This is a genomic window from Halomonas sp. ML-15 (genome assembly GCF_014779595.1).
Taxonomy (GTDB): domain Bacteria; phylum Pseudomonadota; class Gammaproteobacteria; order Pseudomonadales; family Halomonadaceae; genus Franzmannia.
Genome location: NZ_JACXZT010000018.1, coordinates 1 through 55,867 on the forward strand (window position 1 = coordinate 1; position 55,867 = coordinate 55,867).

The 55,867-nt window shown below is 62.8% G+C and carries 53 protein-coding genes and 1 pseudogene; 23 read left to right on the forward strand and 31 right to left on the reverse strand.

Features of this window, described 5'->3' with window-relative positions; all coding sequences use genetic code 11:
• The 6 genes and pseudogenes from IEI94_RS10720 to IEI94_RS10745 all read left to right on the forward strand — a co-directional run.
• Window positions 1-111, forward strand: a pseudogene (locus tag IEI94_RS10720) (IS5/IS1182 family transposase); the annotation flags it as partial.
• Between the two features lie 21 nt (window positions 112-132).
• Complete coding sequence (locus tag IEI94_RS10725; RefSeq protein ID WP_191167310.1) at window positions 133-1,782, forward strand: BCCT family transporter; 1,650 nt, start codon at window positions 133-135, stop codon at window positions 1,780-1,782.
• Window positions 1,783-1,830: 48 nt separating this feature from the next.
• On the forward strand, window positions 1,831-2,097 hold the full coding sequence (locus IEI94_RS10730; RefSeq protein ID WP_191167311.1) for a DksA/TraR family C4-type zinc finger protein: 267 nt from the start codon (window positions 1,831-1,833) through the stop codon (window positions 2,095-2,097).
• 133 nt (window positions 2,098-2,230) lie between these two features.
• On the forward strand, window positions 2,231-3,142 hold the full coding sequence (locus IEI94_RS10735; RefSeq protein ID WP_191167312.1) for a DMT family transporter: 912 nt from the start codon (window positions 2,231-2,233) through the stop codon (window positions 3,140-3,142).
• Window positions 3,139-3,705, forward strand: a complete 567-nt coding sequence (locus IEI94_RS10740; RefSeq protein WP_191167313.1) for a gamma-glutamylcyclotransferase — start codon at window positions 3,139-3,141, stop codon at window positions 3,703-3,705. The genes IEI94_RS10735 and IEI94_RS10740 overlap by 4 nt, the downstream gene beginning before the upstream one ends.
• A 92-nt stretch (window positions 3,706-3,797) precedes the next feature.
• A complete protein-coding gene (locus IEI94_RS10745; RefSeq protein ID WP_191167314.1) occupies window positions 3,798-5,024 on the forward strand; it encodes a diguanylate cyclase in 1,227 nt (408 codons plus the stop codon).
• 21 nt (window positions 5,025-5,045) lie between these two features.
• Here the strand turns inward: IEI94_RS10745 and IEI94_RS10750 are convergent, their stop codons facing one another.
• The 6 genes from IEI94_RS10750 to IEI94_RS10775 all read right to left on the reverse strand — a co-directional run bounded on the left by IEI94_RS10750 (window position 5,046) and on the right by IEI94_RS10775 (window position 12,080).
• Complete coding sequence (locus IEI94_RS10750; RefSeq protein WP_191167315.1) at window positions 5,046-6,548, reverse strand: tripartite tricarboxylate transporter permease; 1,503 nt, start codon at window positions 6,546-6,548, stop codon at window positions 5,046-5,048.
• Window positions 6,549-6,563: 15 nt separating this feature from the next.
• Complete coding sequence (locus IEI94_RS10755) at window positions 6,564-7,040, reverse strand: tripartite tricarboxylate transporter TctB family protein (RefSeq protein ID WP_191167316.1); 477 nt, start codon at window positions 7,038-7,040, stop codon at window positions 6,564-6,566.
• 62 nt (window positions 7,041-7,102) lie between these two features.
• Window positions 7,103-8,050, reverse strand: coding sequence for a tripartite tricarboxylate transporter substrate binding protein (locus IEI94_RS10760; protein ID WP_191167317.1), 948 nt, complete (start codon window positions 8,048-8,050; stop codon window positions 7,103-7,105).
• Between the two features lie 136 nt (window positions 8,051-8,186).
• The gene (gene hpaI, locus IEI94_RS10765) at window positions 8,187-9,008 is read right to left on the reverse strand and encodes a 4-hydroxy-2-oxoheptanedioate aldolase (RefSeq protein WP_191167318.1); all 822 of its coding nucleotides are present in this window, start codon (window positions 9,006-9,008) and stop codon (window positions 8,187-8,189) included.
• Between the two features lie 32 nt (window positions 9,009-9,040).
• Window positions 9,041-10,516, reverse strand: a complete 1,476-nt coding sequence (locus IEI94_RS10770; RefSeq protein WP_191167319.1) for an NAD-dependent succinate-semialdehyde dehydrogenase — start codon at window positions 10,514-10,516, stop codon at window positions 9,041-9,043.
• A 34-nt stretch (window positions 10,517-10,550) separates the two neighbouring features.
• Entirely contained in the window at window positions 10,551-12,080 is a 1,530-nt protein-coding gene (locus IEI94_RS10775; RefSeq protein ID WP_224750074.1) for a UxaA family hydrolase, read from the reverse strand.
• 136 nt (window positions 12,081-12,216) lie between these two features.
• Between IEI94_RS10775 and IEI94_RS10780 the strand changes: the two genes are divergently transcribed.
• Complete coding sequence (locus tag IEI94_RS10780; RefSeq protein ID WP_191167320.1) at window positions 12,217-13,191, forward strand: LysR substrate-binding domain-containing protein; 975 nt, start codon at window positions 12,217-12,219, stop codon at window positions 13,189-13,191.
• 16 nt (window positions 13,192-13,207) lie between these two features.
• On the opposite strand, the gene IEI94_RS10785 is transcribed toward IEI94_RS10780, so the two are convergent.
• The 8 genes from IEI94_RS10785 to IEI94_RS10820 all read right to left on the reverse strand — a co-directional run bounded on the left by IEI94_RS10785 (window position 13,208) and on the right by IEI94_RS10820 (window position 21,086).
• Entirely contained in the window at window positions 13,208-14,131 is a 924-nt protein-coding gene (locus tag IEI94_RS10785) for a 2-hydroxyacid dehydrogenase (protein ID WP_191167321.1), read from the reverse strand.
• A 14-nt stretch (window positions 14,132-14,145) separates the two neighbouring features.
• Complete coding sequence (locus IEI94_RS10790) at window positions 14,146-14,988, reverse strand: GNAT family N-acetyltransferase (RefSeq protein ID WP_191167322.1); 843 nt, start codon at window positions 14,986-14,988, stop codon at window positions 14,146-14,148.
• A gap of 53 nt (window positions 14,989-15,041) precedes the next feature.
• Window positions 15,042-15,830 carry an ABC transporter permease gene (locus tag IEI94_RS10795; protein ID WP_191167323.1) on the reverse strand — a complete coding sequence of 263 codons (789 nt, stop codon included), beginning with the start codon at window positions 15,828-15,830 and terminating at the stop codon, window positions 15,042-15,044.
• Complete coding sequence (locus IEI94_RS10800) at window positions 15,827-16,729, reverse strand: ABC transporter permease (RefSeq protein ID WP_224750075.1); 903 nt, start codon at window positions 16,727-16,729, stop codon at window positions 15,827-15,829. The genes IEI94_RS10795 and IEI94_RS10800 overlap by 4 nt, the downstream gene beginning before the upstream one ends.
• 67 nt (window positions 16,730-16,796) lie before the next feature.
• The gene (locus IEI94_RS10805; RefSeq protein WP_224750076.1) at window positions 16,797-17,852 is read right to left on the reverse strand and encodes an ABC transporter substrate-binding protein; all 1,056 of its coding nucleotides are present in this window, start codon (window positions 17,850-17,852) and stop codon (window positions 16,797-16,799) included.
• A gap of 85 nt (window positions 17,853-17,937) precedes the next feature.
• Window positions 17,938-19,236: an NAD(P)/FAD-dependent oxidoreductase gene (locus IEI94_RS10810; protein WP_191167324.1), complete on the reverse strand. Its 1,299-nt coding sequence runs from the start codon at window positions 19,234-19,236 to the stop codon at window positions 17,938-17,940.
• 1 nt (window position 19,237) lies between these two features.
• Complete coding sequence (locus IEI94_RS10815; RefSeq protein ID WP_191167325.1) at window positions 19,238-19,936, reverse strand: HAD-IA family hydrolase; 699 nt, start codon at window positions 19,934-19,936, stop codon at window positions 19,238-19,240.
• A gap of 40 nt (window positions 19,937-19,976) precedes the next feature.
• Window positions 19,977-21,086 carry an ABC transporter ATP-binding protein gene (locus tag IEI94_RS10820; RefSeq protein WP_191167326.1) on the reverse strand — a complete coding sequence of 370 codons (1,110 nt, stop codon included), beginning with the start codon at window positions 21,084-21,086 and terminating at the stop codon, window positions 19,977-19,979.
• Window positions 21,087-21,192: 106 nt separating this feature from the next.
• Between IEI94_RS10820 and IEI94_RS10825 the strand changes: the two genes are divergently transcribed.
• Window positions 21,193-22,164: a LysR family transcriptional regulator gene (locus IEI94_RS10825; protein WP_191167327.1), complete on the forward strand. Its 972-nt coding sequence runs from the start codon at window positions 21,193-21,195 to the stop codon at window positions 22,162-22,164.
• 40 nt (window positions 22,165-22,204) lie between these two features.
• Here IEI94_RS10825 and IEI94_RS10830 read toward each other — a convergent pair whose 3' ends face one another.
• The 4 genes from IEI94_RS10830 to IEI94_RS10845 all read right to left on the reverse strand — a co-directional run bounded on the left by IEI94_RS10830 (window position 22,205) and on the right by IEI94_RS10845 (window position 26,489).
• On the reverse strand, window positions 22,205-23,047 hold the full coding sequence (locus tag IEI94_RS10830) for a carbohydrate ABC transporter permease (protein WP_191167328.1): 843 nt from the start codon (window positions 23,045-23,047) through the stop codon (window positions 22,205-22,207).
• A 28-nt stretch (window positions 23,048-23,075) separates the two neighbouring features.
• Complete coding sequence (locus IEI94_RS10835; RefSeq protein ID WP_191167329.1) at window positions 23,076-23,963, reverse strand: carbohydrate ABC transporter permease; 888 nt, start codon at window positions 23,961-23,963, stop codon at window positions 23,076-23,078.
• 82 nt (window positions 23,964-24,045) lie between these two features.
• Window positions 24,046-25,329 (reverse strand): ABC transporter substrate-binding protein, encoded by a 1,284-nt coding sequence (locus IEI94_RS10840; RefSeq protein WP_191167330.1) that lies wholly within the window; start codon window positions 25,327-25,329, stop codon window positions 24,046-24,048.
• Window positions 25,330-25,361: 32 nt separating this feature from the next.
• Entirely contained in the window at window positions 25,362-26,489 is a 1,128-nt protein-coding gene (locus IEI94_RS10845) for an ABC transporter ATP-binding protein (protein WP_191167331.1), read from the reverse strand.
• A gap of 205 nt (window positions 26,490-26,694) precedes the next feature.
• Here IEI94_RS10845 and IEI94_RS10850 point away from each other — a divergent pair, with 205 nt between their 5' ends.
• The 3 genes from IEI94_RS10850 to ltaE are packed head-to-tail and all read left to right on the forward strand — an operon-like array spanning window position 26,695 to window position 30,125.
• On the forward strand, window positions 26,695-28,266 hold the full coding sequence (locus IEI94_RS10850) for a bifunctional GNAT family N-acetyltransferase/carbon-nitrogen hydrolase family protein (RefSeq protein ID WP_191167332.1): 1,572 nt from the start codon (window positions 26,695-26,697) through the stop codon (window positions 28,264-28,266).
• Between the two features lie 4 nt (window positions 28,267-28,270).
• Window positions 28,271-29,137, forward strand: coding sequence for a zinc-dependent peptidase (locus IEI94_RS10855; RefSeq protein ID WP_191167333.1), 867 nt, complete (start codon window positions 28,271-28,273; stop codon window positions 29,135-29,137).
• Window positions 29,118-30,125 (forward strand): low-specificity L-threonine aldolase, encoded by a 1,008-nt coding sequence (ltaE, locus tag IEI94_RS10860; protein WP_191167334.1) that lies wholly within the window; start codon window positions 29,118-29,120, stop codon window positions 30,123-30,125. Before IEI94_RS10855 ends, ltaE begins: the two co-directional genes overlap by 20 nt.
• Window positions 30,126-30,153: 28 nt before the next feature.
• Here ltaE and IEI94_RS10865 read toward each other — a convergent pair whose 3' ends face one another.
• The 5 genes from IEI94_RS10865 to IEI94_RS10885 form a co-directional block, all read right to left on the reverse strand.
• Entirely contained in the window at window positions 30,154-31,131 is a 978-nt protein-coding gene (locus IEI94_RS10865; RefSeq protein WP_191167456.1) for a 2-hydroxyacid dehydrogenase, read from the reverse strand.
• Between the two features lie 81 nt (window positions 31,132-31,212).
• Window positions 31,213-32,130 carry an NAD(P)-dependent oxidoreductase gene (locus IEI94_RS10870; protein WP_191167335.1) on the reverse strand — a complete coding sequence of 306 codons (918 nt, stop codon included), beginning with the start codon at window positions 32,128-32,130 and terminating at the stop codon, window positions 31,213-31,215.
• 67 nt (window positions 32,131-32,197) lie between these two features.
• Entirely contained in the window at window positions 32,198-32,956 is a 759-nt protein-coding gene (locus IEI94_RS10875; RefSeq protein ID WP_191167336.1) for a 2-keto-4-pentenoate hydratase, read from the reverse strand.
• Window positions 32,953-33,729, reverse strand: coding sequence for a GntR family transcriptional regulator (locus tag IEI94_RS10880; protein ID WP_191167337.1), 777 nt, complete (start codon window positions 33,727-33,729; stop codon window positions 32,953-32,955). Before IEI94_RS10880 ends, IEI94_RS10875 begins: the two co-directional genes overlap by 4 nt.
• Before the next feature lie 171 nt (window positions 33,730-33,900).
• Window positions 33,901-35,073, reverse strand: coding sequence for a pyridoxal-phosphate-dependent aminotransferase family protein (locus tag IEI94_RS10885; protein WP_191167338.1), 1,173 nt, complete (start codon window positions 35,071-35,073; stop codon window positions 33,901-33,903).
• A 622-nt stretch (window positions 35,074-35,695) separates the two neighbouring features.
• On the opposite strand from IEI94_RS10885, the gene IEI94_RS10890 reads away from it, so the two are divergent.
• From IEI94_RS10890 to IEI94_RS10920, 7 genes are all read left to right on the forward strand, one after another.
• Window positions 35,696-36,718, forward strand: a complete 1,023-nt coding sequence (locus IEI94_RS10890; protein WP_191167339.1) for an ABC transporter ATP-binding protein — start codon at window positions 35,696-35,698, stop codon at window positions 36,716-36,718.
• Window positions 36,718-37,725, forward strand: coding sequence for an ABC transporter ATP-binding protein (locus tag IEI94_RS10895; RefSeq protein ID WP_191167340.1), 1,008 nt, complete (start codon window positions 36,718-36,720; stop codon window positions 37,723-37,725). The genes IEI94_RS10890 and IEI94_RS10895 overlap by 1 nt, the downstream gene beginning before the upstream one ends.
• Window positions 37,726-37,765: 40 nt before the next feature.
• The gene (locus tag IEI94_RS10900) at window positions 37,766-38,758 is read left to right on the forward strand and encodes an ABC transporter permease (protein WP_191167341.1); all 993 of its coding nucleotides are present in this window, start codon (window positions 37,766-37,768) and stop codon (window positions 38,756-38,758) included.
• A gap of 98 nt (window positions 38,759-38,856) precedes the next feature.
• Window positions 38,857-40,443 carry an ABC transporter substrate-binding protein gene (locus tag IEI94_RS10905; RefSeq protein ID WP_191167342.1) on the forward strand — a complete coding sequence of 529 codons (1,587 nt, stop codon included), beginning with the start codon at window positions 38,857-38,859 and terminating at the stop codon, window positions 40,441-40,443.
• Window positions 40,444-40,577: 134 nt separating this feature from the next.
• Window positions 40,578-41,513 (forward strand): ABC transporter permease, encoded by a 936-nt coding sequence (locus IEI94_RS10910; protein ID WP_191167343.1) that lies wholly within the window; start codon window positions 40,578-40,580, stop codon window positions 41,511-41,513.
• A 47-nt stretch (window positions 41,514-41,560) separates the two neighbouring features.
• Window positions 41,561-42,457: a 2-hydroxy-3-oxopropionate reductase gene (locus IEI94_RS10915; RefSeq protein ID WP_191167344.1), complete on the forward strand. Its 897-nt coding sequence runs from the start codon at window positions 41,561-41,563 to the stop codon at window positions 42,455-42,457.
• 19 nt (window positions 42,458-42,476) lie between these two features.
• The gene (locus IEI94_RS10920; RefSeq protein ID WP_191167345.1) at window positions 42,477-42,944 is read left to right on the forward strand and encodes a GlcG/HbpS family heme-binding protein; all 468 of its coding nucleotides are present in this window, start codon (window positions 42,477-42,479) and stop codon (window positions 42,942-42,944) included.
• A gap of 54 nt (window positions 42,945-42,998) precedes the next feature.
• Here IEI94_RS10920 and IEI94_RS10925 read toward each other — a convergent pair whose 3' ends face one another.
• Complete coding sequence (locus tag IEI94_RS10925) at window positions 42,999-43,901, reverse strand: LysR substrate-binding domain-containing protein (protein ID WP_191167346.1); 903 nt, start codon at window positions 43,899-43,901, stop codon at window positions 42,999-43,001.
• Window positions 43,902-44,105: 204 nt separating this feature from the next.
• Here IEI94_RS10925 and IEI94_RS10930 point away from each other — a divergent pair, with 204 nt between their 5' ends.
• Both IEI94_RS10930 and IEI94_RS10935 read left to right on the forward strand, forming a co-directional pair.
• Entirely contained in the window at window positions 44,106-45,233 is a 1,128-nt protein-coding gene (locus IEI94_RS10930; RefSeq protein ID WP_191167457.1) for a TauD/TfdA family dioxygenase, read from the forward strand.
• Window positions 45,234-45,311: 78 nt separating this feature from the next.
• A complete protein-coding gene (locus IEI94_RS10935) occupies window positions 45,312-46,244 on the forward strand; it encodes an ABC transporter substrate-binding protein (RefSeq protein ID WP_191167347.1) in 933 nt (310 codons plus the stop codon).
• On the opposite strand, the gene IEI94_RS10940 is transcribed toward IEI94_RS10935, so the two are convergent.
• The 6 genes from IEI94_RS10940 to IEI94_RS10965 all read right to left on the reverse strand — a co-directional run bounded on the left by IEI94_RS10940 (window position 46,245) and on the right by IEI94_RS10965 (window position 51,902).
• Complete coding sequence (locus IEI94_RS10940; protein WP_191167348.1) at window positions 46,245-47,174, reverse strand: LysR family transcriptional regulator; 930 nt, start codon at window positions 47,172-47,174, stop codon at window positions 46,245-46,247. It lies immediately after the preceding gene.
• Between the two features lie 92 nt (window positions 47,175-47,266).
• Window positions 47,267-47,974 (reverse strand): aspartate/glutamate racemase family protein, encoded by a 708-nt coding sequence (locus IEI94_RS10945; RefSeq protein WP_191167349.1) that lies wholly within the window; start codon window positions 47,972-47,974, stop codon window positions 47,267-47,269.
• Window positions 47,975-47,993: 19 nt separating this feature from the next.
• A complete protein-coding gene (locus IEI94_RS10950; protein ID WP_191167350.1) occupies window positions 47,994-49,280 on the reverse strand; it encodes a TRAP transporter large permease in 1,287 nt (428 codons plus the stop codon).
• On the reverse strand, window positions 49,280-49,792 hold the full coding sequence (locus IEI94_RS10955) for a TRAP transporter small permease (protein ID WP_191167351.1): 513 nt from the start codon (window positions 49,790-49,792) through the stop codon (window positions 49,280-49,282). The genes IEI94_RS10950 and IEI94_RS10955 overlap by 1 nt, the downstream gene beginning before the upstream one ends.
• A 36-nt stretch (window positions 49,793-49,828) precedes the next feature.
• Complete coding sequence (locus IEI94_RS10960; protein ID WP_224750079.1) at window positions 49,829-50,839, reverse strand: TRAP transporter substrate-binding protein; 1,011 nt, start codon at window positions 50,837-50,839, stop codon at window positions 49,829-49,831.
• 214 nt (window positions 50,840-51,053) lie between these two features.
• A complete protein-coding gene (locus IEI94_RS10965) occupies window positions 51,054-51,902 on the reverse strand; it encodes a MurR/RpiR family transcriptional regulator (RefSeq protein WP_191167352.1) in 849 nt (282 codons plus the stop codon).
• 278 nt (window positions 51,903-52,180) lie between these two features.
• Between IEI94_RS10965 and IEI94_RS10970 the strand changes: the two genes are divergently transcribed.
• From IEI94_RS10970 to IEI94_RS10980, 3 genes are all read left to right on the forward strand, one after another.
• Window positions 52,181-53,251: a tartrate dehydrogenase gene (locus tag IEI94_RS10970; RefSeq protein ID WP_191167353.1), complete on the forward strand. Its 1,071-nt coding sequence runs from the start codon at window positions 52,181-52,183 to the stop codon at window positions 53,249-53,251.
• A 136-nt stretch (window positions 53,252-53,387) separates the two neighbouring features.
• Window positions 53,388-54,782 (forward strand): FAD-dependent oxidoreductase, encoded by a 1,395-nt coding sequence (locus IEI94_RS10975; protein ID WP_191167354.1) that lies wholly within the window; start codon window positions 53,388-53,390, stop codon window positions 54,780-54,782.
• 12 nt (window positions 54,783-54,794) lie between these two features.
• Window positions 54,795-55,145 (forward strand): hypothetical protein, encoded by a 351-nt coding sequence (locus tag IEI94_RS10980; RefSeq protein ID WP_191167355.1) that lies wholly within the window; start codon window positions 54,795-54,797, stop codon window positions 55,143-55,145.
• Window positions 55,146-55,254: 109 nt separating this feature from the next.
• On the opposite strand, the gene wrbA is transcribed toward IEI94_RS10980, so the two are convergent.
• The gene (wrbA, locus tag IEI94_RS10985; protein ID WP_191167356.1) at window positions 55,255-55,854 is read right to left on the reverse strand and encodes an NAD(P)H:quinone oxidoreductase; all 600 of its coding nucleotides are present in this window, start codon (window positions 55,852-55,854) and stop codon (window positions 55,255-55,257) included.
• Window positions 55,855-55,867: the final 13 nt, after the last annotated feature.

Consider the following 55,867-nt stretch of genomic DNA (forward strand, 5'->3'; position numbering starts at 1 on the left):
CTACGGCGAATCGCCACGCGCTATGACAAGCTGGCCCGCAGCTTTCGCGCCATGGTATGCCTGGCTTGCATAGATCGTTGCCTACGTGCCGACTTTTCGTACAAAACCTAACAATATAAGGAGAGATGTCCCATGAGCTCCCCAAGCGACCCCTCGTCGCCTTCCGTGACCAGCGACATGCAGACGGATTACGTCGTTGGTCAAGACAATGTCGAAGGGAGCCTTGGCCCCATCGGCTTCGATATCCACAACCGCGTCTTCGCCGTATCGGCACTCGCCTCGGTCGTCTTTATCCTCCTCACCCTGATGTTCCCCGAACGAGCGGGCGGCATCTTCCAATCTATCGTCGCCTTTTCGACCGGAACGCTAGACTGGTATTTCATGCTGGTGGTGGACTTCTTCATTCTGTTCTGTATTGCGCTCGTCGTGCTGCCCTATGGGTCGATTCGGCTGGGTGGACCTGATGCGCGGCCCGACTACAACTACTTGTCGTGGTTTTCGATGCTGTTCGCCGCCGGGATCGGTATCGGGCTGCTGTTCTTCGGCGTGCTGGAGCCGGTCTACCACGCCAACGTCTCGCTGCCGTTAGGCATTCCCTCGCCGTTTGGCGACGACGGTGCGCTTGACCCGGAGGCGATTCCCGGCGCCACCGCCATGGGCCTTGCCGGCACCTACCTGCACTGGGGCATCCACGGCTGGGCCGTCTATGTGGTGATGGCGCTGGCACTGGCCATTTTCACCTATAACAAGGGCCTGCCCTTCTCGATTCGCTCTGCATTCTTTCCGATCCTCGGCGACCGCGTGTGGGGCTGGTGGGGGCATGCCATCGACATCCTGGCAGTATTCTCCACCCTGTTCGGGCTAGCGACATCTCTGGGTCTGGGCGCCCAGCAGGCCAACGCAGGGATGAATTTCGTGTTTGGTCTGGATGTTAATACCACCACCCAGGTCATCATCATCTTGTTGGTGACCGCCGCTGCGCTGGTATCGGTATGGCGCGGACTCGAGGGCGGCGTCAAGAAGCTCTCCGAAATCAATATGGTGCTGGCGGTGCTGTTCTTCTTCTTCGTGCTGATCGCCGGCCCCACGCTGGTCGCCCTGAGCGGCTTCTTTACCGGGCTCACCACCTACGTAATGGAGTTCGCTCCGCTGTCGGCCCCCTTCGGCCGTGATGACGATGACTACCGCCAGGCCTGGACCATCTTCTACTGGGCCTGGTGGATCAGTTGGGCACCGTTCGTCGGCATGTTCATCGCCCGGGTGTCGCGTGGACGCACGATTCGGGAGTTCGTGACCTGTGTACTGCTGATCCCCAGCCTGTTCATCTTCGTCTGGATGGGAGTGTTTGGTGCGACAGCCCTGGACCAGCTCTACGCCAGCCCCGATACCAGCCTGGTCAAGGAGTACGTGATCGACAACTACAGCCCCGAATTGTCGCTGTTCGGCATGCTCAATGAGCTGCCGCTGACCGGCCTGATGTCGACACTGGCCATCGTGCTGGCGCTGATCTTCTTTATCACCTCGTCGGACTCCGGCTCCCTGGTGATCGACACCATTACCGCCGGTGGCAAGATCGACGCGCCGCGGCCCCAGCGCATGTTCTGGGCCACGGTGGAGGGCTTTATTGCCATCGTCCTGCTGATCGGCGGCGGGCTGTCGGCGCTGCAGGCCGGGGTAACGGCGACGGCGATTCCGTTCTCGGTGGTGATGCTGCTGATGTGCTATACCATTATCAAGGCGCTGAATGGCGAGCTGCGCCAACTGCGCCAAAAACCCTCTTGAGAGATAGTCTTACTGGAACAAGCCGACAACAGCCGAAGGAGGCGATATATGGCAGGCGGCTGGTCACGCGACGGCGCCGAGCAGGAGCAGATCGAGAGCACGGTGGAAGACGCGCTGCAGCGGGTACGCAGCCAGTTGCCCACCGGTGACAGTCTGCGACACTGCGAAGAGTGCGGCGACGAGATCCCCCAGGCTCGCCGCGAGGCGATCAAGGGGGTGCGTCTGTGCATCGCCTGTCAGAGCGAGCGCGATAAGCAGCAGACCGCCTATAGCGGCTACAACCGCCGCGGCAGCAAGGACAGTCAGCTTCGCTGACTCGCGACGGCATGCGTCAAGCAGTGGCTATCACTGCCCCGCTCATGGCTTGCAGCCACCTCTCAGCACGATATGATGACCACGCTCCAGAGCCCCGCCCCTAGCGGGGCTCTGCCTTGTCCATGAGGTCGCCATGCCGCTGCTCTACTTTCTCGCTCCGCTGGGTGCCGTGTTGATCTGGTCGGGCAACATGACCATCAACCAGCTCACCGTAGGCGCCATCGCGCCGAGCAGCATCGCCTTTCTGCGCTGGGTGCTGGCCCTGGCCGTGCTGACGCCCTTCGTGCTGCCGGCGGTGTGGCGCCATCGCCAGGCGCTCAAGCGCGAGTGGCCCAAGCTGGCCTTCCTCGGCCTGCTGGGCATGGCAATGTGGCAGGGATTGGCCTATGTGGCCGCCGAGACCACCTCGGCCACCAATATGGGCATTCTTGCCGCCACCGTGCCGTTGCTTACGGTGCTGCTTAGCGCATTGATTCTGCGCGAACCACCCAGCCTCGGCGGCGTGGTCGGCGGACTTGTCGCTCTCTGCGGGGTGGCGGTACTGCTTGGCCGCGGCGACCCACTGTCGCTGCTGGCACTCGATGTGTCGCTGGGCGATGCGCTGATGGTAGTCGCCGCCACCTGCTACGCCACCTATGGGGTGATGCTCAAGCGCTGGCAGATGGAGCTGCCGCCCTGGGTGATGCTCTATGTCCAGGCGGTTTTCGCCACCCTGCTGCTGCTGCCCGGCTATCTGCTCGGGCCGATGACCCCGGTGGACGCCGGTAATGTCTGGCTGATCGCCTATGCCGGCATTCCCGCCTCGATCATCACCACCTTTCTATGGATGCGCGCGGTGCGCCAGATCGGCGCCAGCAAGGCCAGCATCTTCCTCAACCTCATGCCGCTGTTCAGCGCCATCATCGCCATGCTGTTCCTCGGCGAGCGCCTGGCCAGCTGGCATCTGCTCGGCGGTGGCCTGACGCTAGTCGGCGTGATCATGGCCCAGACCTTGACCCAGCCCCTGCGGCGCAGCCCCCAACCCAACGAGCAGGGCCAGCCATGACCCTCGACACCCGCCTGATCAATCAACAGCGCATGCCCATCGACGACAGCGCTGAGCTGTGGCTGTTCGGCTACGGCTCGCTGATCTGGAAGGCCGGCTTTGACTATCTGGAGCGACGCCCTGCGCATATCGAAGGCTGGGCGCGGCGTTTCTGGCAGGCCTCCCATGACCATCGCGGCACCCCTGAGGCCCCCGGCCGCGTGGTCACCCTGATACGCCAGCCAGGCGCGCTCTGCCAGGGCATGGCCTATCGCATCGGCGGTGAGGTGCTGGGCGGCCTGGATATTCGCGAAAAGAACGGTTACCTGCGCGAAACGACGCTGATGCACTTCGCCGACGGCAGCCATGCCGAAGGCCTCCTCTACCTCGCCACTCAGAACAACGCCGCCTTTCTTGGTGACGCCCCACTCGACACCATGGCCCGCCAGATCGCCACCGCCCAGGGCCCCAGTGGCCCCAACCGCGACTACCTGCTCAACCTCGCAACCGCTTTGGAAGATCTCGGCGCCGACGATCCGCATGTGTTCGCGTTGGCAGACAGCGTTAGCAGAATGAAACCGTAGTTAATCGTAAAGTTACCCTCGCTGCGACCGATAACCCTTGGAGAACACTGTAGCGATAGAAACGGTGTCATCACTGTCAGGGAAATCACGCCATGAAAGAGACCTTGCTCAGCGAGGTCGAAGCCAACCTGCTCAAGCCTTGGTATCGCCTGCGCTTTAGTCCAGCGGTGGAGACACGCTTCGAGACCGACACCTCCATCCAGCGCAGCAAGCATCTCGTCTTGACGGGCATCGTGGCGCTGATCATCTACGATCTCTTCGTCTTCTACGACTACATCTTTCGTCAGGAGACCTGGAGCATCGCCGCCTGGATTCGTTTAGGGATGGTGACCCCTGTGGGTCTCGCGTGCCTCTACTGCGTCAGCCGTCACCTGAGACCGGCGCTGCGTGAGGCAATGATGGCGGTCGCGATCCTGATTGCGATGCTGTTCTCCAATGTGATCTTCTACGTCTCCAAGTCGCCCTACTCCTTTCTCGACACCTTCGCCTTCGGCCTGATTCCGCTGGTGAGCAATGTCGTCTTTTCGCTGCGTTTTGCGTTTGCTGTCGTAACGTCGCTGCTGTGCGGGCTGATCATGGCCGCCTTCGTGGTGGCGTATCAGCCGATGGCATTCGAAGTGAAGGTCTATACCCTTGCCCTGTTCGCCTCCAATGTGGTCTTCACGTTGCTTGCCAATTTCCGTTTGGAAGCCAGTGAGCGCCAGTCGTACCTGCTGCTGCTACGCAAGCAGCTAAGAGCGAACGCCGCTCAGGCCGAGTATCAGGCACTAACCAAGATTTCGATTACCGACCCGCTGACCGGAGTGGCCAACCGTCGCCACTTCGACAACGTGCTTGCGCAGCGCTGGGAGGCCGCCATCGCCAAACAGGCGATGGTTGGCATGCTGGTGATCGATATTGACTACTTCAAGTTCTACAACGATCGCTACGGGCACCTGCAGGGGGATAACTGCCTCCGCCAGGTGGCGCTGGAAATACAGCAGCACGTGCGCCAGGAGGATGACCTGGTGGTGCGCTACGGCGGTGAAGAGTTCGTGGTGCTATTGCCCAATGCCTCGGTTTCCTCGACCTACCAGGCCACCGAACGTGTTCGCCAGGGCATAGAGGCGCTTGGGCTACCCAACGAAGATGCCCCGAACAGCCCCGTCGTCACGGTGAGCATTGGCGCCGCGGTGATTCGGCCCGTCCACGGCATGGCGCCCTCCGCACTGATCCTGCATGCCGACGAAGCGCTCTACCAAGCCAAGCGCGCCGGCCGTAATCGCAGCGTGCTGGCACCGCTGCATGAGGGGCCTCTGGTTACTTACATAGCACGTTAGGGAAATATGCCGCCTGCACCACTATGGATTGGCATACTTGCGTGCGTTTCTACTGCGGTAATTGCGATACAACGGCAGGGCAATGGCTAGCAAGGAGAGCAGAACGAAGGTCAGACTGATCGGGCGGGTGAAGAACACGCTCCAGTCGCCATCATGCATGGTCATCCCGCGCCGGAAGTTGGATTCGACCATGTAGCCCAGGATCATTCCCAGTACCACCGGAGCGGCACTGAATCCATGGCGGTTGAGGAAGTAGCCGAAGATGCCGAAGATCAGCAGCACCCAGGCCGAGGTCAGGCTGCCGGTGATGCCGTAAGCACCGAGGATGCACATCACCATGATAAACGGCAGCAGGTAAGTCCGCGGTATCTGCAGCACCCGGACGAAGAGCTTGATGCCCACCGACTGGAAGCTGAACATGAAGACATTGGCGACCAGGAAGGCAATGATGATGCCGTAGGCAATGTTGGCCTGTTCGTCGAACAGCATGGGGCCTGGCTGCAGTCCATGGATCAAGAGCCCCCCCATCAGGATTGCCGCCGAAGCATCCCCAGGAATCCCCAGCGTCATCATCGGAATCAGCGCGCCGCCCGTCATGCCGTTGTTGGCCGATTCGCAGGCGATAACGCCTTCATCATGTCCCTTGCCGAACTGCTCCGGCGTGCGTGAGATGCGCTTGGCCTGGTCATAAGCCAGGAAGGAGGCGATGCTGCCACCGGCACCGGGGATCGCCCCGACCAGCGAACCGATCAGCGAACTGCTCGACCAGATCTTCCAGCGCCGGAAGGTCTCGCGAAAGCGCGGGTAGGCGTTGTTGACCCTCACCCGCCCCTCGCTCGCCTGATCGGAGCGCGAGGTGGTGGTGTCGGTGATGATCTGCGACAGGGCGAACAGGCCGATCAGCGCCGCCATGAAGTCGACACCGCCTATCAGGGCGGGGATCCCCGCCGTCAGGCGCACCACGCCGGTCAGCGAGTCGATGCCGATCAGCGAGATCAGCACACCGATCAGGCCCGCCACGATGCCCTTGATCAGCGACTTGTCCGACACCGAGGCGATGATCGTCAAGCCGAACAGGCCCAGCGTAGCGTACTCGATGGCACTGAAGCGCAGCGCCGCCTCGGCGATCAGCGGCGACATGAAGGCGAAGATCAGCACGCTGATCATGCCGCCGATCATGGAGGCGACGATACACAGCCCCAGTGCACGCCCCGGCTCGCCGTTGCGCGCCATGGGAAAGGCATCCAGGGTGGTGGCCACCGACGAGGGCGTGCCGGGAATATTGAGCAGCGCGGCGGGGATCGAGCCACCGGAGATGGCGCCGCAGTAGACCCCCAGCAGCATGCCCATGCCGGTGACCGGCTCCATGCCGAAGGTCAACGGCAGCAGCAGGGCGATGCCCATGGTGGCAGTCAACCCCGGCAGCGAGCCGAAGATCAGACCAAGCACCGTGCCGGCGGCAATCGCCAGGAAGATGTAGCCGTTGGCGAACAGCGTCGCCGCCTCGGCGAAATGAGCAAACATGACCGACTCCTCCCCTCAGGGCATGGATAGTCCAAACAGCACGGAAAACACGACATAGATGGCACTGGTCGCGATCACTGCGAATAGCCCAGAGGTCAGCACCGAGCGACCTGTGGGCCAGGCATCGTTGAGAAACCTGTCGACGAGCAGGCGAAAGAGGCCCAGGAACACCAGGGTGCTGACGAAGAAGCCGATAAACGTCAACATGATCAGGTAGAGCACGATCGCTGCCAACGTCACCAACAGCGTGACGGCTTCACGGCGAGCCAGCCGGACACCGCCATCGGGTTCCCGCTTTATCAGGGTTTCCACTACCAGTAGGTAGCCCACCAACAGCATGATGATGGCGCTGACCCAAAACGGCAGGAACCCCGGCCCCGGGTCGCCGACCACCCGCATCATCGTCGGGATCGAACTGGCCAGGTGGAGGAAGTAGCCGGCCCCCAGGATCAGCAGGAGATAGAAGAGCTGCTTCTCGGTCACTCGCGTCATGGCGGACTCCCATTGTCAGCAAGGCGTCAGGCCCCACCCAAGGGGCCTGACCATGGTCATCACTACTTGAGCCGCTGGGCGGTGTGGATGAAAGCCTCGGCGAGCTCCGCCATGCGTGAGTCCAACGCCTCGCTGGGGGGGATGTAATCCACTTCACCGCCCTGGTTGGCAATCGCCTCCTGCACCTTGGCATCGCTGGTGGCGGCTTCCAGTGCCGCTGCCCAGGCGGCCTTGACCTCTTCGTCGACGCCAGCCGGTGCCGCGATACCGCGCCAGTTGGTCAGGCTCAGCTCGTGACCGAGTTCGCTAAGGGTCGGAACGTCCGGATAGTCTTCCAGGCGATCATCGCCGAGGCTGACCAGCGGTATCAGCCGGCCAGAGCGCAGGCCGGAAGCAAGGTCGGCCAGGTTGAGCATCAGCGCATCGATATGGCCGCCCATGGCCGCGGCCACCGCGTCCGAGGAGCCATCATGGGGAATCTGGCGAGCCCGGTAGCCCACCATGTCGGCCAGGATCTCGCTGGCGACGTGGGTCGACCCGCCGGCGCCGGAGAAGCCGAAGCTCACCGTGCCAGGGTTGGCCTGCATATCTTCGACTAGCGCTTCCCAGCTATCCCAGGGGCCATCGGCACGTACCGCCACGACGTAGTCCTCGCTCATGACGTTGCCGAGGTAATCGAAGTCCGAGTAGGTATAGGTGGCATTGCCCATCCCCTCGGTGGCGAAGATTACATTATTGGGAATGGTCACCGTATAGCCGTCGGGCTTGGCGTTGGCCACCTGGGTAAAGCCGAGAATACCGCCGCCGCCCGGCACGTTGGAGACCACGATGGTTTGCCCCAGCGACTCTTCGAGAGCCGGCTGCAGCGTTCTTGCCAGTACGTCGGTACCACCGCCGGCGCCATAGGGGATCACCATGGTGATGGTCTTGGTGGGATAATCCGCGGCAGCGATGCCTGCGGCCATCACACCGGCGAGGAGAACCGAGAGTTTAGTGGTGTTATGAGTCATGGCGTTTGCTCCTTTGCGTTATTTTAATCTTCTAATCAAGCCATCGCCGCCCTATCGCAGGTAACCAGCATCGCTCGGAACGGATCCGTCGACAGGCCTGCGAGGAGGCGGTCGGGTTTCTGCTACTTCCGTCGGGTCAGTAAGGCCCTCCTGTCGATTGCGCCCCTACATGCAGGTCGAAGTCCGCGGCGCGCTGGCGAACCGCCTGAGCCAGCAGCGTGACGTCCAGTCCTACCGCCACGAAGGTCGCGCCCAGTTCGAGGAAACGCCTGGCCTGGCCAATGTCACCGGTCAAGGTGCCGGCGGCCTTGCCGCACGCCACGATGGTGTGAATCGCCGCCTCGATGGCCGCCTGTACCTCGGGATGGCCGGGGTTGCCGAGGTGCCCCATCGAGGCCGCCAGGTCAGCCGGGCCGATGAAGACGCCATCCACGCCCTCCACCGCGCAGGTCGCCTCGAGATTCTTCAGCGCCGTCAGCGTCTCGGCCTGCACCAGCAGGCAGACCTCCTGATTGGCATGCTGCACATAGTCGGGCCGGCCGTTCCAGCGCGACACCCTGGCGACCCCAGCGCCGACGCCGCGAATGCCCTCAGGAGGGTAGCGCGTCGCGGCGACCATGGAGGCAGCCTGCTCGGGGGTATCGACCATCGGTATCAGCAGGGTCTGGGCGCCGATATCGAGCAGCTGTTTGAGCGACGCGGCCTCGCCCTGCAGCGCGCGCACCACGGGGTGGCCGCCATACGCGGCTACCGCCTGCAGTTGGGCAAGCGTACTGCGCACGTCGTTGGGCGCGTGTTCGTTGTCGATCAGCAGCCAATCGAAACCCGCCGTGGCGCAAAGCTCGGCACTGTAGGCATCCCCCATCGATAGCCATAGCCCGACCTGGGGCCTGCCCTCGGCCAGGGCCTGCTTGAACGGATTGCCCGCTGCCGGACCGCTGTTGCTGGATGCGTTCATGGCTGCTCCGGTTGTTGTTGTCATGCCTCTTGTCAGCGCAAATTGCCCTGGCAGAGGTACTTGATGTGCTGGTAGTCGTCGAGGCCATGGACCGAGCCTTCCCGTCCGTAGCCCGACTCCTTGATACCGCCGAAAGGCGCCGCTTCGGACGCCACGGCGCCCTCGTTGATGCCGACGATGCCAGCCTCCAGCGCATCGGCAACGCGATGGATGCGACTGACGCTCTCCGAGTAGAAGTAACTGGCGAGCCCGAACGGCGTGGCATTGGCGGCCGCCACCGCGTCCTCTTCCGTGGCGAAGCGCAGCAGCGGCACCAGTGGCCCGAAGGTCTCCTCATGGCACAGCCGTGCGTCGGGCGTGACATCGCCCAGCAGCGTCGGTGCCACGTAATTCGGTCCCAGATCGGTCCGCACCCGCTCGCCCCCCACCAGCAGCCTGGCGCCCCGGGTTACGGCATCGTCGATATGCGCAAGGATCTTGTCGACGGCTCGCGCATTGATCATCGGCCCGATCTGACTGTCGGGGTCACTGGCCGGCCCCACCTGCAAGGCGGCGACTCGCGCGACCAGCTTGTCGGCGAAGGCGTCGAACACCGCCTCCTGCACATAGACGCGATTGGGGCAGACGCAGGTCTGGCCGCCATTGCGGAACTTGGCGGCCATCAGGCCCTCCACGGCGGCGTCGAGATCGGCATCCTCGAAGACGATAAAGGGCGCATTGCCGCCCAACTCCAGCGAGAGTTTCTTGAGGGTATCGGCCGACGCCCGGGCCAGGTGCTTGCCCACCGGGGTAGAGCCGGTGAAGCTGATCTTGCGCACCCGGGCATCCTCGAGCCAGGCGTCAACCACCTCCGGTGTGCGCCCACGCGAGGCGCAGACGACATTGATCACTCCAGGAGGAATACCCGCCTCCTCGGCCAGGCGCACCAGCGCCAGCGACGTCAGCGGGGTATCCTCGGCGGGCTTGGCCACCACCGTGCAGCCTGCCGCCAGGGCCGGCGCAATCTTGCGCGCGATCATCGCCGCGGGGAAATTCCAGGGCGTGATCACCGCTACCACCCCCACCGGCTCCTTGACCGCCAGCATGCGTCGCCCGGCGACCGGCGGTGCAATCACCTCCCCGGCAATGCGTGGCGCCTCTTCGGCGAACCACTCGATATAGCTGGCCGCATAGCCCACCTCACCCTGACCTTCGGCGAGAGGCTTGCCCTGCTCCAGTGATATCAGGCGCCCCAGATCCTGCTGGTGGGCCATCACCAGGGCGTGCCAACGCTTGAGCAGCTCGCCACGCCGCTTGGCCGGCGTCGCGCGCCAGTCGGCAAAAGCGTGGTGGGCAGCATCGGCCGCTGCCCGTGCTTCGTCGGCGCCGCTGTCCGGCACCTCGGCGATGGGCTGCATATCGGCCGGATTGGAGATCGACAAGCGCGCCCCATCGGCGGCGTCGCTCCAGTGCCCGGCGATATAGTTACGGCACTGAACCAGGTCACCACTTTCCAGCGTCAGGGTCATTGTCACACCTCCTCTCTGTTGGCCGACGTTGCCATCAGCTGACGATACCGACGTGCCATGGCACGAATTCGTGATCCCCGAGCCCGAGCCGCTCACTGCAGCTGCGCTCCCCCGAGGCCACACGCAGGATATGCGCGAAGATCTGCTCGCCCATCGCCTCGATCGTGGCGCTGCCGTCGATGACCTGGCCGCAGTTGATGTCCATATCGTCGCGCAGGCGCTCGAACATGGCGGTATTGGAAGCCAGCTTGATGGTGGGGGCCGGCTTGGACCCGAACATCGAACCGCGACCGGTGGTAAAGCAGATCAGATTGGCGCCGCTGGCGATCTGCCCGGTCGCCGATACCGGGTCATAGCCAGGCGAGTCCATGAACACGAAGCCCTTGGTCGCGATCGGCTCGGCGTACTCGTAGACCGCCTGCAGTGGCGTGGTGCCGCCCTTCATCGCCGAGCCCAGGGATTTCTCGATGATATTGGCCAGCCCGCCGGCCTGGTTGCCCGGCCCCACTACGCCGTTGAACTGGCCGCTGTGGCCGCGGGTATACTCTTTCCACCATTCCAGACGATCGAGCAGCTTCTGGCCCACCTCGGGCGATACAGCACGCCGCGTCAGCATAAACTCGACGCCATGAATCTCCGGCGTTTCCGACAAGATGGCGGTGCCGCCCTGGCGAACCAGGATATCCATGGCCGCCCCCAATGCCGGGTTGGCCGAGATCCCCGAGAAGCCGTCCGAGCCACCGCACTGCAGTCCGATGCTGAGATGGCTGGCACTCACCGGCTGGCGCTCGATCCGGTTGGCCTCGGGCAGCATCGCTTCGATGGCGGCGACACCGGCAGCGATGGATTCTCGGGTACCGCCACGCTCCTGCATCACCAGGGTGCGTACGTTGGCCCCCACTTCGAGGCCCTGAGACTCGACCAGACCCGACACCTGGTTGCGCTCGCAGCCCAGCCCCACGATCAGCACCCCGGCGAAGTTGGGGTGCCGCGCGTAGCCAGCCAAGGTGCGCCGCAGCAAATCGAAGTGATAGCTGGGCGATGACATGCCACAGCCACTGGTCTGGGCGAAAGCCACGACGCCATCGACATTGGGGTAGTCGGCCAGCCGCTCCGGCGTGAAATGGTCGGCAATATGCTTGATCACCGTGGCCGAGCAGTTTACCGAGGAGAGAATACCGATGAAGTTGCGCGTGCCGACCCGGCCATCCGGGCGCACGATGCCCTGGAAGGTGGCCCGCTCGGCCTCCGGCACATACGCCACGGGCCTCACGTCCTGGCAGAAAGCCGGATCGCGATCGATCTCGGTCAGGGTAACGTTATGGGTGTGCACATGCTCCCCGGGGGCAATGTCTCGACCGGCCGCGCCAATCACCGTGTCGTACTTCTTCACCGGCTCGCCAGCAGCGATCCTGCGGGCCGCGATCTTGTGCCCTGCCGGCACCTGGGCCCACGACTTCACCTCCAGCTCGGGCAGCCACTGGCCGAGACCGACGCCATCGCGGGCGATCAGGACATTGTCATTGGCATGCAGGCGAATCAGCGTGCGGGGGGACATTTCCATGGTCAGCGGCCTGGCTCCATCATCAAGCGTTGTAATAATCGTTGGGGTGAGTATGAGCCGCCTCTTCATGCCGATAAAATAAAACAATAGACTCTCTTCATAACCAAAACGGAATGAACAAAGGGAGAGCGCCACCATGAGCGACATCGATCGCGTACTTCGTTCGAACCTGAAGTTGCGCCATTTGCAGCTGCTGGTCGCGCTGGATGAGTTCCGCCATATCGGCCGGGTGGCCGACTTTCTATCGCTGACCCAGCCTGCGGTGTCGAAAATGCTCGCCGAGATAGAGCGCATGTTCGGCCTCAAGCTGTTCCTGCGCTCCACCCGCGGTACCGAGCCCACGGCCTATGGCGATACGGTGGTGCGCTTCGCCCGCTCGGTACTGGCCGACTACAGTCGCACCCAGGACGAGATCGCCGCAGTGGAGAGCGGTGCCGCCGGTCGCGTCAGCATCGGCGCCATGGTAGTCGCAACGCCGGGCCTGCTGGCTCGCGCCGTGCAGTTGCTCAAACATCGTTCCCCTCATAGCACCGCACTGATTGAAGAAGGCGATCTCAAGCGCCTGCTACCCCGCCTGCGCGTGGGTGAACTCGACCTGCTGGTGGGCCGTCTCGAACCCGGCTACGCAGCACCGGATCTGGAAACACAAGCCCTCTACGACGAGGCGATGTGCGTGGTCGCCGCCCCGGCGCACCCCATTTGCAGCATCTCCTCACCGCAGTGGGCCGATCTCGTCGAGCTGGCTTGGGTCGTGCCTCCCCCATGGGCTTCATCGCGGATCAAGCTCAACCAGATGTTCTACAAGCATGGCCTCAACCCACCCGCGGACCTGATCGAAACAGCCTCGTTCCTCGCCACCTTGACCTTCGTGCAGCAGCGCCCCGCCCTGGGCTACCTCGCCCACGGCGTGGCACGCCACTGTGCGGCGCTGGGCTTGCTCGAGATATTGCCGCTGGAGATTCCCATCGAGCTGCCGCCGGTGGGGATCATCACCCTGCGTGGCAGAATCAAGACACCGACCTGCCAGCAAGCACTCGAGTGCCTGCGGCAGGTGGCGCAAGAAGGGGAGCACTCGTTGCCTATCAGTTCTCACTCTTCCATTGCCGATTGACGGCGCCTCGAGTCGCTCAGTAGCCGCGCTGACGATCGACGACACCGACCATTTCACGGCCTTCGCGATGCCGGGCAATATTATCCAGCACCCTCTCGATCGCACTCTCTGGCTGGGTCATGCTGGCGATATGAGGCGTAATCAGAACTCTCGGATGGTGCCAGAGGGGGTGATCCACGGGTGGCGGCTCGGGATCGAAAACGTCCAGCACGGCTGCTGACAGCTGTCCGCTGTCCAGCGCCGCGAGCAGATCGGCCGCGACCAGGTGCGGACCACGTCCGACATTGATCAATGAGGCACCGCGAGGCAGCTGCTCGAATAGCGTGGCATTGAGAATGCCGCGGGTCTCAGCGGTCAGTGGCATCAAGCAAACCAGCACCTGGCTGGTGGAGAGGAAGCGCGGCAGCTCGTCGTCACCGGCGAAGCACGCCACGTCTTGCAGCTGGCGGCGGGTACGGCTCCAGCCCTGGCAGGCGAAGCCGAGGCCGGTCAGGTGCTGCGCCACTGCGGCGCCAAGTTGCCCCAGGCCGAGGATGCCGACCCGGCACTGCGCAGCGGGACGGACCCGCAGGGCCTGCCAGGTCGCACTGCGCTGTTGGGCGATGTAGTCGACCAGATTACGGTGCAGCGCCAGCACCGCCATGGCCACGTACTCCTGCATGGTGGCGACGATGCCCGGTTCCTGCATGCGTACCAGCGGCACATGGCTAGGAATGCTGCCCAGGTCGAATTGATCGACACCAGCGCCGAGCGAGAAGACGACCTCGAGATTGGGAAAACGCGCCAGATCCTCTATCGGCGCCCAGGTCCCCAGGTAGCGCACCTCTTCTTCACTGCCGATATCGGGCCAAACACGAAACGCGATCTCCGGCGCACGCAGCTCAAACAGACGCTGCCACTCTCGCCCCCGCTCAGGGTCGGCGTTATAGACAAAACTCATCTCAACTTCTCCGATCAGCCCAACGCCTGACTGGCCAGGGCATAGCGTATAACGCTGCCTCCCGATCCGGCGTCGCCAGTAGTGCTCATCTGGTGTACGCGATTGACTTCCTTTAGGCCGCACGCCCCCAGCCACTCGGCCAGGACCGGATCGGGCGTATCCACTCTCACAAAGCCACCGACCAAGCGTTCGAGCCAGGCCCCAATCAGACATCGCGCCACAGCCGGTGAATCGGCCACGACCGGGCCAATCACTAGGCCGTGGCCGAATTCACGACACAGGGCAACGCCGGCCAAGCGACCATCTTCATGTTCGATCACCTGCGCGTCGCTATACGCGAGCAGCGCGCTCAGCAGCCTATCCCGCAACGTACCGCAGGCCTGCTCATCGAGTCTTATGAAAGCCTCGACATCATCGCCTCGCATCTCACGGAGTAGTTGGCCAGGCAGTGGCGGCGACACTCTCCCAGTGCCAGCGACGCCCCCCTGGCACTGATGAACACCGGCAATATCGTGAAAACCCAAGTCGCGATAAAGCGCCACACCCTCCTCCGTGGCATGCAGTTCGATGCGCGCGGTGGATATTTCGTCCAGCACCGCCTGCATGAGCTGGCGACCAAGGCCGAGCCGCTGATGCGTCGGAGCGACGATCACCATGCCCAAAGTGGTCAATGCCGGACCGCTGGCCCAATGCATGGCGGTGGCAATGAGCTGGTCATTGTCGATCAATGCCTTGCCCTGCCCCAGGGACAGCAGCTGTTGCCAGTCACGCTCGCGATGCGGCCAGCCGGCCAGCTCGGAGAGGCCAACGGCTTGAATGAGGTGATCCGCGGTCAGGGGCACGCACCGTATGTCCATGTCATCACTCCCTGGGCATGGTTGACACGCCATGCCGTGACATCGATAAATCGTCAGGCCGGTGAGCGCTGGCGTGCCATCACCATCAGCATCACCAGGGCGAATGACGTGGCCGTGAGCAGTGTGCTGATGGCGGCGATGGTCGGGTCTATCTCGTCTCGCAGCGCAGTGAACATACGCACCGTCAGGGTCTGGTTCTGACCGCCGGAAATGAATAGCGCCACCATGGTTTCATCCAGCGCCTGGATAAAGGCGAAGATCGCGCCGGTCACCACGCTGGGCATGATCTGCGGCAGCGTCACGGTCATGAAGCTGCGAAAGCGATTCATGCCCAGGCTTCTCGCCACCATCTCCTGGGTTTGATCGAAGCCGTGCAGCCCGGCGGTGACCGCCGTGATCACATAGGGCAGTGCCAGCATCACATCGGCCATGATCAAGCCTGGAATGGTGTACAGCATCCCCGACAGGGCGTAGATGAAGAACACGCCCGTGGCGACGATGATGATGGGCACGATCAGCGGCAGTAGCAGTACGATCTTCAGATAGCGCATCAGCCGGTGCGTCGAACAGTTGATGGCGTAGGCCGCCGCCACACCGATCGGCGTGGCGATCAGCGCCGTGGCAAACGCCACGATCAAGCTGGTCCTTGCCGCCGCCATCCAGCCGGGGCTGCCGAAAAAGGCCTCGTACCAGCGAAATGAAAAGCTGGATGGTGGAAAGGAGAGGAAGCGGCTATCCGAGAACGACATTGGCAGCACGATCAGTACCGGCAGTATCAGAAACAGCAGCACCAACACCACATACCCAATGAAGACGAACCGACCCAGAGATAATTTAGTCATTTGGCACCGAGTATTTTCTCAAGGGGGACCAGGCGACTGACCACATAGAAGATGATCAGCACGCAGATCAGCAGCACCACGCTGACGGCACTGGCGGCACCCCAGTCGCTGTAGAGCTGGATATTGCGACTGACTAGCATCGACGCCATGACGGTGCGACCGCCGCCGACCAGTTCCGGTGTGATGTAGAAACCCAGGCAGAGCACGAAGACGAGCGTCATCCCTGCCATTACGCCACTCAGCGACAAGGGGAAGAACACCCGCATGAAAACATGCAGCGGGCTTCCACCCAGACTGGAACCAGCTTGAACCAGGTCCTGGGGAATCTTCTGCATGGTGGCGTAGAGCGGCAGCACCATGAACGGCAGCAGAATGTGTACGGTGGCGATGATGGTGCCGAGCTCGTTGTGCATCAGCGCCAGCGGCTCATCGGTGATACCGCTGGCCATCAAGGTCTGATTGACCACCCCCGAGCGCTGCAGCAGGATCAACCAGGCATAGGCCCTGACCAGCACACTGGTCCAGAACGGAAGGATCACCAGGGCCAGGATCAGCATCGCCCAACGTTTCGGCAAGATTGATGCGGCATAGGCAATCGGGTACCCCATCAGCAATGCCAGCAGGGTCACGATGACACTGATGCGAAAGGTGAGATAAAAGGTGTTCCAGTAAATGCCTTCGGTGAAGATCCGTTGGTAATGCTCCAGGCTGAAGGCACCGTCGGCGTAGACGGATTGGACGATCAGCCAGCTCAAGGGCACGAGGAGCAGGGCAAAGACCACTAGCACGGCCGGCGACATCAGCAGCAGCATCAAGACGTGCTCGCGGCGGCGATGGCGCAGCGATGGGTCGATGGCACTTCCGGCAGCGTAGCGGTCATGAATCGCGGTGGCTTTCAAAGCGCTTCTCCTGGCATGGAATCGGCACAGCCGATGCCACACGCCAAGGGCGTGTGGCATCGCGTTCTCATTGCTGCATGAATTCGAGCCAGCGACGCTCGGCCTGCTCACCTTCCGAAGAGGACCACCACTCGTAAGACATCAGTACCTGACGCTCGGCGTTGTCCGGATAGCTCGGCAGTTCCCGTGCACGCTCATCGGGGATCTTGCCAGTGTCAAAGGCCGCCGGGTTGCCCGGACCATAGTCGATATGGAGCGGTAGATTGGCTTGATATTGAGGATCGATGGCCGCGTTAACGAACTCGATCGCCGTATCAAGATTTGGTGCACCCTTGATGATGCAGAGGTGGGTGTTCTGGAGAATGCCTTCGTTGTAGGTGAAGTCGGCATTGGCACCCTCGTCCATGATGGCGCTGACGCGCCCGTTCCACATCATCAACATGTCGACTTCGCCGTCGTAGAGCAGTTGGGCAGACTGGCCGCCTGACGTCCACCAGGTGGAAATATGCGGCTTTAACTCTTCCAGTTTTTCAAAAGCGCGGTCGACATCCAGTGGATACAGCTCTTCAGCCGCTACTCCATCGGCCAGCAGGGCGGCTTCCAGCGTTCCCAGGGGGTGGTTACGCAAGGCGCGGTTGCCGGGAAACTCCTCGACGTTCCAGAAATCCTCCCACGTCTCGGGTGGGTTGCCATCGAAGGCATCAGGATTGTAGGCCAGCACGCTGGAGTAGAACTCATAGGCGACGGAGTATGGCGTCTTGTACTCCTCGGGCATCGACTCCGCGTTGGGAACTCGACTGAAATCGAGCGGCTCGATCAGCTCCTGGTTGCCGCCACGCACGCAGTTCAGCGGTGGAGTATCGACCACATCCCACACGGCCTGACCGGTGGTCCCCTGAGTACGAATCATCGGCCAGGCATCCGGAGCACTCTCCTGGTGGATGGTGATGCCCAGCGCCTCGGCGACGGGGTCGAGGATGGCGACCGTCTGCGCCTCCTGATAGGCGCCCCCCTGAGAAACGAAGGTGATCTGTCCCGCGGCCATGGCGTGGGACATCCCCATCGCTCCGACTACGACCACACTGGTTCCCATCAAGGTCTTCAAGCCATGCGTCTGTTTCATCTTGTTGTCTCCGCTGCTGATGACATTTGCGATCTGTGCGCTTAAGGAAGCGCTGCATAATGCAGCCATTTATGCCTGTGTTTCCTTAGCGACCGATCGCGTCGAGAAATTGATACCACCCAGCCACTAGCCGAACCGCCACTTCCCGCAAGGGGTAGAGCGGTACGGCCTTGAGGCGACTCGCCTCCAGAAGGGCCACGTCCGGCGACTCGCCAAGGGCGACATCCGCCGCCAGGCCGCCGAGCAGTGTGGCCATTGCGACACCAGCGCCGTTATAGCCGGCGGCATAGCTCAGTCGATCATCGAAACGCCCCACATGAGGCAAGGCATCCATGGTCATGCCAACATGCCCCGACCAGCGATGGGTGATAGCGACGCCCCCCAGGTCGGGAAACATCCCCACCATCGCCCGCTGTAGCGCATCGAACGCCGCCGCCGAATCACGTTTGCCAAAGGCGCCACGCCCGCCGAAGACGAAGCGGCCATCCACCTTGCGAAACCAGCGCATCATGCGGCGGGTTTCTCCATAACTCCTGGCGTTGACCAGCAGCCGCTGCTGCAGCTCTGTCGGCAACACCTCGGTGGCAATGATCGAGCTGCGAAACGGCACCAGTCGCGACTTGACCATGCGGCTTGCCGGGGTGAGATCGGAGTAGGCATTGGTGGCCATGATGGCCTGGCGCGCGCGTATCTCCCCCCGTTCGGTCACGACCCGAATTCCATCGGCATCGCGGCGAATGCCGGTGACCGGCGTGCGTTCGAAGAGGATGGCCCCATGGCGACGTGTCAGGCCTGCGGCTAGGCCGCGCACGTAGTTCAAGGGATGCAGGGTGCCGACATCTCGACTCAGGACACCGCCAGTGAAGGCGCCAGACCCGGTCTCCTCCGCCACCTCCCCCGCCGACAACGTCCGCAGCGAATCATCGCCCAGTGCGTGGCGCATCCACTCGGCCTCCTCGGCGATGTAGCCAAACGCCCGCTCGGTATGGGCACAACGCAGGTTGCCGCAGCGAGCAAAGCCAGCGCTTGACAGCTCATATGTCTCGACCAGCGCCTCCACCTCATCCACCGACTGCAGCGCGAGGCGATGCATGCGCCGCGCTACGTCGATACCATGCGCTTGAGCCATGGCAGGAAACGCCAAACGAAACTTGGCCGAGACCACGCCACCGTTGCGTCCGCTACCTCCCCAGCCGAGCGGCTTGGCATCCACCACCAGGGGGGCTACGCCGCGCTGGGCCAGGCGGTGGGCCGCCGCCAGGCCGGTGTAGCCGGCCCCGATGATCACCACATCGGCCTGGGCATCGCCCGGCAGGCACGGCAGGTCGAACGTGCTGTCCGCCGTGTCGCGCCATAGCGAGGCGATGCCGGGAGACCCACTCATGTCACACGCCCTCCACGGCGTCAGCGAGCTGTTTGAGGGTGGCGAAGTGGAAGTCTGGCTGGATCACCTGCGTGGGCTCGGGAGTGCCGCCAAAGCCCTGCTGGCCCTGGCGCCGCTCGATCCAGCAAGTGGTATAGCCAAGCTCCTTGGCCACGCCGATATCGTGGTACTGGCTCTGGGCGACGTGCAGGATGTCCGAGAATTTGTAGCCATGCGCCGCCTGGCGTCCCCGGTTGTAGGCGAAGAACTGCGGATTGGGCTTGGCCACCCCGGTTTCGTCGCAGGTGACGCTGTCGTCGAACGGGTCGTCGAGGGTATGGGAGTAGCAAGAGAAAGCAGTGCGATCGGCATTGGTCATGGCCACCAGCCGGTAGTGCTTGCGCAGACGTTTGAGTGCCGCCACCGAATCCTCGAATGCCGGCCAGCGGAATACCGCCATCTGGAAGGCGTCCGCGGTGGCCGGATCGGCGGGCAGTTTCAGCTCCTCGGCCAGCGAGCGGTAGACATCGGCCATGGCGCTGCTCGAGCGCCCTGGGAAGCGGTCGCGCCCCCGCTTGTAGGCGTCGAAGATGACGCCATCGCTCAGGTCGCGTGCGGCGCTTCCACCAAGCCGACGCACCGCCTCCAGCACCCCTGTTTCGAAGTCGATCAGCGTGCCCACGACATCGAAAGTCAGAACTTTGAAATGGGAAAGTTCCATGATCGTCAATGACTCCTGTTTCTTGTGCTTCGAGGTAACGTCAGGCGACCTGTGCCGCCGGGTGTGGACATCCGGAACGGGGCACGACGATGGTGTCCTCCGGATGCAGGACCACTGTCAGGCTTTCGCCGATCGGTGGAATCTTCTTCTGCCCCAGGTGATGACTGGGTTGGCGCAGGCTGATGGCGGTGCCATCGTCCATTTCGAGAAACAGCCGCAGGCTGTCGCCCTGATAGACCACCTCGCGCACACGGCAGTGCAAGCGATTGACGTCGGCCTCATGGCGCCCGTCATCAATAAGCAACTTCTCGGTCTGAATCGCGAGTAGCAGGTCAGAATGGGCGGGAAGCTGTTTTGCCGAGTGCAGCGTATGCTTGCCGAGCTTGACGCTGTGTGCATCGACACGCGTCACCGGCAGCAGGGTGGAGTCGCCGATAAAGCTCGCCACGAAGGAGTCTTGGGGAGCGTTGTGGAGTGTTTCGGGGGTACCGATCTGTACCAGCTTGCCGTCCTTGAGGATCGCCACTCTATCGCTCATGGTCAGCGCCTCGCGCTGATCATGGGTCACATAGACGATGGTGGCGCCGAGCTTGCGGTGCAGCTGGCGCAGCTCGATCTGCATGGTCTCGCGCAGCTGCTTGTCCAGCGCCGATAGCGGTTCATCCATCAAGATCAGACGCGGCTCGAAGACCATGGCACGCGCCAGGGCGACACGCTGGCGCTGCCCACCAGAGAGCTGCGAGATACCGCGCTCCTGGTAACCATCGAGTTCGACCATTGCCAGGGCATCGCGTACCCGCTCCGGCCAAGTGGACTTGGGCAGCCGGCGGGCACGCAGAGGGAACGCGACGTTCTCGCCAACCGTCATGTGCGGGAACAGCGCGTAGCTTTGAAAGACGATACCAATATTGCGTTTGTGGGGCGGCATGTAGGTCATGTCCTGGTCACCGACCCATACCGAACCCGATGATGGCAGCACGAAACCACCGAGGGCACCAAGCAGTGTGGTCTTGCCCGACCCCGAAGGGCCCAGGAGTGAGACGAACTCACCTGGCTCAATATCTAAAGTTATGTCATCTAAGGCAGTCGTTCCGCCATAGTGCTTGCTGACTGAGCGGATAGAGACGCCGACACTGTCTCGATTTTTCATAAAAATGCTCGTTTTATTCTTGTGAAATAGCTGTTGGAATTGAGTACAGCAGATCGAATGAAACGGAGCAATTGCGAAATTCTTTGGCTTGCCATAACCTCAACTCATGCCAACACTGCGTCGTCAACTGCCCAGCGCCAATGCCCTGTTCGTCTTCGAGTCGGCGGCGCGTCATGGCAACTTCACCAAGGCAGCCGCCGAACTGGGCGTCACCCAGCCGGCAGTTAGCCGCATGCTGTCGCTTCTGGAGAGTCACCTGGAGGTGCCGCTCTTCCTGCGGACGCCAAACGGCACCGTACTGACCGAGAACGGCCAGATTCTGTATCAGGGGGTCACCCAGGGGTTTCAGGACATTGAGTTGGCTATCCAGGAGATCCGGGCCCGCAGCACCGGGCTCGAGACGGTCACCCTATCGGTATCGACCGCCTTCACCACCCACTGGCTGATGCCACGCATGCACAAGCTCCAGGCCGAGTTTCCTTCCATCGACCTGCGCTTCCAACTGATCTCAGGCTCGGTGAGCGGCTCGGTGGAGGATGTCGATCTGGGCGTGAGGTTCGTCAGCGGGGAGGACATCCATCACCAGGCTGCGCTGATACTGCCCGAGATCCTGGTGCCGGTATGTAGCCCAGCCTATCGCGAACAGCATGCCGCCGGCGCGCACGACGAGTCAGGCGTTACGCTTATCAGCCTGAGTGACAGCCGCATCGACTGGTTCGAACTCTTCCCCAGTTTCCAAAGCGAAGCCCTGGGCAGTGCGCACTCGCTGATTTTTTCAGACTATGCCGTCGTCCTGCAGGCAGCCCTACTCGGCCAAGGCATCGCCGTGGGTTGGATGAATGTCGTCTCGCACTGGTTGGATACCGGCGCTTTGGTGCCCGCTACCCCCAAGCCAACCGCCATCGCCACCGAGCGCCTATGCCACCTGATCAACTCGCGCAAGAAGCCCCTGAGCCCCGCAGCAGCAGAAGTGCGCGACTGGATCATCGAGGAAACTCGCAGAGACGTGGCCAAGGTCGCTGAACGCTATCCGTTATTGGATCTAGAGGCACTGATCGCCGCGCACTCGCCTCGCTGACCGTCCTGGCAGCCCGTCGTCTCAGACCAGTTCATTACGCCTAGCGTATCCCCGCCCTCAGGAACGACTGCACGAACTGGCGCTGGAAGAGCAGGAAGGCGATCAGCAGCGGGGCGATGCTGAGCAGGGTGGCGGCGCTGACGGTAGCCCAGTTGACGCCGGTCTCCGGGGCCGAGAACACGCCCAGTCCCACGGTCAGCGGCCGGCTCTCCACCGAGTTGGTGACCACCAGCGGCCACAGGAAGTTGTTCCAGTGGTGGCTGATCGAGACCAGGCCATAGGCCAGGTAGGTGGGCTTGGCCAGCGGTACATAGACCTTGAGCAGGATCGCCATCCAACCGCAGCCCTCGATCCGCGCGGCGTCCTCGAGTTCGCGGGGAATGGTCTTGAAGGTCTGGCGCAGCAGGAAGATGCCGAAGGCGCTGGCCACGTAGGGCAGCCCGATACCGGTGATGGTGTCGACCAGCCCCAGAGAGCTGGCGATGCGGTAGTTCTCGACGATCAGCACCTCGGGAAACACGAACAGCTGGATCAACACCAGCATGAACAGGATGTCCTTGCCGGGAATCGGGAAGCGCGCGAAGGCGAAGCCGGCCAGGGTGCAGACCACGAACTGCGCCAGCACCACCCCGGTGACCAGCAGGAAGGTGTTGAGGTAGTAGCGCGCGAACGGCGCCTGGGACCAGGCGTTGGCGAAATTATCCAGGGTCAGCGGCGCAAACAGGTCGAAGCGCACCATGTACGCTGGCGGGTGAAATGCCGCCCAGACGGCGTAGACCAGCGGGAAGATCCAGATGATCGCCAGCAGCCAAGCGGCGGTGGTCTCGAGGCTCGGCACGCGCAGCGCAAGCCGCCTGGCGGCAGAGAGAGTAGCCTGGCTCATGATCTCGCCCCTTGCAGTGATGACGTGCTCATTGGTAGTGCGTCCGGCGGTCGAGAATGGCGAACTTCACCGTAGCCACCACCCCCAGCACCAGCAGGATCACCACCGTGATGGTGGCGGCATAGGTGCGGTCGAAGAACGAGAAGGCGTTCTCATAGACGTAGTAGAGCAGCAGGTTGGTGGCGTTATTGGGCCCGCCCTTGGTGAGAATGAACAGGTGGTCCACCACCCGCACGGCGTTGATCAGTGCATTGATCAGCACGAACAGCGTGGTCGGCATCAGCAGCGGGAAGGTCACCCGCCAGAAGAAGCTCCAGCGGCTGGTGCCCTCCAGGTCCGAGGCCTCCTTGAGTTCCGGCGGAATGCTCTGCAGCGCCGCCAGGTAGAAGATCATGAAGAAGCCCGCCTCTTTCCATACCGTCATCACGATCACCGAGGTCAGCGCCACGCTGGGGTCGCCCAGCCAGTTGACGCCGGATAGGCCAACGGCGCCAAGCAGCTTGTTGAACAGGCCGATCTGCGGCGCGTAGAAGAACATCCAGATATTGGCCGCGGCGATCATCGGCAGGATGGTCGGCGTGAAATAGGCCATGCGCACGAAGCCGCGCCCCGGCAGCCGCGCGTTGACGAACAGCGCCATGCCCAGGGCGATGGCGATAGAGGTGGGGATGGTACCCAGCGCATAGATCAGGTTGTTGCGCGCCACCCGCCAGAAGGTGGTGTCGTCGATCAGCAGTTGGTAGTTCTCGAGGCCGACGAACTCGGCGGGCTCGCCGCGAAAACCGGGCAGAAACAGGCTGTTGATCAGCGTGGCAATCGTCGGCAGATAGGCGAAGGTCGCCAGCAGCACCGCCGCAGGCAACAGCAGCAGGGCGCCGTAGAGCTGCATGCGTCGATCAGAAGTCATCGCCGCCATGGGCCGTCCTTGTCGATGGTGGGATCTATGCTAAACCGCCCGGGCCAGGCGATAGCGCCTGGCCCGGGCATCGTACGAGGGACTAGCGGGCATAGCGGCGCAGCACGCCATCGGCTTCGCGCTGGGCCTGGGCCAGTGCTTCGGCCGGCGCCATCTGCCCGGTCAGTGCCGCCTGCACGGCGTTGTCCAGCGCCCGGCGCACGCGCCCGCCCTGGTAGGTGGAGAGCTCAGCCGTACCGTGCTCGAGCTGGTCGCGGGCCACCGCCGCCGGTGCAAAGGTCTCAACGTAGTCGCGCAGCAGTTCGGTCTCGTAGGCGTCCGGGCTGACGCCCATATAGCCGGTCTCGATCGACCAGGCCGCGGCACGCTCGGGGTCGGTCATCCAGCGGATAAAGGTCACCGCCGCGCGCTGCTCCTCTTCCGTGGTGTCGTTGAAGATATAGAAGTTGCCACCGCCGGTGGGGCTGCCGCGCTGGGTGTTCATCGGCAGCATGGCGACGCCGAAGTCGAAGTCGGCCTCGTTGCGCACCGCAGTGAGGTTGCCGGTGGTGTGCCACATCATCGCCGTGGACTGCTCGATGAAGTTCTGGCGCAGGGTGCCCCACTCGATGGTGCCGTCGGGCATCGCCTCGTGCTCCTGGGTCAGCGATACCCAGTACTCCAGCGCCTCGACGGCGGCGGGATCGTCGAAATAGACCTCGGTGCCGTCATCGCTCATCAGCCGATGGCCGTTCTGGAAGGCGAACGCCTGGAACATCCAGTAGGGGTAACCGGTGGAGGGCACCATCACGCCCCACTGGTCGCCGCCGGAGGCCTCGCGCACCGCGGCGGCCATCTCGGCCATCTCCTCCCAGGTTTCCGGCGGCGTCTCGGGGTCGAGCCCGGCAGCCTCGAAGGCGTCCTTGTTCCAGTAGAGCACGATGGTCGAGCGCTGGAACGGAATGCCGTAGGTCTGGCCATCCACCTGGCCGTTCTCCATCAAACCCGGGTAGAAGCTGTCGAGCCACTCGCGCTCCTCGTCGCTCTCGAGCAGATCGTCGAAGGCGACGATGGCATCCTGCTCGAGCAGCTCGTAGAGATCGATGGAGAACAGCACCGACAGCTGCGGTGCATCGCCGGCCTCGATGGCCGACATGGCGCGCACCCGGGTGTCGTCGTAGTTGCCGGCGTAGATCGCCTCGACGCTGATATCCGGATGCTCGGCCTGGAACTCGTCGACCAGCTCATCGATCACGTCGGTCAGCGCCCCACCTACTGCGATGGGGTAGTACATGGTCAGCTCGACGGGGTCGTCAGCCAGCGCCGGGCTGGCGCTCAGCACGGCGGCGGCCAGCGCCGTCAGGGGGAAAGAGAGACGCGTACGCATGGGATGACTCCTGTTTTTCACAGATGTGAGACTCACGAGTGGGAGGCCAACGGATCAGTCGTGCCGGAGGTAGCGGCAAATGCCACGGGGGTGAGATCGTCGCGACGCAGTCCATCGGCGCCGAACAGGTGCGCCGCACTCGGCGCCCAGGCCAGCCGGCAGCGGGTGCCAGGCGGCATCGGCCGTTTGCCGGGCAGCCGCGCGCGCAGTCGCTGACTGCCTACGCCAAGCTGCAGGATGGTGTCGGCGCCGAGATACTCCTCGTCGATCACCTCGGCGGGCACCCCGCTGGCATCACCCGAGCGCACCTCGATATCCTCGGGGCGAATCCCCAGCTGGCCACCCACCGCCGCGGCAGGCGCCACCGCCACGCCGGGTTCTCCGTCGATGACCGAGGCGCTGTCGCTTGCTGTCAGTTGCACCAGATTCATCGCCGGACTGCCGATAAAGCTGGCCGCGAAGGCGCTGGCCGGACGGTTATAGAGCTCGGCGGGTGAGCCGTCCTGCACGATGCGTCCCTCCTGCATCAGCAGCACCCGGTCACCCATGCTCATCGCCTCGACCTGGTCGTGGGTGACGTAGATCACCGTCATCCCCAGGCGCGCCTGGAGCGCCTTGATCTCACGGCGCATCTCGCCGCGCAGGCGGGCGTCGAGGTTGGAGAGGGGTTCATCCATCAGGCAGATCGGATGCTCGGAGATGATCGAGCGAGCCAGCGCCACGCGCTGTCGCTGGCCGCCGGAGAGCTGGGCTGGCCTGCGGTCAAGATAGGCCTCGAGATCGACCAGCTGGGCGACCCTGGCCAGGCGTTCGCGGCGTTCGGCCTTGGGCACCTTGCGGCTGCGCAGACCGAAGACGATGTTGTCGGCCACGCTGAGATGGGGAAACAGTGCATAGGACTGGAACACCATGCTCAGGCCGCGGTCCCCCGGTGGCAGGTGCGTGACGTCGCGCTCGCCGATGGCGATGCGCCCGCTGCTTGCCTGCTCGAGGCCGGCAATCATGCGCAGGGTGGTGGACTTGCCGCAGCCCGAGGGGCCGAGCAGGATCACGAACTGGCCCGGCGTGACGTCGAACGAGATGGCGTCCACGGCGGTGGTGTCGTCCCAGCGCTTGGATACCGCCTCGAGGCGGATGCGCTGGTGATTGTTATTGGTCATGGCGTGCCCGCGGTCAAATGGCGGAGAAGGGGCATAACGGCTCCCATGAAAACTAGCGTAGTCGCTGACATCGACTTGTCATGCACCGATTATCGGCGCCCATCATGACCGTTGTCTGACAACACAATGACCGTGGCATGACCGACGCCAGCGCCGGCACATGCTAGAATTCAGCCTCTTTTTTTCGTTCAGGAATTCGCTGCCCATGTCCCTCGACGATCTGCATCTCAATCTGCGCAACCTGACCGCCGACGACTACCCTCAGCTCAAGGCGTTGATGGACAAGGTCTATGACGACATCGGCGGTGCCTGGCCCGAGCTGACCATCGACAAACTGGTCAGCGAGTTTCCCGACGGCCAGCTGCTTATTGAAGACGATAAAACCATCGTCGGCGTGGCGCTCACCGCGCTGGTGGATTACGACGAGTTCTCCAACCCGCACAAGTACGACGACCTGATCGGCCACCGCGAGGTCATCCTCAACGATCTCGACGGCGACGCCATGTACGGTCTCGACGTGCTGATCGATCCGGACTATCGCGGCTATCGTCTCGGCCGACGCCTCTATGAAGCGCGCAAGGAGCTGTGCCGCTCGATGAACCTGCGCGCCATCCTGGCCGGCGGACGGATTCCCGAATACCACCAGCATGCCGACGACCTCTCCCCCAGCGAGTACATCGAGAAGGTGTCGCGCAAGGAGATTCACGACCCGATCCTCTCCTTTCAGTTGGCCAACGACTTCCTGGTCAAGCGCCTGCTGCGCAAGTACCTGCCGGAGGACGAGAAGTCCCAGGGCTTCGCCACCCTGCTGGAGTGGAACAACATTCTCTATGAACCTGCAGAGCGGGTGCTGGAGAGCCGCAGAACCCAGGTCCGCGTGGGCGCGGTGCAGTGGCAGATGCGGGAATTCGACTCGGTGGAGACGGTGTTGCAGCAGGTCGAGTACTTCGTCGACGCGCTGTCCGGCTATCAGAGCGACTTCGCGGTCTTTCCCGAGCTGTTCAATGCCCCGCTGATGGGCCTGCAGGACCGTGCCGCCCAGCGCGACCAGCTGGCCGCAATCCGCTTTCTGTCGGGCTTTACCGAGCGTTTCAAGACCGAACTGTCACGCATGGCGGTCTCCTACAACATCAATATCGTGGCCGGCTCGATGATCGAGGAGGCCGAGGATGGCAAGCTCTACAACATCGCCTACCTGTGCCACCGCGACGGCACCCTGGAGCGTCAGGCCAAACTGCATATCACCCCCCAGGAGCGCCGCGACTGGGTCATCGAGGGCGGCGACGACCTGCGCGTGTTCGATACCGATGCCGGCCGCGTGGGCATCCAGATCTGCTACGACGTGGAGTTTCCCGAGCTCTCGCGCCTGCTCGCCGAGCAGGATATGGACATCCTGTTCGTACCATTCTGGACCGATACCAAGAACGGCTACCTGCGGGTGCGCCACTGCGCCCAGGCGCGGGCCATCGAGAACGAGTGCTATGTGGTGCTGTGCGGTAGTGTCGGCAACGTGCCGTCGATCGAGAACCTCGATATTCAGTACGCCCAGTCGTCGGTGTTCTCGCCGTCGGACTTCGCCTTCCCCCACGATGCGGTGCTCGCCGAGACCACCCCCAATACCGAGATGATCATGTTCTCCGACCTCGATCTGACGCGTCTTACGGTAGTGCGCAGCGAAGGCTCGGTGACCAATCTCAAGGACCGTCGCAAGGATCTCTTCGACCTGCGCTGGCGCGACTGGTCGTGGAAGTCCGGCGCCAACCTCGAGGATAACTGAGGCCATGCTGGGTCGGCTCAAGCGCTGGCGCAGCAGGCAGTTCGAGCAGCGCCACCCCTTCCCCGACGACGCCTGGGCCGAGGCCCGGGCGCGCATCCCGCTGCTCGACGCATTGTCCCACGCCGAGGCCGCCCTGCTCGGCCAGCGCGCCTGGCGTTTCGCCCATGCCAAGCGCCTGACCCTGCACCCCGAGCTCGCCGCCACCACCGACTTCGACCTGCCGGCGCGGCTGGCACTGGCCGCACAGATCTGCCTGCTGACCCTGGGCTGGGATGACGACGATCACGACGAGGCCTTCGCCAACGTGCATGAAGTGCTGGTGCTGCCCGAGGCCTTCCAGCGCCAGGTGGAGGAGATGGACGAGTTCGGCGTGATGCACGAGTATGTCGACGAGCGCGCCGGCGAGACCTCTTACCAGGGGCCGGTGGTGGTGGCCTTCCCCGATCTGATGGAGAGCGGCGAGTGGAGCGGTTTCAACGTGCTGATCCACGAGTTTGCCCACAAGCTCGACATGGGCAATGCCAGCGATATCGACGGTTTTCCGCCGCTGCCTCGAGACATCGACCCGCGCGAGTGGCACCGGGTGTTCACCGCGGTATGGGACGACCTGCAGGCGCGCCTCGAGCGCGACGAGGAGACCCCCATCGACGACTATGCGGCGAGTCACCCCGGCGAGTGCTATGCGGTATGCTGTGAATACTTCTTCAGCGCCCCCGACGTGCTCGAGGCCGCCTATCCGGCGCTTTACACGCTGCTGGTCCGCTACTTCCGTCAGGACCCGCTGGCCCGCCAGCCTGCCGACGTCCGCGGCGCTGCCTATGACAATGACCGACACCGCCACGAGGACACCGATGATCGATCTGCGCAGTGATACCGTGACCCGCCCCACCCCGGCGATGCTCGCCGCCATGGCCGAGGCCCCGGTGGGCGACGATGTATGGGGCGACGACCCCAGCGTGCAGCGCTTCCAGGACGCCGTCGCCGAGCGCGCCGGCAAGGCCGCCGCGCTGTTCTTCCCCTCCGGCACCCAGAGCAATCTGGCCGCCCTGCTCGCCCACTGCCAGCGCGGCGATGAGTATATTGCCGGCCAGTCGGCCCACACCTACAAGTACGAGGGTGGCGGCGCCGCGGTGCTCGGCAGCATCCAGCCCCAGCCGCTGGAGAACGCCGCCGACGGCTCGCTGCCGCTGGACAAGATCCGCGCCGCCATCAAACCTGCTGATTTTCACTTCGCCCGCACCCGGCTGCTGGCGCTGGAGAACACCATCGGCGGCAAGGTGCTGGATGCCGACTATGTGCTGGCGGCCACCGACCTGGCCCGCGAGCACGGCCTGGCCACTCACCTCGACGGCGCCCGGTTGTTCAACGCCGCGGTGGCCAGCGACACGCCGCTGACGAAGCTCTGCGCGCCCTTCGACAGCGTCTCGCTGTGCTTCTCCAAGGGCCTCGGCGCGCCGGTGGGCTCCGTACTGGCAGGCTCACAGCAGCTGATCGACGAAGCGCGCCACTGGCGCAAGGTGCTCGGCGGCGGCATGCGCCAGTCGGGCCTGCTGGCCGCCGCCTGCCATCACGCCCTGGATCACCACGTCGACGACCTCGCCCTCGACCACGCCAGGGCGGCGCGGCTTGCCGAGGCCATCGCTGCCCTGCCTGGCGTCGAGGTGACCTCGGTGGCCACCAATATGCTCTTTGCACACTTTCCGGAAGCCCACCGCGAGCCGCTGGTGGCCCACCTCAAGGCCCGCGGCATCCTCGCCGAACTGCTCTATGCGACGCGCTTCGTGGTCCACCGCGATATCAGCGACGCCGATATCGACACGGTGATCGAGGCCTTCGCCGAGTACTTTGCTAGCCACTGACGTCGCTCCGCCAGGCGCGTCGCGGACGCTAGCGTCGCCAGCTTTCCAGGTTGACCGGACTGATTGGCGACTCACCGGAGAGCGCCTGACAGACGTTATCGACGGCACGCTGGGCCATCGCATCGCGCGTCTCGTGGGTTGCCGAGCCGACATGCGGCAGCAGCACCACGTTGTCCATGCCGATCAGCGGCGAGTCGGCGGGCAGCGGTTCGGTTTCAAATACATCCAGCCCGGCGGCACCCGGTTGCCCCTTCTGCAGCGCCGCGACCAGCGCCGCTTCGTCGACCACCTTGCCGCGCGAGATATTCACGAACACTGCGGTGGATTTCATCCTCGCCAACTCCGCCGCACCAATCAGGTGGACCGTTTCCTCCACGAGCGGAACAGTGACGCAGACATAGTCCGCCTCGGCCAGCAGCACTGACATCTCACAGTGCCGCGCGCCCAGCTCCGTCTCCAGCTCGGGCTTTTGCGACGCATTCGAGTAGAGCACCGACATGCCAAAGCCCAGCGCCCCACGCCGCGCCACTGCTGCGCCAATACGCCCCAAGCCAATCATGCCCAGGGTCTTGCCGTGGATATCGACAGCGAATTGCGCGGGCCCAATCCCGCTCTTCCAGTCGCCCTGACGCACGAATCGATCGAGCTCGGCGACCCGTCGCCCCGCCGCCATGATCAGTGCGAAGCCGGTATCCGCAGTGGTTTCGGTCAGCACATCGGGCGTGTTGCAGAGCAGGATCCCGCGCCGCGAAAGCTCATCGACGGGATAGGCGTCATAGCCTACCGAGATAGTGGCGATCACCCGCAGCGTAGGCGCCCGATCAAGCCGCTCCGGGGTGATGGCCAGGCCGCCGTTTATCAAGGCAGTGGCCTCGGCCAGGGCCGCCTCGAGCCTCGGGTTATCATTCACAGGCTCGTCGCGGAAATCGTCGACGCTGAAGGTCTCGCGCATCTGCGCGATCTGGCGATCGCTGACGGCACCGCATACCAGAATTCGTACCATGATTGTCTCCCGCTGGTTGTGTGTCAGCCCGGCTGGGGAATCGCATTGCCCGGGCCGACGCTGTTCCCCTGGAACGGGAGCGTCTCAGTCATCGGGTCCGACATCCGGCGCGTCGCCCATGCGCACGCCATCGCTGTGGCGCTCCAGCGCAAGCAGCCAGGCGCTGTGATCCCACTGGGTCTTGCCCTCGTCGTAGAGCTCGCGATAGAACTCGGCGGCCTTCTCCAGTACCGGCAGCGACATGCCCAGAGCCTTCGCTTCGGCCAAGCAGGTATCGATATCCTTGATGAAATTGCGCATCGGGGCCCCGGGAATGAAGCGCCGCTCGAGCATCCGCTGACCATGCTCCTGCAAGGTCCTGCTGTCGCCATGCCCCCCCGCCAGGGCCACCGGGATCTGCGCCGGGTCGGCACCGCCGGCAGACGCCAGCAGCAGGGCCTGAGCCACGCCGGTGATATTCACCGCCACCATCACCTGATTGGAGAGCTTGACCAACTGACCGGAACCCGCGGGGCCGACGTGGGTGGTGCGCCCCATCGGCTTGAAGATGCCATCCGCCTCGGCACGTTCGAAGGCCGCCTTGTCGCCACCGGCCATGATCGCCAGCGACGCTTCGGCCGCGCCCAGACTCCCGCCGGATACCGGGGCGTCGATATGCGCCACACCGATCTCGGCGAGCCGTTCGGCGTGCTCCCGAGCCATCGAGGGCGGAATCGATGCCATGTCGATGAACACAGCACCACGCTTCATTCGTTCGGTGGCCCCCGAGTCGAAGAAGACCTCTTTTACTACCGGCCCACTATCGAGAATCGAGAGGATGTAGTCGGCGTTCTCGACCGCGTCAACGGGACTGTCGGCGACTGTCGCCCCATGCGCCTCGAGTGCCTCTGCCTTGCTACGGGTGCGGTTCCAGACCGTGACCGAAAAGCCTGCCTTGAGCAGGTTGGTAGCCATGGGGCCACCCATCAGGCCGGTGCCTAGAAAAGCGACTTGCGTGCTCATATAGCGTCTCCTTGTTGTCATTATGAGGATCGGGGCACGAGCTGCCCCGCTGCACTGCCAGCAGGGGTCAGGTCAGCCTCAGCGTCGCCCGCCCGATGCCCGCAAAGACCGCCTCTACCTCGACCGGCCGGTCGGCGACGATCTTGCCGGTGTAGGAGCCGCAGGTAACGAACTCCCCGGCGCGAAGCGCCTGCCCGCATTGCGGCAGCGCATTGGCCAGCCATACCAGCAGCGATGCCGGATCTCCGGCCGGATTGCCGCCCTGACCGCTGACCACGAGTTGCCCACCAATCGTCAGCGCCACCTCGACTTGCGCAAGCGGCAACGCGTGCCAGGCCGGCTCGCCGTCACCGATCACCAGGCAACCGTTATTTTGCAGGTCGGCCAGCTGCGAGAGCTTGTCGACACCGTCGGGCCAGTCGCGAAAGCGGGAGTCGACGATCTCGATGGCCGCATGGGCAGAGCCAACCGCTGCCAAGACCTCGTCACGCGTGTAGGGGGTGTCCCGCGGCAACAGATCCTGCTTCATCCGGAATGCCACCTCGGCCTCGATGGCGCCCACCGCAAAGCCGGACCATGGCAGTTCGACATGTCCCTCGTGCAGCAGGCGGGCGGGTAGCGCGGAGTAGTGTGGCGCCGACTCGGGGCTCGCCGCCCCGACCTTCCAGCCGGCTCGAGTGCCGAGCCGTTCGACAAGCCGCTGCTGAATTCGATAGGCCTCTTCGGACGTACGCGGGCGACACTCGGAGGGCAGGGACGATAATCGCGCGCCCCCGTTCAACGCCCCTTCCAGCAAGCTGGCGGCCTGATCACTCGAATCGTTCATGATTCACTCGATCCTTTCGACGGAGAGTGGCTCTCGGCTTCCAGCAGCGTTGTCCTGGCAGCATCGGCCTTGTTCTTCAGATGTTCGCGGAGGATTCGGAACAGTCGCTCTCCGTCGCGGCTCTCCAGGGCATTGAGCATGGCGGCATGTTCGCCAACCGCCTGTTTCCAGCGCCGGTCGGACAGGCTACTGAGATAGCGGCTACGGCGAATGCGCCCGGTCAGCCGGGAGTAGACATCGGCCAGGTTACGGTTGCCGGCGCCTGCCATGATGCGCTCATGGATCTCCTGGTTAATCTTGAAGTAGGGCATACGCTCGCCACGCTCGTAGTGTTCGACCATACGCTCATGCAGCTCGCGAATGTCGGCGATTTCGGCATCGCTCATGCGCAGGCAGGCGAGCTCCCCGGACAGCGCTTCCAGCACCCCCAGCACCTCGAAGATTTCATCGATATCTTCCACGGTCGTCTGAGTGACTCGTACGCCACGGCTGGGGAGCAATTCGACGATATTCTCGGCCGCCAACACCTTGAAAGATTCACGTAGCGGAGTACGAGACACACCGAAGTACTCACACAGTTCCTTCTCCGGCAACTTGGCACCGGGAGGGAATTGACCCGAGATGATCATGTCCCTGAGCGACTCGACGATAGAGTCGTGCAGCGTCTTGCGAGCGATAGGCCGCCGTGGTGCCAGTTCAGCCCCCCATTCAGGATGTTCAGGCCCCGCGACCTCTAGGGGTTCGGTACCATAGTCTGGGGTGGATGTTGCCATAGTCAGTATCCTTACATTGCCAATGAGTCTTTAAGGCTTAGCCTAAGTCGACCAGGCAAGGAGTCAATAGGATATTGCATACAATACGCAAGGGTTCGTTCTACTCTCCACTCGGCAGACCCTCCGCCCGCTGGCACGAAGCCTCTGGACAGACTGACCGGCACTCAGCCCTCAACCCGCGGTCTCGGCCAGATAGTTCATTGCCGTCTGGGTACCTCCGGGTCGGTGGGGGACGCCGGCCAGCTGCAGCCCCATCTCTACGCCACCCAGCGTGCCGATCAAAGTGACATCGTTGAAGGCGCCCACATGACCGATACGGAAGACCTTGCCTGCCACCTTGGAAAGCCCAGCACCCAGCGACATATCAAAGCGCTCCAGTATCAGCTTGCGCAGCGCATCGGCATCATGCCCTTCCGGCATGAGAATCGCGGTAAGCACCTGGGAATACTCTTCGGGGGAGTCGCAGAGGATCTCCAGTTCCCAGGCCCGCACGGCGCGACGAGTCGCCTCACCGTGACGGCGATGTCGCGAGAAGACATTTTCCAGCCCCTCTTCGAGCAGCATATCCAGTGACTTGTCGAGGCCGTAGAGCAGATTGGTGGCCGGCGTGTAGTGGGTGAAGCCACGCTCATTGGCCTTGAGTACCTCGCCCCAGTCCCAATAGGAGCGGCGCATGCCGCCATTCTGGGTGGAGATCGCCAGCGCCTTGTCCGAGACGGCATTGAATCCGAGCCCTGGCGGCAGCATCAGTCCCTTCTGTGAACAGCACACCGTGACATCCACGCCCCAGCCGTCATGCTCATAAGGCAGCGACCCCAGCGACGATATGGTGTCCACCAACAGCAGAGCAGGATGTCCCGCATTATCGATCGCCTGGCGGACTAGCGGTATGCGACTGGCGACACCCGTTGACGTTTCATTGTGAACGACGGCCACCGCCTTGATGCGGTGATCCTTGTCTTCACGCAGACGCGCCTCAATCTGGTCTGGGTCTGCGCCGCGTCGCCAGTCTCCAGGGATAAGATTCACCTCGAGACCAAGGCGCTTGGCCATCTGCTCCCAGAGCGAGGAGAAATGCCCTGTTTCGGACATCAGCACTCGATCGCCTTCTGCCAGGACATTGACCAGCGCAGCCTCCCAGGCACCGGTGCCGGACGAGGGAAAGATCACCACCTTGTCAGTACCGAAGACCGGTCGTAGCTTGTCGAGAATACCCAGCAGCATATTAGAGAAGTCAGGGCCTCGATGGTCGATAGTGGGCATATCCATGGCCCGCAGCACCGCGTCTGGCACATTGGTGGGACCCGGAATCTGCAGAAAATGACGACCGCTGGAATATGCCATTATTCATCTCCTGAGCTGCAAACTTATTATTGTATTATTGAATACAAGATTCAGTATAGACGCGAAAGGCGACCCTGCAAGCTTCGCAAGCAACTCTTCGATAAATTCATTAAAAACAATATCTTAAATGAATTTTCGCAAGACTTATCAAGACATGAATGGTACTTTCCTCTCTAAGCCCACTCCCATTTTCACATCCAGCTTGCCCACCTATTTCTTTTACAAAACCTATCCACCATTTATACGACAAATTAAGAACATATCAACAAACCATTAAAAAACAATGGATTAAAATTAACCAAAACTACAGAATCGACGTTAGCGCCTGACTGTCCGATGTCACATACCTTGACGGCTCCAGAAGAGGCAACTATAAAAAATACAATATTCAAGAAACATATCAGGGCTTCACCCGTCGCCGTGCCGCTTGTGGCAATAACACTACTTACAACGCCCAACGAGCTGCCAGGCAACAACACATAACAATATCCAGGAGCCACGCCATGGTCTCGACACGCCCTTCCAAGGCGGTGTTTGACGCTGCTTGCAGGTCACATATCCGCCCTGTCCATGCGCCACCAAGCGTTGTGCCCTCTCCTCCCGAAGCGAGCGGGGTGGCGTCATGAGCGATACCCGTGCGCTACTCGATGTCAAAGGTCTGCAGGTTCATTTCGATACACCAGATGGCGTGGTAAAAGCCGTAAATGACGTCGACTTCGAAGTGAAGCGTGGCGAGACGCTGGCCGTAGTCGGTGAGTCTGGCTCAGGAAAATCAGTGACCAGCCTGGCCATCATGCGGCTGATCTCTGGACGCAACGCCGGCGGTAAGATCCTTTTCGAAGGGAAAAACCTCCTCGATAAGTCGATGGACGAGATGCGCGGTATCCGCGGCAATGACATTTCGATGATCTTCCAGGAGCCAATGACCAGCCTCAACCCGGTTTACACGGTCGGCTGGCAGATTATCGAGGCCATCACTACCCACCTCGACTACACCCACAAACAGGCCTACGAGCGTGCCGTCGAGTCCCTCGATCTGGTCGGGATCCCTGAGCCTCGCGCGAGGATGTCCAACTATCCGCACCAGCTGTCAGGCGGCATGCGTCAACGGGTAATGATTGCCATGGCGCTCTCCACAGAGCCCAAACTGCTGATCGCCGATGAGCCGACGACTGCACTGGATGTCACTATTCAGGCACAGATTCTGCAGCTCATGCGGCGTCTTCAGCGCGAGATGGGGATGAGCATCATCTTCATTACCCACGACCTGGCAGTGGTGGCCGAGATGGCACATCGGGTGGTGGTCATGTACTCCGGCAACGTGGTCGAAGAAGCGCCAGTTAGCGAACTCTTCAAACGCCCTCGCATGCCTTACACCATTGGCTTGATGCGCTCCATGCCCGGTCGGTACGGCTACAAGACCGCCAAAAACCGCCTCGAGATCATTCCTGGCAATGTGCCCAACCCACTACAGCTTCCCAGCGGATGTGCCTTCCACCCGCGCTGCAAGTTCATGAAACCGGGGGTTTGTACCACCGAGGCACCCAAGCTCGAACCCATCGAAGATGACCGTCTGATCCGCTGTTTCCGTTGGGAGGACGTCCAGGAGCAGGTTCAGCAGGAAACAACCAGGAGGCTCGCCTGATGAATGACTCACTCGCCACCCCACTGGCAGACACTCAAGCCTCCACCGATGCCGAACCGCTACTGGAGGTCAGGAACCTGCAGAAATCATTCGCCATCGGTAACCGCTTCAACCGTAAGTATGTCAAGGCGATCCAGGATGTCTCGTTCAGCATGAAGCCTGGCGAAGTGCTTGGTCTGGTAGGCGAATCAGGCTCAGGCAAGACCACTGTCGGTCGCTGCATCGTAAGGTTGATCGAACCGACCGGTGGAGACGTTTACTTCCAGGGCCGCAACTTGGCTGCGGCCAGCAAGAAGGAGCTGCGCTCCCTACGCAAACCACTGCAGATTATCTTTCAGGATCCTTTCGGTGCGCTTAATCCCCGCATGAAAGTCGGCAATATCATTGCCGAGGGCATGAAGATTCACAATATCGCCCGGGGCGAGCAGGCCCGTGAGCGTGCCATGGAGCTGCTCACCAAAGTCGGCCTATCGCGTAACCATATTGACCGCTATCCCCATGAGTTTTCCGGGGGTCAGCGCCAGAGAATCGGGATCGCCCGGGTCCTTGCGGTGGATGCAAAGTTCATCATTGCCGACGAGCCGGTCTCGGCGCTGGACGTTTCCATCCAGGCCCAGGTGATCAACCTGCTGCAGGATCTCAAGGAAGAGTTCGATCTCTCGATGCTGTGCATTTCTCATGACCTGGGCGTTGTGGAGCACATTTCCGACCGGGTGGCCGTGATGTACCTGGGGCGGCTGATGGAGATCGGCAGCAAGTCGGATGTCTACGACAATCCCCGCCACCCTTACACCCAGTCACTGCTGGAAGCCATGCCAGTACCGGATCCCGACCGTCCGAGACGGGATGAGGGCATCCTGCAGGGCGATATTCCCAGCCCCATCAATCCGCCGTCCGGCTGTGTGTTCCGCACCCGCTGCCCCCTGGCCAGCAAGGAGTGCGCCGAAGTCGTACCTCCCATGGAGGAAGTCTCGCCGGGCCATCTCAAGGCCTGTATCAAACAGTGAGCGCTGCCCCACGACACAACAACGACAGGAGGCATACGACATGGCAACCGACATCCCCCGTAGCGATACCGAAAAGCGCAATGCCCAGGATCCGCGGCAGCCCATGGATCCTCTGGCACCGGAGCAACCCACCGGCCAGATCACCGACAGCGAGGTGCCCGAACAGATCATCGCGGTGCGCCGCAATCCGTGGAAAGTGGCGCTCAAGGAGCTCTATGCCTCCAAGGCAGCACTGATCTCGGCGGGTTTCATTCTACTGCTGATCATGCTGGCGCTATTCGCCGACGTGATCGCCCCCCACGACCCTCAAGCGATGAGCCTGATCGATCGCATGCTGCCCCCCGCCTGGAACGCCGAGGGCGACATGCGCTATCTGCTCGGCACCGACGGTCAGGGGCGCGACATCCTCAGCCGCATCATCCACGCCTCCCAGATGACCCTGATGGTGGGTCTCGCCTCGGTGGTGCTTGGCGGCATCGTCGGCGTCACCCTGGGGCTGCTGGCCGGCTATTTCGGCGGTTGGCTGGACGCCATCCTGATGCGCTTTACCGACTTGCAGCTGGCCTTTCCCAGCCTGCTGCTGGGGCTGCTGGTCATGGCGATCATCGGTACGGGGGTGCTCGAACTCGTCTGCGTCATCGCCCTGGCTCAGTGGGCCTTCTATGCCCGCGTAGTAAGGTCCGAGGCAATCAAGACGCGCGAACTGGAGTTCGTGCAAGGGGCCATCGCCCTCGGTGCCAGCAACACCCGCATCCTGTTACAGCACATCCTGCCCAACTGCGTGGCCTCGATGCTGATCATTGCCAGTTTTTCACTGGCCATGGCGATCTATTACGAGGCCGCCCTGAGCTTCTTTGGACTCGGGATCCCGCCCGCGATTCCTACCTGGGGCAACATGCTGGCCGGGGCGCGCGACATCATGCTGGCCAACTTCTGGGCCCCTGTCTTCCCTGGGATTGCCATCACCCTGACCGTTCTCGCCTTCAACCTGCTAGGCGATTGGGCAAGGGATTTCTTCGACGTCAGAGTCTGATGTTCACCACAACAACCAAGAGGAGATACGTCGACAAGCATTGGGGAGCAACCCAGCAATAGAACAGCGACAACAACAGAACCCATAGAGGTATCGACATGTTCAAGCGTAAATTTCCCCTACAACGCGCCCGGCGCACGCTGCCCACCACTCTGGCCGCTGCCGGCACCGCAGCAGCCTCTCTCGCCTTGGCTGGTCTGCTAGCGGCACCCGCCATCGCCGACGATGACAAGATCAGCATTACCTACGTGATGCACGAGGCCATCGACATCTTCGGTGATCCGATTCGCGGCTCCACCTACGATGAGCATCGCGCCCACCTGGCCCAGTTCGAGCCCCTGGTCTATGACTTCGACGGTCGTACCGGCGAGTCGGGCATCCGCCCCGGCCTGGCCGTCGATTGGGAGCAGACCGATGACCTGACCTGGCGCTTCCACCTTCGCGAGGGCGTGACCTTTCATAACGGTGAGCCCTTCAATGCCGATGCGGTGAAGTTCTCCATCGACCGGGTCTTCGATGAAGACTATCCGGGCGCCGACAAGTTTCTGGACGTTCCCATCACCGAGGTGGAGGTGATCGACGACTATACCGTCGATATACACACCTCTGACCCCGTCCCCATCATGCTCGAGCGGCTATCGCGCAACGGCGCCTTCATTCTCGAACCGAGCCACTACCAGGACCTTAGCCATGAGGACGCACTGACCAGCCCCATGGGCACAGGCCCTTATCGGCTGGTCGATTACGCCACCGACGAGCACTACACCTTCGAAGCCTATGAGGATTACTGGGGCTGGGATGACAAGAGCAACGTCGATGAGATGCGCATCCTGATGATCCCGGAAATATCCACCTCGGTGGCGGAACTGATGACCGGGAATGTGGATATCGTGCGTCTCACCGCCGACCTGGTGCGTCCGGTCGAGGAGAACGACGGTACCGATGTGATCGTCGCCCCCAGCCTGGTGCGTGCGGTGGTGATGTTCAACCTGACGGTCGACGAGTGTCTCGAGGATGCCAGAGTACGCCAGGCCCTCAACTATGCCGTAGACCGCCCGGCGATGATCGACGCCTTTGCGTTCGGCAACCAGGAGTTGGCCATGAAGACCATGGTCAATCCGCCCAACGACCACCCCGACCTTGAGCCCTACCCCTTTGATCCAGACAGGGCTCGAGAGCTGCTCGCCGAAGCTGGCTGTGAGAGCTTCGAGATACCCGAGATCGATGTCATGCAGCCCCAGGCCATGGAGCACGCCGAGGCCACCGCACAGTACTGGCGCATGGTAGGTGTCGATGTCGGCTCGGTGTCGCTGGTCGATCCCGCCATCATGCGTGAGCGCTGGATGGACCGTTCGCTAGGGGTACATGCCTATACCTGGTCGGCGGCGGAAAACACCCCCGAGACCGACATGTACGCCATCAGCGACTCGCGGCAGCGCAACTCCACCCATTGGGATCGCCCCGAGTTCGAGGAGATGTACGAGGAGCTGCAGCGTACCGTCGACCCTGATCGTCGCAACGAGCTCAACTACAAGCTCCAGGAGATGCAGTACGAGGATCCCCCCGGCACCTTCCTCTATCTGCGTCCCATCGTCATGGGTGTGAGCGAGCGTATCGGCGGCTACCTCCCTCATCCATCCATGCTGATGGAGGACTGGAGAGCGATCTACGTCAAGGAAGAGTAACCGTCGAGCCGGGCGGTAAATCCCGCCCGGCTAACGGGACCACGCTACCAACAATCACAATGACGGCTCTCTCGCGACAACACTGTCCAGCGCAGGATGCCGAAGCCTGAACGCCCACACGAGGAGTAGATGCCGTGTATTACCTCTTGAATCGGATAGCGCAAGGCCTGGTGGTCATCTTCTTTGCGCTTACGCTTGGCTTCTTGCTGGTCTTCGTCATCGGCGACCCGGTATTGATGCGGGTCGGGGAGGATGCCTCCCAGGAAATGATCGATCGCTATCGCCAAATGATGGGGCTCGACCGGCCAATCATTGTTCAATATGTCGATTTCATGACCCGCGCCGTCCAAGGGGATTTCGGCCTCTCCTATCGCAGCCAACAGGACGTGCTTTCGCTGCTGCTCGAGCGCCTCTCGCGCTCCGCTGAGCTGGCCATTCCGGCCATCATTCTCGCCCTGGTGGTCTCCATTCCTGTCGGCGTGCTGAGTGCCATCAAGCGTAATACCTGGATCGACTATGTGGCTCGAGTGCTGGCACTGATCGGCCAGGCCGCGCCACAGTTCTGGGTGGCGATCATGGCCATCGTCATCTTCGCCGTGGCGCTGGGCTGGATGCCCTCTTCCGGGCGGGTGACTGATCAGGGCTTCTGGACCTATGTGGCGCACATGGCCATGCCGACCTTCGTGCTGGCCCTGACGCCCATGGCCTACCTGACACGGATGATGCGCTCCACGGTGCTCGAGGTGATCAATGAAGACTATGTACGCACCGCCCGTGCCAAGGGGCTGGCGGAACACCGCATCATCTATTATCACGCCGTGCGCAACGCCCTGGTCCCCTACGTCACCCTCACCGCCCTGCAGGTGGGTAATGTCATCGCCGGTTCGATGGTCGTGGAGAGCGTCTTCTCATGGCCCGGCCTGGGGCGCCTGTTCATGAACTCCATCCGTCAGCTCGACATCCCCGTAGTGGCCGGCGGTCTGGCCCTGGTCGCGGTGATCTACGTGGTGCTCAACCTGCTCGCGGACCTCAGCTACACCCTGCTCGACCCGCGGGTCCGCAACAAGTAAACCAGCGCCGACAACGGCCCACACTAGGTACCACAAGGAGCAAGACCATGAGTAATCTCGATATCGGCTTTATCGGCCTCGGCATCATGGGCAAGCCCATGGCCGGCCATCTGCTGGATGCCGGGCACCGGGTCACCACCAGCACCCACCACAAGGCAGCGCCAGCCGAGTTGCTAAAGGCCGGGCTGGGCAGTGTAGGGACACCCCGCGAGGTAGCCAGCAGCAACGAGGTGATCATCTTGATGGTCCCTGACACTCCCCAGGTGGAAGAGGTCCTGTTCGGGCCCGACGGGGTCGGCGAGAGCCGGCTCGACGGCAAGGTGGTGATCGATATGAGCTCCATCGCCCCGATGGCCACCAAGACGTTTGCCGAGCGGGTCCGCGCTCTGGGCGGGGACTATGTCGATGCCCCGGTATCCGGTGGCGAAGTGGGTGCCAAGAATGCCGCCTTGTCGATCATGGTCGGCGCCGCGGAGGCAACCTTCGAGCGCATCAAGCCGATTCTGGAGATCATGGGCAAGAACATCATCCGCATCGGCGAGGTCGGCGACGGCCAGACCTGCAAGGTGGCCAACCAGATTGCGGTGGCCCTGACCATTCAGGCGGTCGCCGAGTCCCTCACCTTCGCCTCCAAGGCGGGTGCCGACGTCGCGAAGGTCCGTGAGGCACTGCTCGGAGGGCTGGCCACGTCACGGATTCTCGAGATCCATGGCGAGCGGATGATCAAGCGAACTTTCGAGCCTGGCTTTCGTATCGAGCTGCACCAGAAGGATCTCAATCTGGCCCTCAGCGGCGCCCGCGAACTAGGCGTGGCACTGCCCAACACCGCCATCGCCCAGGAAATGTTCAATGCCTGCCGGGCCGCTGGTGGTCAGGGCTGGGATCACTCGGGGCTGGTGCGCGCCATCGAAATGCTCAGCAATCACGAGATCGGACAGAAATAGGACAAGGGAGAGACGTGCCATGCCTTTCGATGTGTTCCGACGCAAGTCGACCCTTTCGCTGGCGCAGGCCCGGCAGATCATTACTGCGGCGCTCGCCGAAGCCAGGCGACTCGAGCTCGAACCGCTAGTGGTGACGGTAATCGATGCCGGCGGCCAGCTGATTTCCGCCGACTGCGAGGATGGTGCCGGCACCCTGCGCTTGCAGATCGCTCAGGGCAAGGCAGGTGCTGCACTTGGCATGGGCATCTCGAGTGCCACCGTGGGAGAACGCACCCAAGGCCGCGAAGCGTTCGTCACCGGTGTGGCCAGCGCCTCCCAGGGGCACTTCGTGCCAGTTCCCGGTGGCGTACTGGTGCTCGACGATGAGCGCACGGTGATAGCTGCCGTGGGTGCCAGCGGCGACAGTCCAGGCAACGACCAGACCTGTGTATTGGCCGGTATCCGTGCCGCCGGCCTCACGCCCGGGCTAGACCCTGCCGAGACATAGCGCTGGCAACATGGCGCCGCAACCATCCATATTGCCGGGCCAAGCGCCTTGCGTTTACGACTGTGTGGCTACCGGTCCGGCGACATCGTCGAGGTCGCGTTCCGCGGCCAGCCAGCGCCACAGCGACTCGGCGTCTTCAGTGACATTGCGGCGGCTCGGGCGCACCAACCAGAAGCGTTCATCGCTGGCCAGGCCATGACCCAGAGGCGTGACCAGGTCATCGCGCTCGTCGAGCAGTCGTCGATGGGCCAGCGCGACCCCTACCCCCTGGCTGGCCAAGGCCAGGGTCATCACCTGATTGTCACAGCTCAGGGCAAGACACTCTGTCTCCAGTCCCGCCACGCCCGCCCCCTCCAGCCAGGCCGACCAGCCCACCCCGAAACCCAACGCATGCAGCAGGGTGTGGCCAGCGAGGTCACGTGGCGTCTCGAGCGTCGCTGCCAGCGCCGGAGCGCAGACCGGCACCAGCCACTCCGCTCCCAGCGACAGCGCCTCGACGCCCGACCAGTCACCGTGACCGTAGCGAACCTCGATGTCCGCCCCCTCCGGGCCAAAGTCATCCGGCCAGATGGCACTGACCAGACGTATGGCGATCAACGGATGCTCACGGTGAAGACGCAGTAAGCGCGGCGCCAGCCAGTTCTGCTGAATCACCGGCGTGGTACGCAGTGTCACCGAATGCCCCGCAGCGCTGCCGAATACCTCGGCGGTGCCTTCGCCAAGCCGCGTAAAGGCGTCGTTGATGCTCGGTAGCCAGGCCTGGCCGGCCGGCGTCAGACTGAGGCTGCGCGGATGGCGCACGAACAGCTTATGGCCCAGGCGATCCTCCAACAGGCGAATGCGCTGGCTGATCGCCGCCTGGGTCACGCCCAGTTCGCGCCCTGCCGCGGTGAAACTCAGGGTGCGTGCCGCCGCCTCGAAGGCTTGCAGCCACGCCAGGGGGGGTAACTGGCTCATGAGAAAGTCCGTTATAAGCTGTGCTTGGCCTTAGAGGCCAGATTAATCGTTTGTCACTGTCATGGCGAGCCACCATGCTGTGCTGCGTCATCAACGCCCAAGCACAGGAGCGCCATCACCACGATGAACAGCACCGTCCCATCCCCCGACATCCTCACCGCCCACCTTGATACCGCCAATCCAGTCGACCCGCATGCGCCGGTCATGGCTGAGCTGATGCCTTTTCCGGCTGCTCCACTACTGTGCGAGGCGCGCATCGACAACGAGGCGATCGAGCTGTACTGGGAAGACGGTGAACGAGCACGCCTGCCGTCGGTCTGGCTGCGTGATCACTGCCCGTGCACGACATGCCGGCACCTCCAGACCCGTGAACGTCTGTTCATCCCCCTCGATGAGCCTGTGCCACCCATCGAGGTGCAGCTCGAGGCGGGTCATCTCCAGCTGCGTTGGGCCGACGGACACCTCAGCCAGTTCGCCGCGGGCTGGCTCTACCAGCGCCGCCCCGAGGCGCCAGCCGAGAGCGCACTGCCCCCGCGTAAGCCCTGGTGCGAGTCCTTCACCCCGGTCCGGGTCGCGCATGCCGACATCTTCACCCCGCGAGGCGAAACCGCCTGGCTCGAGGCGCTGCTGCGTGACGGTCTGGTGTTGCTCGACGGTGGCCCGCTGGCAGACGAGGAGGTCAGTCGCATCGCCGAACGTATCGGCCCCCAGCGGCCGACCAATTTCGGCGCCCGCTTCGACGTTCGCTCCAAGCCCAACCCCAACAATGCCGCCTATACGTCGATTGGCCTGGCGCTGCATACCGATCTGCCTAACTGGCGCCAGCCGCCGGACATCCAACTGCTCTACTGCCTGCAGAACGAAGCCGAGGGCGGTGAGTCGCTGTTCGCCGACGGCTTTCAGGTTGCCGAGACACTGCGCCAGCAGGCCCCTGAGCACTTCCGCCTGCTCAGCGAGCTGGCCATCGATTTCCGTTTTCAGGACGAGACTCAGGATATCGCCACGCGCGCGCCGATCATCGAGTGCGACGCCAATGGCGAGGTGGTAGAGATCCGCTTCAACAACTGGATTCGCGACACCCTGCGCCTGCCCGCCGAGCAGATGGCCGCCTGGTACCGCGCCTATCGCCACTTCTGGACACTGCTTCACTCGCCGCGCTACCAGATCGACTTCGCGCTGGCCCCGGGGGGGATGGTGGCCTTCGACAACCGCCGCGTGCTCCACGGCCGGCGTGCCTTCGACCCCAATACCGGCGCCCGGCACCTGCAGGGCACCTACCTCGACCGCGACATGCTCGAATCGCGGCTGCGCGTCCTGGCGCGCAACAGCTGAGTCGCCGCTCACCAGCGATGCCGCGCTATCAGCACAGCGGACGCGGCATCTATCCAACATCACAACAGGAGATACTCCATGTCTGCATCCCCACGTATGCTGCTCGTCGGCGGCTTGCTGTCGAGCCTGGCGCTGCCCACCCAGGCCGACGATGGAACCCTCAATTTCGGCGTACCGGCGTGGCCCGGAATTACCGTCAAGACCGAGATCGCCGAGCAACTACTGGCTCCCCTGGGCTACGATACCCGCACCCATGAGCTGGGCCTGCAGGTGGTTTACCAAGGCATGGACAGTGGCGATATCGACGTCTTCCTGGGTGGCTGGATGCCCGCTCAGCGCGAGATGTTCGACCCTCGCGAGGCCGATGACCGGCTACGCGCGGTGGCCAACAACGTCGACGGCGCCCAGATGACCCTGGCGGTGCCCGAATACCTTTACGAGCAGGGCATCCAGAGCTTCGCCGACCTCGATGCCAACCACGAGCAGTTCAATGGCCAGATCCACGGCTTCGGCGCCGGCTCGGCGGCCAGCGAGATTCTCGAAGACGCCATCGCCAACGATACCTGGGGGCTGGGTGACTGGCGCCTGGTGGATACCAGCGAAGTCGGCATGCTGAGTGCAGCACAGGACGCCATCTCCCGCGAAGAGGCCATCGTCTGGGTCGGCTGGACGCCGCACTGGATGAACCTGGAACTGCCGATGCGCTATCTCGACGACCCGCAGGATCTGTTCGGCGAGAACAACGGCGAGAGCGACGTGCTGACCCTGATGCGCAGCGACTACGCCGAGGCCAACCCTGAGCTGGTCGCCTTCTTCGAGGCCTTCACCTTCAGCGCCGAAGAGCAGAGCTGGATGATCCAGGAGTATGGCCAGCAGGATCGTGACCTTGAAGAGGTGGCCGGCGAATGGATCCGCGACAACGCCGAGCGGGTCGAAGCGATGTTCGCCGAGGTCAATGACCGCGACGGCCAGCCGGCATGGCCGCAGGTAGAGGCAGCCCTCGAGCTCTGATCAAGCCTCCTGGGTCGGCACTCGGCCGGGCATCTCGCCCGCGAGATGATCGAGGAAGGCCCGAATGCGCGCCGGCACTTGCCGGCGCTGCTCGTATACGGCGTAGAAATCCGCGCGCACCCCACGCCACTCGGGCAGCAGCGCCACCAGCGCGCCGCTGGCCAGATGGTCGTGTATGTCCCACCACGAGCGCAGCATTACCCCGTGACCATCCAGCGCCAGCCGGGTGATCACCTCGCCGTCGTTACTTGCCAGCCGCCCGCCGACCTTGACTGCTTGAGCCTCGTCGCTGCCGCGACGTTCGAAGCGCCACAGCGGAAAATCGCTGTCGTTCTCACGGATCACCAGACAGGGGTGGCGCGCCAGGTCGGCGGGCACATCGAGTCGCGGCATGGACGCGACATAGTCAGGCGCGGCACACAGCACGCGGCGATTGGCGAGAATACGCCGTGCCACCAGCCGCGAATCGGGAGGCTCGCCGACGCGAATGCCGATATCGAAGCCGTGATCGCCGAGGTTGAGGGGAAAGTTGGTCAGCTCCAGCCAGGCGTCGAGCCGCGTATGCTCGGAACAGAAAGCCGACAACAGCGGCGCCACGTGGCGTCGGCCGAAGCCGAAAGTGGCGTTGACCCTCAGCCGACCGGAGAGCTGACCCTGGCTGCTCCCGCCGCGGGCCTCCAGAAGCGCACTTTCCAGGTCCTCCAACTCGTCGAGGAGCAGCGAGCCGCGGGACAGGTAGAGCTCTCCCTCGGCGGTCAGCGTCAAACGCCGCGTGGTGCGATGGGCCAGCGCCACTCCAAGCCGCGCCTCGAGCTGCTTGAGGCGCTTGCTCACCGCCGACAGCGATAGCCCCAGCTCACGCGCGGTGGCGGTCAGGCTCCCGGCACGGGCCAGGTGCTGAAAGAACGCCAGATCGTCAACCTGCGACACGCCACCCTCCACTTTCACGCAACAATGCCTTGCACTATAGCCACCATCGCGTAGTAGATAATAGAGTGGCGCTACGCTTTATCCCAACAGAGTCAGCCTGGCCTCACCGATACCCGCGGCGTGCCTTGAAACATCGCCGGGCAGCGACCGCGGCTGAAATGGAGGGTTCGCTGCAGCTGTACCGCCGCTGCGGTAGCATCGATTACCGGCAGTGCGAGGGAGGGGGCCAGACACATCGCCAATCCCGCCAGCGGCCCACCGCCAAGGATAATGCTGCGGCACTCACCTTGCGCGACCACCTCACGACAACGCTCCAGCAGCGGCCCCTCCACCGCCGCCTTGATCTGACCGGGATCCTCGGGAAGCGGCAGGTCGACCACATGGATGCCGGCCAGCGACGCCTGCATACCGTAGCCGACCACCAGCTGTTGCATCGAGGGCACCACCGCCTTGGCGAAAGAAACCACGGCGAAGGAGCCGCCCAGGGCACTCGCCGTGAGCAGCGAGGCGTGACCGATACCCACCACCGGACAGTCGACGATCTCCCGCAGCGCCTTGGCCCCGGCATCACCGAAGGAGGCCACTATGATGCCGTCGACCCCCTCTCCCCTGGCCAGCACGGTGTTCACCACCGCCTGCTCGGCCAGCCGGGCATCCCTCTCATCGACAATCAGCCGCGGCGCACCATCGGCCTGTGTGACGATGATCTCGTCTTCCGGCAGCGCGGCCTGCCGAGCGGCCGCAGCGATATGGCGGGTCACGCCAGTCGAAGAGTTGGGATTGATCACCAGAAGTTTCATGTGCTTTCCATGTCAGGGGTCAGAGGATCACCGAGGGGAGCCACAGCGACAGGGCCGGGAAGACATTGATCAGCGCCAGCACCACCAGCATGGCGAGCAGGAACCAGGCCAGCGACGGAATGATCGCGCCGATGCTGATGCGCGCAATCGAGCAGGTGACCAGCACCACCGAGGCCACCGGCGGCGTCTGCTGGCCAATGCCCAGATTGATGGTGACGATCAGCCCGAAGTGCACCCGGTCGATGCCCAGCTGATCGGCGAGCGGCAGGAAAATGGGCACCAGCATCAGGATCGCCGGCGTGCCATGCACGATGGTACCCGCCAGCAGGAAGAAGACATTGATCGCCAACAGCACCACCCAGTAGTTGTCGGAGATACCCAGGATTCCCTCGGCGATCTCCTGGGGAATGCCCTTGTTGGTCAGGTACCAGCCCAGCAGCGTCGAGGTGGCCACGATGAACATCAGCATGGCGCTGCGCTTGCCGGCCACGCGCAGAGTATCGAGCAGCGCCCGGAAGGTCAGCGAGCGGTAGTAGAGCGTCGCCAGGATGATCGCCCACAGCGCCGCCACGGCGCCCGCCTCGGTGGGCGTGAAAATACCGCCCAGGATACCGCCCAGAATCAGGATCGGCAGGGTGATGGGGATGATCGCCTCGCGACCGGTATCGATCACGTTCTTGAAGACGAACTTGCCTTCGATGGGGTAGCCCTGGCGCACCGAAATCACGTAGGCGGTGAACATCAGCGCAAAGCAGACCACGAAACCGGGCAGGATCCCCGCGGCGAAGAGCTGGGCAATGGAGGTATCCGAGACGTAGGCGTAGAGAATCAGATTGAGACTCGGCGGCACGATGATCGCCATGGTCGCCGAGGTCGCGGTAACCGCCGCCGCGAAGGCCACGGTATAGCCGCGTTTCTTCATCTGCGGGATCATCACCGAACCGATCGCCGCCGCATCCGACGTGGCCGTGCCGGATATCTCGGAGAAGAACAGCGAGGTCAGAATATTGACATGCGCCAGCCCCCCGCGAATATGCCCCACCAGCGAGCTGGCGAAGTTGATCAGGCGCTCGGCGATGCGCCCCTGATTCATCACTTCCCCGGCGACCATGAATAGCAACGCCGCCACCAGCAGGTAGTTGTTGGCCCCACCGAAGGGCACCATACCCATGATCTGCGGCATCACCGCGGGGTCGAGCAGGATCATGACCATCGCGGTCACACCCAGTACGAAGGCAATAGGCATACCGGTGAGCAGGAAAAACACCAGCATGATCAGAATGAGATGGCCTGGATCCAGAGGCATCAGTCGGTCTCCGGGTAGAGTTCACTAGGGGCAATCTTGCCGGTCGCCAGCCCGAACAGTCGGATAGCGCAGATGATGGCGATCAGGCCGCAGCCGACCGGCATCGCCCAGCGAAACAGCGCCATAGGCAGATCAATGGAGATCAGCGAACGCCCGTGGAAGCCGAGGCTGGCGTGCATGCCGTAGTAGGCCACCACCAACGCAAACGCCAACATGAAGGCGTGGTTGACGCACAGCAGTATCCGCTGCACGACCACTGGCATGAGGCGCAGCACGCTGTCGAAGCCGAGGTGTTCGTTGATCTTCGTCAAGTAGGCAGCGCCGATGAAGGTGAGGACTGCCAGCAGGTTGGCCGGCAGCTCCTCTCCCCATGACACCGAGGCGTTCAGGATAAAACGCGAGAACACCGCATAGTTGAGAAGTACCAGCAGCAGGCCGGCCAGCAGGACCACCACGCTGTCGAGCAGGCGCAGGAAAATGCGCTCGACGCCCTGAATCACGGTCGGTGTCATAAGACCCCCCTTAGGGAAACGCTGAACAGAATTTACTTAGCGTTGGCTCATGACATCGAGCGTGACATCGATCATGTCCTGACCGATGGCATCGACGAAGACGGGATCCTCGTAGAGCGCGGCAGCCATTTCCTGGAAGGCCGCGAAGTCGATCTCGCTCACCTCGATACTGCCTTCCAGCTCGGCCAGCACCGCGGCATCGGTCTCTTCACCCCAGGTAAAGGTCCAGGAGGCCATCTCCTGGGCCACACGCTCCAGCACCTCGACGTCCTCCTCGTCCAGACTGTTCAGGAAGGGCTCACCGAACAGCAGGAAGGTGGGCAAGTAGACATGGTTGGAGACCGAGAGGTAGTCCTGCACTTCATCGAGGCGTGCTGTCTGCACCACGTGGGCGGGATTCTCCTGACCATCGATCACGCCCTGGTCCAGGGCCGAGTAGACCTCGCCGAAGGCTAGCGGCGTGGCATTGGCCCCCAGGTGGTTGAACATGGTCACCCGCTGGCGGTTGTTCGGGGTGCGGATGCGCAGGCCGTCCAGATCCTCAGGCACCACCACCGGGCGGACGTTGTTGGTGATATTGCGAAAGCCGTTGTCCCACATCGCCAGCAGGCGCATGCCGGTGCCCTCGAAGCCTTCACGCAGCATGTCACCCGCGTCGCTGTCGACGAAGTAGGCGACATCGTCGCGGTCCTCGAACAGGTAGGGCAGATCGAAAATGCCGGTTCTGGCATTGAACTGCGACGTGGCCGACGCCGCCAGGGAGGCATGATGGGTGCCCATACCAAGTCCCTGAAGCACGTCATCCTCGCCGCCCAGTGTGCCGCCCATAAACAGACGCACATTGAAGCGTCCCGGCGAATCTTCCTCCAGACGTTCGCTGAACTCCTCCAGGAAGGTGTGGGCGAAGGAGCCCGACGAGTGAGTGCTGTTGATCTGGATCTCGATGGGACTGGCGAAGGCCAACGGTGCGGCAGCCAGTGCTGCCAGAGAGGTGGCAGCCGCGAGATGGGTCAGCTTGAAACGTGGGAAGTGCGCATGAGTCATCATGGTTGAACCTTTGGTGTTGTTGATTGAAATGCCGACGACAGACACCAAAGGAAATACACTTTTCATGCCAAAGATCTGTGAAAATATTTTTTTACGTTTATTTCAAGCACGTTGGCCATGAATTCACCGTCACGGCAGCGCTGATATCATGTTTAGGGTATGTAAAATCTGCACAATGGGCGTGCACTGCCACCCGTCAATGCACCAGTCGGGCTCACTGCAACTCGTCGAGCGCCTCGTGAATCGCCTCAATCCCGCTCAACCGCTGACGACCTTCGACGCCGGACAGCTCCAGCACCCGGGTGGCGAGATAGTGACTGATCGCCAGCACCGCTACATGGTTGAACAGAGGGCCCGAGGCAGTGGTGCGGCAGCGGAAGTGCCAGGTGAGGCCTGGCTGCTCGGGTGCGCTCTCATCGGTAATATAGAGTACCCGAGGCCCGCGACGCTCCAGCTGTTGAATCACACCATCCAGCTGGGCAGCTCGCCGCTTCATGCCATAGAGCACCACGCAGTCTTCGGCCGTGATGCTGATCAAGCTCTCCGCCAGGGTCTCTGCCGCCTTGGGTAACAGCGCGGTATGTTCGATCACTTGCAGAATTTGCCAGTTGAGGTATTCGGCAAAGGCGTGGCTACTGCGGAACCCGATGATCCATACCCGCCGTGCCGACAGCATGGCCTGGGCGACATCATCCACCTGCTGCTGGGAGATGGACGCCCCGATCTGCTGCAGATTGGTGATGCCCTGGCCAATGTGCTGCAGGAAAAGGCTGTTCTCGGAGTCAACCTGCTTGCCCTCGACCAGCAGCAGCGCGGCCCCTTCTTCACGATTGGCGCGCACATGCTGGCGCGCCTCCTCGTAAGAGCGATAGCCCAGTTTCTTGATAAATCGCGTTACCGTGGCATTGGAGACATTGGCCAAACCAGACAGCTCGGACGCCGTATAGCTGGCCAGCTCACCAGGAAACTCGAGAATGAACTCGGCCAGGCGGCGTTCGGTGGGATGCAGGTTAGGCAGGGCCATCCTGACCCGCGTGACGAAGGACGGTTTCGTGACGGTCATGCAGACAGCATCCTCGCGTTGACCCTTTGCTGGCACGTGAGTCGCTTACCATAGCAGAAAGCTCGCCAATCCGGCGCCATCCGATCTCGCCTCGGCCAGCCCTCTCAAGGGGGCATGCCTCATGACGCCGACCTTCGACGGTCTACACTGCGTGACGAGACGGGCAAAGCGCCACCCTCCACTTTCACGCAACAATGCCTTGCACGATAGCCCGATTATCCCACTGGGCATAGAGACTAGACTGCAGGAGCACGCCCGTTCAGACACAGGAGACCCTCATGGCCCAACGTATTGCCGTCATTGCCGGCGATGGCATCGGCACCGAAGTCATTCCCGAAGGCCTGCGCGCCCTCGAGGCCGCCGCCAAGCGCTTCAACATCGACCTCGACTGCCAGACCTTCGAGTTCGGCAGCTGCGACTACTATCTCGAACACGGCAAGATGCTGCCCGACGACTGGTTCGAGCAGCTCAAGGACTTCGACGCGCTGTTCTATGGCGCGGTGGGCTGGCCGGAGAAGGTGCCCGACCACATCTCGCTGTGGGGCTCGCTGCTGCAGTTCCGCCGGCAGTTCGACCAGTACATCAACCTGCGCCCCTGCAAGCTGATGCCCGGCATCAAGAGCCCGCTGGCCGGCCGCGAGCCCGGCGACATCGACTTCTACGTGGTCCGCGAGAACACCGAGGGCGAGTACTCCAGCGTCGGCGGCAAGATGTTCGAGGGCACCGACCGCGAGGTGGTGATTCAGGACACCGTCATGACCCGCACCGGCGTCGACCGGGTGCTCAAGTACGCCTTCGACCTGGCAGCCACCCGCCCCAGAAAAAAGCTCACCTCTGCCACCAAGTCCAACGGCATCTCGATCACCATGCCCTACTGGGACGAGCGCGTGGAGGCCATGGCCAAGGGCTACCCCGAGATCGCCGTGGACAAGTTCCACATCGATATACTGACCGCCAACTTCGTATTGCACCCCGACTGGTTCGACGTGGTGGTGGGCAGCAACCTGTTCGGCGACATCCTCTCCGACCTCGGCCCCGCCTGCACCGGCACCATCGGTATCGCCCCCTCGGCCAATATCAATCCGGAGGGCAAGTTCCCCAGCCTGTTCGAGCCGGTTCACGGTAGCGCCCCGGATATCGCCGGCAAGGGCATCGCCAACCCCATCGGCCAGATCTGGTCAGGCGCCATGATGCTCGAGCATCTCGGCCATCAGGACGCCGCCGATGCCATGCTCAAGGCCATTGAAGCGGTGCTCGCCAGCGGTGACCAGAGCGTGCTGACGCCGGATATCGGCGGCCAGGGCAGCACCGAAAGCCTGGGGCGGGCTATTGCAGAGCGCATCGGCTAAATATTAGGTGCAACAGGATAGTTGACCTGCGTCAACATAACGCACAATACAGCAGGCGGCGGCGGCGAAAAGGGAATAGGTTATAAGAATATAACCGAAACAGACTGGTTAACTTCCCGCTGGAGACCCGCCGCCCATGCCTCGACACAACTCCGACCTATCACGCCTGGATCGGCGCCAGTTCCTCAAGTGGAGCGCAGGCGCCGGTGCTGCAGGCCTACTCTACTCTTCCGGCCTTCACGCCAGGCCACTCTCCACTAACGCTCGCGTCGTCATCCTCGGCGGTGGCGCCGCAGGCATGGCGATGGCCAATCGCCTGTCCCGCCGCCTCGACGGTGCGCGGATCTCGCTCGTCGAACCCCGCGAGATTCACCACTACCAGCCAGGCTGGACCCTGGTGGCCTCCGGCGTCTGGCTCCCCGAAAAGACCATGCGACCGAATGCCCGCTTCGTGCCAGCCGGCGTCTACTGGGTTCGCCAGCCTGCCGCCGGCATCGATGCGGCCAATCGCCGAGTCGAGCTGGAGGATGGCTCATCACTCGACTACGACTACCTCATCGTGGCCACCGGACTTCAGCTCAATTATCACCTGATCGACGGGATGTCGCCCGAGCTGGTCGGCACCCAGGGTATTGGCAGCGTCTATGCCAGCCTAGAGGGTGCCACTCGCACCCGCGATGCCATCGACGCCTGGATTGCTCAGGGCAGTGGCAAGGGCATCTTTACGGCGGCCCCCACACCGGTGAAGTGTGCCGGCGCCCCGCTTAAGATGACGTTCACGACGCTGTCCCGTCTGGAGAACAGCGGCCACCGCGACGACTTCCAGGTCGAGTTCATGGCCCCCGGCGCGGCGCTATTCAGCCAGCCCTGGGTCAACGATTTCGTCAAGCAGCGCTTCGACGACCAGGGCGTCACCCGACGCCACCACTATCGGCTCTCCGCCATCGATCCCGGCGCCCGTCAGGCAGAGTTCGCTTTCGTCGGTCCCGACAGTGAGTTCACCTCCCACCATGAGCTACGCGAGGCGGAATTCTCAGAGGAGGGCCAGCGCAAGGTGATCGCCGACTACGACTTCATCCACGTGGTGCCCCCCATGAGCGCACCGGATTTCGTCAAGGAGAGCGACCTGATCGCACAGGATGGCCCCTTCCGCGGCGAGTGGCTGGATGTCGACATCCATACCCTGCAGCACAACCGCTACCCGGAAGTGTTTGGCATCGGCGACGTGATCGGCGCACCGATCAACAAGACCGCCGCCAGCGTCAAGGCACAGGCTCCGGTGGTGGAGGACAACCTGCTGGCCCAGATGCAGAACCAGCCGCTGCCGCTCCGCCACAACGGCTACACCTCCTGCCCGATGATTACCGGTATCGGCAAAGCGATGCTGGTGGAGTTCGGCTACGACAACGACCTGGCGTTTCTGCCCTCCTTCCCGTTCATCGATCCGCGCGACGAGTCCTGGGTGGCCTGGACGATGAAGGATCGCATGCTGCAGCCAGCCTACTACGCCGTGCTGGAAGGCCAGGCCTGAGGAGACAGGACAATGACGATTCAAGGTGCACTGACCATTCTGATCTACGCGCTGGCCCCCTTCCTGTGGCTGATCGTAGCCGGAGTAGCGCTGCTGGTGACCATCCAACTGGTTGCTCGCCTACGCGGCTACCGTACCTTCAGCTATCGCTGCCTGGGTGCCAACCTGGCGGCGCTGGCGGCGGGCCTCACCGGGCTGTGGTGGATACCCGCCTTCACCAACTCGCAACTTGCCTACGTGGTTACCGCCTTCGACTGGGTAGCGCTGATCGGGGCAGTGATTGGCCTGGCCATCGCCGCCTGGCTGATACTGCATCCGCTCAGCTACCTGCTGCGAGGGCGTCGATTAGCAGCGGCCACGTGATGTTTATCGCCACCCAGTTACTAGACGACGATGCCCCCGCCAGCGCGAGCTGACGGGGGCATGCTTGCAGCAGCGGATCGAGGCCGCCGCGAGGGTGACGCAGGCTTGATCAGCTCGCCAGCTTGGCGGCGATACCGGCCACGTGCTCGCCCTGGAAGCGGGCGATCTTCAGTTCGCGCTCATCGGGCTGACGCGAGCCGTCGCCGCCGGCCAGGGTCGCGGCGCCGTATGGCGTACCGCCGCTGACCTTGGAGATATCGAACTGCTCCTCGATGCCGTAGCCGATCGGCACGATCACCATGCCGTGGTGGGCCAGGGTGGTCCAGGTCGAAGTGATGGTCATCTCGTCACCGCCGCCGGTACCGGTGGAAGTGAAGACGCTGGCCACCTTGCCGCGCAGCGCGCCCTTGGCCCACAGGCCGCCGGTCTGGTCGAGGAAGGTGCGCATCTGGCCGGCCATATTGCCGAAACGGGTCGGCGTGCCGAAGATGATCGCGTCGTAGTCGGCCAGTTCGCCGGGGGAGGCCTCTGGTGTTGTCTGGTCCTGCTGGCCACCGGCATTGGCGAACGCCTCGGCGCTCATGGTTTCGGGGACCCGTTTTACGGTCACCTCGACTCCCGCAACTTTGGCGGCGCCTTCGGCCACTGCCTTGGCCATGGTGTCAATGTGTCCATACATGGAGTAGTAAAGTACCAGTACCTTGGTCATCGCGATAAACCTC

Excerpts from the sequence above, each read along its gene's own strand:
- IEI94_RS10725 (WP_191167310.1), top strand. The coding sequence starts at position 133 with ATGAGCTCCCCAAGCGACCCCTCGTCGCCTTCCGTGACCAGCGACATG.
- IEI94_RS10730 (WP_191167311.1), top strand. The coding sequence starts at position 1,831 with ATGGCAGGCGGCTGGTCACGCGACGGCGCCGAGCAGGAGCAGATCGAG.
- IEI94_RS10735 (WP_191167312.1), top strand. The coding sequence starts at position 2,231 with ATGCCGCTGCTCTACTTTCTCGCTCCGCTGGGTGCCGTGTTGATCTGG.
- IEI94_RS10740 (WP_191167313.1), top strand. The coding sequence starts at position 3,139 with ATGACCCTCGACACCCGCCTGATCAATCAACAGCGCATGCCCATCGAC.
- IEI94_RS10745 (WP_191167314.1), top strand. The coding sequence starts at position 3,798 with ATGAAAGAGACCTTGCTCAGCGAGGTCGAAGCCAACCTGCTCAAGCCT.
- IEI94_RS10750 (WP_191167315.1), bottom strand. The coding sequence starts at position 6,548 with ATGTTTGCTCATTTCGCCGAGGCGGCGACGCTGTTCGCCAACGGCTAC.
- IEI94_RS10755 (WP_191167316.1), bottom strand. The coding sequence starts at position 7,040 with ATGACGCGAGTGACCGAGAAGCAGCTCTTCTATCTCCTGCTGATCCTG.
- IEI94_RS10760 (WP_191167317.1), bottom strand. The coding sequence starts at position 8,050 with ATGACTCATAACACCACTAAACTCTCGGTTCTCCTCGCCGGTGTGATG.
- hpaI (WP_191167318.1), bottom strand. The coding sequence starts at position 9,008 with ATGAACGCATCCAGCAACAGCGGTCCGGCAGCGGGCAATCCGTTCAAG.
- IEI94_RS10770 (WP_191167319.1), bottom strand. The coding sequence starts at position 10,516 with ATGACCCTGACGCTGGAAAGTGGTGACCTGGTTCAGTGCCGTAACTAT.
- IEI94_RS10775 (WP_224750074.1), bottom strand. The coding sequence starts at position 12,080 with ATGGAAATGTCCCCCCGCACGCTGATTCGCCTGCATGCCAATGACAAT.
- IEI94_RS10780 (WP_191167320.1), top strand. The coding sequence starts at position 12,217 with ATGAGCGACATCGATCGCGTACTTCGTTCGAACCTGAAGTTGCGCCAT.
- IEI94_RS10785 (WP_191167321.1), bottom strand. The coding sequence starts at position 14,131 with ATGAGTTTTGTCTATAACGCCGACCCTGAGCGGGGGCGAGAGTGGCAG.
- IEI94_RS10790 (WP_191167322.1), bottom strand. The coding sequence starts at position 14,988 with ATGGACATACGGTGCGTGCCCCTGACCGCGGATCACCTCATTCAAGCC.
- IEI94_RS10795 (WP_191167323.1), bottom strand. The coding sequence starts at position 15,830 with ATGACTAAATTATCTCTGGGTCGGTTCGTCTTCATTGGGTATGTGGTG.
- IEI94_RS10805 (WP_224750076.1), bottom strand. The coding sequence starts at position 17,852 with ATGAAACAGACGCATGGCTTGAAGACCTTGATGGGAACCAGTGTGGTC.
- IEI94_RS10810 (WP_191167324.1), bottom strand. The coding sequence starts at position 19,236 with ATGAGTGGGTCTCCCGGCATCGCCTCGCTATGGCGCGACACGGCGGAC.
- IEI94_RS10815 (WP_191167325.1), bottom strand. The coding sequence starts at position 19,936 with ATGGAACTTTCCCATTTCAAAGTTCTGACTTTCGATGTCGTGGGCACG.
- IEI94_RS10820 (WP_191167326.1), bottom strand. The coding sequence starts at position 21,086 with ATGAAAAATCGAGACAGTGTCGGCGTCTCTATCCGCTCAGTCAGCAAG.
- IEI94_RS10825 (WP_191167327.1), top strand. The coding sequence starts at position 21,193 with ATGCCAACACTGCGTCGTCAACTGCCCAGCGCCAATGCCCTGTTCGTC.
- IEI94_RS10830 (WP_191167328.1), bottom strand. The coding sequence starts at position 23,047 with ATGAGCCAGGCTACTCTCTCTGCCGCCAGGCGGCTTGCGCTGCGCGTG.
- IEI94_RS10835 (WP_191167329.1), bottom strand. The coding sequence starts at position 23,963 with ATGGCGGCGATGACTTCTGATCGACGCATGCAGCTCTACGGCGCCCTG.
- IEI94_RS10840 (WP_191167330.1), bottom strand. The coding sequence starts at position 25,329 with ATGCGTACGCGTCTCTCTTTCCCCCTGACGGCGCTGGCCGCCGCCGTG.
- IEI94_RS10845 (WP_191167331.1), bottom strand. The coding sequence starts at position 26,489 with ATGACCAATAACAATCACCAGCGCATCCGCCTCGAGGCGGTATCCAAG.
- IEI94_RS10850 (WP_191167332.1), top strand. The coding sequence starts at position 26,695 with ATGTCCCTCGACGATCTGCATCTCAATCTGCGCAACCTGACCGCCGAC.
- IEI94_RS10855 (WP_191167333.1), top strand. The coding sequence starts at position 28,271 with ATGCTGGGTCGGCTCAAGCGCTGGCGCAGCAGGCAGTTCGAGCAGCGC.
- ltaE (WP_191167334.1), top strand. The coding sequence starts at position 29,118 with ATGATCGATCTGCGCAGTGATACCGTGACCCGCCCCACCCCGGCGATG.
- IEI94_RS10870 (WP_191167335.1), bottom strand. The coding sequence starts at position 32,130 with ATGAGCACGCAAGTCGCTTTTCTAGGCACCGGCCTGATGGGTGGCCCC.
- IEI94_RS10875 (WP_191167336.1), bottom strand. The coding sequence starts at position 32,956 with ATGAACGATTCGAGTGATCAGGCCGCCAGCTTGCTGGAAGGGGCGTTG.
- IEI94_RS10880 (WP_191167337.1), bottom strand. The coding sequence starts at position 33,729 with ATGGCAACATCCACCCCAGACTATGGTACCGAACCCCTAGAGGTCGCG.
- IEI94_RS10885 (WP_191167338.1), bottom strand. The coding sequence starts at position 35,073 with ATGGCATATTCCAGCGGTCGTCATTTTCTGCAGATTCCGGGTCCCACC.
- IEI94_RS10890 (WP_191167339.1), top strand. The coding sequence starts at position 35,696 with ATGAGCGATACCCGTGCGCTACTCGATGTCAAAGGTCTGCAGGTTCAT.
- IEI94_RS10895 (WP_191167340.1), top strand. The coding sequence starts at position 36,718 with ATGAATGACTCACTCGCCACCCCACTGGCAGACACTCAAGCCTCCACC.
- IEI94_RS10900 (WP_191167341.1), top strand. The coding sequence starts at position 37,766 with ATGGCAACCGACATCCCCCGTAGCGATACCGAAAAGCGCAATGCCCAG.
- IEI94_RS10905 (WP_191167342.1), top strand. The coding sequence starts at position 38,857 with ATGTTCAAGCGTAAATTTCCCCTACAACGCGCCCGGCGCACGCTGCCC.
- IEI94_RS10915 (WP_191167344.1), top strand. The coding sequence starts at position 41,561 with ATGAGTAATCTCGATATCGGCTTTATCGGCCTCGGCATCATGGGCAAG.
- IEI94_RS10920 (WP_191167345.1), top strand. The coding sequence starts at position 42,477 with ATGCCTTTCGATGTGTTCCGACGCAAGTCGACCCTTTCGCTGGCGCAG.
- IEI94_RS10925 (WP_191167346.1), bottom strand. The coding sequence starts at position 43,901 with ATGAGCCAGTTACCCCCCCTGGCGTGGCTGCAAGCCTTCGAGGCGGCG.
- IEI94_RS10930 (WP_191167457.1), top strand. The coding sequence starts at position 44,106 with ATGGCTGAGCTGATGCCTTTTCCGGCTGCTCCACTACTGTGCGAGGCG.
- IEI94_RS10935 (WP_191167347.1), top strand. The coding sequence starts at position 45,312 with ATGTCTGCATCCCCACGTATGCTGCTCGTCGGCGGCTTGCTGTCGAGC.
- IEI94_RS10945 (WP_191167349.1), bottom strand. The coding sequence starts at position 47,974 with ATGAAACTTCTGGTGATCAATCCCAACTCTTCGACTGGCGTGACCCGC.
- IEI94_RS10950 (WP_191167350.1), bottom strand. The coding sequence starts at position 49,280 with ATGCCTCTGGATCCAGGCCATCTCATTCTGATCATGCTGGTGTTTTTC.
- IEI94_RS10955 (WP_191167351.1), bottom strand. The coding sequence starts at position 49,792 with ATGACACCGACCGTGATTCAGGGCGTCGAGCGCATTTTCCTGCGCCTG.
- IEI94_RS10960 (WP_224750079.1), bottom strand. The coding sequence starts at position 50,839 with ATGATGACTCATGCGCACTTCCCACGTTTCAAGCTGACCCATCTCGCG.
- IEI94_RS10965 (WP_191167352.1), bottom strand. The coding sequence starts at position 51,902 with ATGACCGTCACGAAACCGTCCTTCGTCACGCGGGTCAGGATGGCCCTG.
- IEI94_RS10970 (WP_191167353.1), top strand. The coding sequence starts at position 52,181 with ATGGCCCAACGTATTGCCGTCATTGCCGGCGATGGCATCGGCACCGAA.
- IEI94_RS10975 (WP_191167354.1), top strand. The coding sequence starts at position 53,388 with ATGCCTCGACACAACTCCGACCTATCACGCCTGGATCGGCGCCAGTTC.
- IEI94_RS10980 (WP_191167355.1), top strand. The coding sequence starts at position 54,795 with ATGACGATTCAAGGTGCACTGACCATTCTGATCTACGCGCTGGCCCCC.
- wrbA (WP_191167356.1), bottom strand. The coding sequence starts at position 55,854 with ATGACCAAGGTACTGGTACTTTACTACTCCATGTATGGACACATTGAC.